At 49.0% G+C, this 57,671-nt stretch carries 50 protein-coding genes and 1 riboswitch (1 of these 51 running past the window's edge); of the genes, 23 read left to right on the top strand and 27 right to left on the bottom strand.

Going from position 1 to position 57,671, the window contains the following annotated elements:
• A protein-coding gene (locus PY479_RS06700) for an NADH:ubiquinone reductase (Na(+)-transporting) subunit B (RefSeq protein ID WP_275483275.1) crosses the window boundary here: on the bottom strand, positions 1-637 show its 5' portion. It extends 575 nt beyond the left edge of the window; the window shows 637 of its 1,212 coding nt (coding positions 1-637); its start codon is at positions 635-637; its stop codon lies beyond the left edge, outside the window.
• Complete coding sequence (locus tag PY479_RS06695) at positions 637-2,001, bottom strand: Na(+)-translocating NADH-quinone reductase subunit A (RefSeq protein ID WP_275483274.1); 1,365 nt, start codon at positions 1,999-2,001, stop codon at positions 637-639. Before PY479_RS06695 ends, PY479_RS06700 begins: the two co-directional genes overlap by 1 nt.
• Positions 2,002-2,480: 479 nt before the next feature.
• Here PY479_RS06695 and PY479_RS06690 point away from each other — a divergent pair, with 479 nt between their 5' ends.
• The 3 genes from PY479_RS06690 to PY479_RS06680 all read left to right on the top strand — a co-directional run bounded on the left by PY479_RS06690 (position 2,481) and on the right by PY479_RS06680 (position 5,821).
• Positions 2,481-2,741, top strand: coding sequence for a chaperone NapD (locus PY479_RS06690; RefSeq protein WP_275483273.1), 261 nt, complete (start codon positions 2,481-2,483; stop codon positions 2,739-2,741).
• 27 nt (positions 2,742-2,768) lie between these two features.
• Positions 2,769-5,252, top strand: coding sequence for a nitrate reductase catalytic subunit NapA (gene napA / locus PY479_RS06685; protein WP_275483272.1), 2,484 nt, complete (start codon positions 2,769-2,771; stop codon positions 5,250-5,252).
• A 137-nt stretch (positions 5,253-5,389) separates the two neighbouring features.
• Entirely contained in the window at positions 5,390-5,821 is a 432-nt protein-coding gene (locus tag PY479_RS06680; protein ID WP_275483271.1) for a nitrate reductase cytochrome c-type subunit, read from the top strand.
• A 90-nt stretch (positions 5,822-5,911) separates the two neighbouring features.
• Here PY479_RS06680 and PY479_RS06675 read toward each other — a convergent pair whose 3' ends face one another.
• From PY479_RS06675 to PY479_RS06665, 3 genes are all read right to left on the bottom strand, one after another.
• Positions 5,912-6,577, bottom strand: coding sequence for a class I SAM-dependent methyltransferase (locus PY479_RS06675; RefSeq protein ID WP_275483270.1), 666 nt, complete (start codon positions 6,575-6,577; stop codon positions 5,912-5,914).
• Between the two features lie 73 nt (positions 6,578-6,650).
• Positions 6,651-7,475, bottom strand: a complete 825-nt coding sequence (locus tag PY479_RS06670; RefSeq protein ID WP_275483269.1) for a hypothetical protein — start codon at positions 7,473-7,475, stop codon at positions 6,651-6,653.
• A gap of 237 nt (positions 7,476-7,712) precedes the next feature.
• Positions 7,713-8,855: an HDOD domain-containing protein gene (locus PY479_RS06665; protein ID WP_275483268.1), complete on the bottom strand. Its 1,143-nt coding sequence runs from the start codon at positions 8,853-8,855 to the stop codon at positions 7,713-7,715.
• Positions 8,856-9,029: 174 nt separating this feature from the next.
• On the opposite strand from PY479_RS06665, the gene PY479_RS06660 reads away from it, so the two are divergent.
• Both PY479_RS06660 and PY479_RS06655 read left to right on the top strand, forming a co-directional pair.
• The gene (locus tag PY479_RS06660) at positions 9,030-10,367 is read left to right on the top strand and encodes an HD domain-containing phosphohydrolase (RefSeq protein WP_275483267.1); all 1,338 of its coding nucleotides are present in this window, start codon (positions 9,030-9,032) and stop codon (positions 10,365-10,367) included.
• A gap of 38 nt (positions 10,368-10,405) precedes the next feature.
• Positions 10,406-11,677, top strand: a complete 1,272-nt coding sequence (locus PY479_RS06655; protein ID WP_275483266.1) for an ATP-binding protein — start codon at positions 10,406-10,408, stop codon at positions 11,675-11,677.
• Between the two features lie 65 nt (positions 11,678-11,742).
• Here PY479_RS06655 and acnA read toward each other — a convergent pair whose 3' ends face one another.
• Together acnA and PY479_RS06645 are read right to left on the bottom strand one after the other, a co-directional pair.
• Complete coding sequence (acnA, locus tag PY479_RS06650) at positions 11,743-14,412, bottom strand: aconitate hydratase AcnA (RefSeq protein ID WP_275483265.1); 2,670 nt, start codon at positions 14,410-14,412, stop codon at positions 11,743-11,745.
• 193 nt (positions 14,413-14,605) lie between these two features.
• Positions 14,606-14,755: a hypothetical protein gene (locus tag PY479_RS06645; protein ID WP_212594514.1), complete on the bottom strand. Its 150-nt coding sequence runs from the start codon at positions 14,753-14,755 to the stop codon at positions 14,606-14,608.
• A 95-nt stretch (positions 14,756-14,850) separates the two neighbouring features.
• Between PY479_RS06645 and PY479_RS06640 the strand changes: the two genes are divergently transcribed.
• Positions 14,851-15,732 (top strand): LysR family transcriptional regulator, encoded by an 882-nt coding sequence (locus PY479_RS06640; protein WP_212594515.1) that lies wholly within the window; start codon positions 14,851-14,853, stop codon positions 15,730-15,732.
• Positions 15,733-15,734: 2 nt separating this feature from the next.
• Here the strand turns inward: PY479_RS06640 and PY479_RS06635 are convergent, their stop codons facing one another.
• Positions 15,735-16,580 carry a universal stress protein gene (locus PY479_RS06635; RefSeq protein ID WP_275483264.1) on the bottom strand — a complete coding sequence of 282 codons (846 nt, stop codon included), beginning with the start codon at positions 16,578-16,580 and terminating at the stop codon, positions 15,735-15,737.
• A 112-nt stretch (positions 16,581-16,692) separates the two neighbouring features.
• Between PY479_RS06635 and PY479_RS06630 the strand changes: the two genes are divergently transcribed.
• Positions 16,693-17,904 carry a cation:proton antiporter gene (locus PY479_RS06630; RefSeq protein WP_275483263.1) on the top strand — a complete coding sequence of 404 codons (1,212 nt, stop codon included), beginning with the start codon at positions 16,693-16,695 and terminating at the stop codon, positions 17,902-17,904.
• Between the two features lie 13 nt (positions 17,905-17,917).
• Here PY479_RS06630 and PY479_RS06625 read toward each other — a convergent pair whose 3' ends face one another.
• Positions 17,918-20,158 (bottom strand): S9 family peptidase, encoded by a 2,241-nt coding sequence (locus PY479_RS06625; RefSeq protein WP_275483262.1) that lies wholly within the window; start codon positions 20,156-20,158, stop codon positions 17,918-17,920.
• A 171-nt stretch (positions 20,159-20,329) separates the two neighbouring features.
• Here PY479_RS06625 and PY479_RS06620 point away from each other — a divergent pair, with 171 nt between their 5' ends.
• The 3 genes from PY479_RS06620 to PY479_RS06610 all read left to right on the top strand — a co-directional run bounded on the left by PY479_RS06620 (position 20,330) and on the right by PY479_RS06610 (position 24,327).
• On the top strand, positions 20,330-21,319 hold the full coding sequence (locus PY479_RS06620; protein WP_212594519.1) for a class 1 fructose-bisphosphatase: 990 nt from the start codon (positions 20,330-20,332) through the stop codon (positions 21,317-21,319).
• 122 nt (positions 21,320-21,441) lie between these two features.
• Positions 21,442-21,975 carry an inorganic diphosphatase gene (gene ppa, locus PY479_RS06615; RefSeq protein WP_212594520.1) on the top strand — a complete coding sequence of 178 codons (534 nt, stop codon included), beginning with the start codon at positions 21,442-21,444 and terminating at the stop codon, positions 21,973-21,975.
• A 621-nt stretch (positions 21,976-22,596) separates the two neighbouring features.
• Positions 22,597-24,327 (top strand): DUF262 domain-containing HNH endonuclease family protein, encoded by a 1,731-nt coding sequence (locus PY479_RS06610; protein WP_275483261.1) that lies wholly within the window; start codon positions 22,597-22,599, stop codon positions 24,325-24,327.
• A 1,120-nt stretch (positions 24,328-25,447) separates the two neighbouring features.
• Here PY479_RS06610 and PY479_RS06605 read toward each other — a convergent pair.
• Positions 25,448-26,140, bottom strand: a complete 693-nt coding sequence (locus PY479_RS06605) for an LrgB family protein (protein WP_275483260.1) — start codon at positions 26,138-26,140, stop codon at positions 25,448-25,450.
• A complete protein-coding gene (locus PY479_RS06600) occupies positions 26,137-26,610 on the bottom strand; it encodes a CidA/LrgA family protein (RefSeq protein WP_228730346.1) in 474 nt (157 codons plus the stop codon). The genes PY479_RS06605 and PY479_RS06600 overlap by 4 nt, the downstream gene beginning before the upstream one ends.
• Positions 26,611-26,710: 100 nt before the next feature.
• Between PY479_RS06600 and PY479_RS06595 the strand changes: the two genes are divergently transcribed.
• Both PY479_RS06595 and PY479_RS06590 read left to right on the top strand, forming a co-directional pair.
• Entirely contained in the window at positions 26,711-27,607 is an 897-nt protein-coding gene (locus PY479_RS06595) for a LysR substrate-binding domain-containing protein (protein WP_275483259.1), read from the top strand.
• A 32-nt stretch (positions 27,608-27,639) separates the two neighbouring features.
• On the top strand, positions 27,640-28,488 hold the full coding sequence (locus tag PY479_RS06590) for a DUF72 domain-containing protein (protein ID WP_275483352.1): 849 nt from the start codon (positions 27,640-27,642) through the stop codon (positions 28,486-28,488).
• Between the two features lie 63 nt (positions 28,489-28,551).
• Here PY479_RS06590 and PY479_RS06585 read toward each other — a convergent pair whose 3' ends face one another.
• On the bottom strand, positions 28,552-28,929 hold the full coding sequence (locus PY479_RS06585; protein WP_275483258.1) for a hypothetical protein: 378 nt from the start codon (positions 28,927-28,929) through the stop codon (positions 28,552-28,554).
• Positions 28,930-29,232: 303 nt separating this feature from the next.
• On the opposite strand from PY479_RS06585, the gene PY479_RS06580 reads away from it, so the two are divergent.
• Complete coding sequence (locus tag PY479_RS06580) at positions 29,233-30,141, top strand: GGDEF domain-containing protein (protein ID WP_275483351.1); 909 nt, start codon at positions 29,233-29,235, stop codon at positions 30,139-30,141.
• A 54-nt stretch (positions 30,142-30,195) separates the two neighbouring features.
• Here the strand turns inward: PY479_RS06580 and lysS are convergent, their stop codons facing one another.
• The 6 genes from lysS to PY479_RS06550 form a co-directional block, all read right to left on the bottom strand.
• Positions 30,196-31,695: a lysine--tRNA ligase gene (gene lysS / locus PY479_RS06575; RefSeq protein ID WP_275483257.1), complete on the bottom strand. Its 1,500-nt coding sequence runs from the start codon at positions 31,693-31,695 to the stop codon at positions 30,196-30,198.
• 17 nt (positions 31,696-31,712) lie between these two features.
• Positions 31,713-32,811, bottom strand: a protein-coding gene (gene prfB, locus PY479_RS06570; protein ID WP_275483256.1) for a peptide chain release factor 2 whose coding sequence is annotated in 2 segments (ribosomal slippage) — positions 31,713-32,735 and positions 32,737-32,811 — 1,098 coding nt in all. Because the reading frame shifts where the segments join, the coding sequence is not laid out codon by codon here.
• Between the two features lie 188 nt (positions 32,812-32,999).
• Positions 33,000-34,658: a methyl-accepting chemotaxis protein gene (locus PY479_RS06565; protein ID WP_275483255.1), complete on the bottom strand. Its 1,659-nt coding sequence runs from the start codon at positions 34,656-34,658 to the stop codon at positions 33,000-33,002.
• A gap of 321 nt (positions 34,659-34,979) precedes the next feature.
• A complete protein-coding gene (gene rlmC / locus PY479_RS06560) occupies positions 34,980-36,116 on the bottom strand; it encodes a 23S rRNA (uracil(747)-C(5))-methyltransferase RlmC (protein ID WP_275483254.1) in 1,137 nt (378 codons plus the stop codon).
• 81 nt (positions 36,117-36,197) lie between these two features.
• A complete protein-coding gene (locus PY479_RS06555) occupies positions 36,198-37,367 on the bottom strand; it encodes an FAD-dependent oxidoreductase (protein WP_275483253.1) in 1,170 nt (389 codons plus the stop codon).
• Positions 37,368-37,372: 5 nt separating this feature from the next.
• A complete protein-coding gene (locus tag PY479_RS06550) occupies positions 37,373-37,816 on the bottom strand; it encodes a MarR family transcriptional regulator (RefSeq protein WP_275483252.1) in 444 nt (147 codons plus the stop codon).
• A gap of 366 nt (positions 37,817-38,182) precedes the next feature.
• Between PY479_RS06550 and PY479_RS06545 the strand changes: the two genes are divergently transcribed.
• From PY479_RS06545 to PY479_RS06535, 3 genes are all read left to right on the top strand, one after another.
• Positions 38,183-38,605 (top strand): hypothetical protein, encoded by a 423-nt coding sequence (locus tag PY479_RS06545; RefSeq protein WP_275483251.1) that lies wholly within the window; start codon positions 38,183-38,185, stop codon positions 38,603-38,605.
• Between the two features lie 386 nt (positions 38,606-38,991).
• Positions 38,992-40,398: a cytochrome C biosynthesis protein gene (locus PY479_RS06540; RefSeq protein ID WP_275483250.1), complete on the top strand. Its 1,407-nt coding sequence runs from the start codon at positions 38,992-38,994 to the stop codon at positions 40,396-40,398.
• Between the two features lie 97 nt (positions 40,399-40,495).
• The gene (locus tag PY479_RS06535) at positions 40,496-40,702 is read left to right on the top strand and encodes a cytoplasmic protein (RefSeq protein ID WP_275483249.1); all 207 of its coding nucleotides are present in this window, start codon (positions 40,496-40,498) and stop codon (positions 40,700-40,702) included.
• 96 nt (positions 40,703-40,798) lie between these two features.
• Here the strand turns inward: PY479_RS06535 and ahpF are convergent, their stop codons facing one another.
• The 3 genes from ahpF to PY479_RS06520 form a co-directional block, all read right to left on the bottom strand.
• A complete protein-coding gene (gene ahpF / locus PY479_RS06530; protein WP_275483248.1) occupies positions 40,799-42,361 on the bottom strand; it encodes an alkyl hydroperoxide reductase subunit F in 1,563 nt (520 codons plus the stop codon).
• A 78-nt stretch (positions 42,362-42,439) separates the two neighbouring features.
• Positions 42,440-43,006, bottom strand: a complete 567-nt coding sequence (gene ahpC / locus PY479_RS06525; protein ID WP_212594291.1) for an alkyl hydroperoxide reductase subunit C — start codon at positions 43,004-43,006, stop codon at positions 42,440-42,442.
• 128 nt (positions 43,007-43,134) lie between these two features.
• Positions 43,135-43,890 carry a methyltransferase domain-containing protein gene (locus PY479_RS06520; protein WP_275483247.1) on the bottom strand — a complete coding sequence of 252 codons (756 nt, stop codon included), beginning with the start codon at positions 43,888-43,890 and terminating at the stop codon, positions 43,135-43,137.
• 97 nt (positions 43,891-43,987) lie between these two features.
• On the opposite strand from PY479_RS06520, the gene PY479_RS06515 reads away from it, so the two are divergent.
• On the top strand, positions 43,988-44,533 hold the full coding sequence (locus tag PY479_RS06515) for a mechanosensitive ion channel family protein (RefSeq protein WP_212594293.1): 546 nt from the start codon (positions 43,988-43,990) through the stop codon (positions 44,531-44,533).
• A 24-nt stretch (positions 44,534-44,557) separates the two neighbouring features.
• Here the strand turns inward: PY479_RS06515 and PY479_RS06510 are convergent, their stop codons facing one another.
• A complete protein-coding gene (locus tag PY479_RS06510; protein WP_212594294.1) occupies positions 44,558-45,553 on the bottom strand; it encodes a 2-hydroxyacid dehydrogenase in 996 nt (331 codons plus the stop codon).
• A gap of 158 nt (positions 45,554-45,711) precedes the next feature.
• Positions 45,712-47,502, bottom strand: a complete 1,791-nt coding sequence (locus PY479_RS06505; RefSeq protein ID WP_212594295.1) for a flavocytochrome c — start codon at positions 47,500-47,502, stop codon at positions 45,712-45,714.
• A 337-nt stretch (positions 47,503-47,839) separates the two neighbouring features.
• Here PY479_RS06505 and PY479_RS06500 point away from each other — a divergent pair, with 337 nt between their 5' ends.
• From PY479_RS06500 to asnC, 5 genes are all read left to right on the top strand, one after another.
• A complete protein-coding gene (locus PY479_RS06500) occupies positions 47,840-48,253 on the top strand; it encodes a hypothetical protein (protein ID WP_275483246.1) in 414 nt (137 codons plus the stop codon).
• Positions 48,250-48,771: a class I SAM-dependent methyltransferase gene (locus PY479_RS06495; protein WP_212594296.1), complete on the top strand. Its 522-nt coding sequence runs from the start codon at positions 48,250-48,252 to the stop codon at positions 48,769-48,771. Before PY479_RS06500 ends, PY479_RS06495 begins: the two co-directional genes overlap by 4 nt.
• A gap of 27 nt (positions 48,772-48,798) precedes the next feature.
• The gene (locus PY479_RS06490) at positions 48,799-49,092 is read left to right on the top strand and encodes a hypothetical protein (protein ID WP_212594297.1); all 294 of its coding nucleotides are present in this window, start codon (positions 48,799-48,801) and stop codon (positions 49,090-49,092) included.
• A gap of 89 nt (positions 49,093-49,181) precedes the next feature.
• The gene (rluA, locus tag PY479_RS06485) at positions 49,182-49,856 is read left to right on the top strand and encodes a bifunctional tRNA pseudouridine(32) synthase/23S rRNA pseudouridine(746) synthase RluA (RefSeq protein WP_212594298.1); all 675 of its coding nucleotides are present in this window, start codon (positions 49,182-49,184) and stop codon (positions 49,854-49,856) included.
• 114 nt (positions 49,857-49,970) lie between these two features.
• Positions 49,971-50,432 carry a transcriptional regulator AsnC gene (gene asnC, locus PY479_RS06480; RefSeq protein ID WP_212594299.1) on the top strand — a complete coding sequence of 154 codons (462 nt, stop codon included), beginning with the start codon at positions 49,971-49,973 and terminating at the stop codon, positions 50,430-50,432.
• 52 nt (positions 50,433-50,484) lie between these two features.
• Here the strand turns inward: asnC and PY479_RS06475 are convergent, their stop codons facing one another.
• The 3 genes from PY479_RS06475 to PY479_RS06465 form a co-directional block, all read right to left on the bottom strand.
• Positions 50,485-51,585, bottom strand: coding sequence for a succinylglutamate desuccinylase/aspartoacylase family protein (locus PY479_RS06475; protein WP_275483245.1), 1,101 nt, complete (start codon positions 51,583-51,585; stop codon positions 50,485-50,487).
• On the bottom strand, positions 51,585-52,949 hold the full coding sequence (lysC, locus tag PY479_RS06470; protein WP_212594301.1) for a lysine-sensitive aspartokinase 3: 1,365 nt from the start codon (positions 52,947-52,949) through the stop codon (positions 51,585-51,587). The genes PY479_RS06475 and lysC overlap by 1 nt, the downstream gene beginning before the upstream one ends.
• Positions 52,950-53,076: 127 nt before the next feature.
• Positions 53,077-53,252: riboswitch (Lysine riboswitch) on the bottom strand.
• Positions 53,253-53,349: 97 nt separating this feature from the next.
• Positions 53,350-53,781, bottom strand: coding sequence for a DUF3293 domain-containing protein (locus PY479_RS06465; protein WP_275483244.1), 432 nt, complete (start codon positions 53,779-53,781; stop codon positions 53,350-53,352).
• A gap of 515 nt (positions 53,782-54,296) precedes the next feature.
• On the opposite strand from PY479_RS06465, the gene arcA reads away from it, so the two are divergent.
• Positions 54,297-55,013 carry a two-component system response regulator ArcA gene (gene arcA, locus PY479_RS06460; RefSeq protein WP_212594303.1) on the top strand — a complete coding sequence of 239 codons (717 nt, stop codon included), beginning with the start codon at positions 54,297-54,299 and terminating at the stop codon, positions 55,011-55,013.
• A gap of 114 nt (positions 55,014-55,127) precedes the next feature.
• Here the strand turns inward: arcA and fusA are convergent, their stop codons facing one another.
• On the bottom strand, positions 55,128-57,215 hold the full coding sequence (gene fusA / locus PY479_RS06455) for an elongation factor G (protein ID WP_212594304.1): 2,088 nt from the start codon (positions 57,213-57,215) through the stop codon (positions 55,128-55,130).
• Between the last annotated feature and the right edge of the window lie 456 nt (positions 57,216-57,671).

The following is a 57,671-nucleotide window of genomic DNA, read 5'->3' as shown; positions in this document are numbered from 1 at the left end:
CCAGTTGTGCACTGGTGGTGACTTCGGCTGGGTAGGCAAAATAGATAAAGGCCAAGCCCGCTAGCGCCGGATTGAGGAAGTTATAACCCATGCCGCCAAACAACTCTTTAGCCACTACCACACCAAAGCTGACGCCCAGCACCACCAGCCACAGCGCAATATGAGCAGGCATACACAAGCTGAACAGTAACGCGGTGACGAAAAAGCCCTCATGCAGATCCTGCTTGCGCGCCTTCGCAAACACCATCTCCCACAGCAGGGTCGTTAGTAACGCCACCAGATAGATCGGTAGGAAATAACACAGACCATAACTGAAGGTAGCAACCGCACCGGTGTCTGCGCTCAGTGGTTTGAAAATTAAAGAAAATAGCGAGGACTGCCAACTATTAGCAGCCGAGGCTCCGGCGATTATTGCCAGCTTGGCTTGTAAGCCTGTGTTATAGATACCCAACAGGATCGTTGGTAGCAGACACAATCCCACCAAGGTCATGGTGCGTTTAACATCGATAGCATCACGCACATGCACCGAATCCTGAGTACTCCCCCCGTGACCGATAAACATGGAACGAAAGAAATCTTTGATGGTTGAACCTGGCGCATCAAGGCGATTCTTTCTTGTCTGTTTGGACTTCTTCATCAGCCTTCCCTCTCAATGATGGTCAGACAAGCGCGGAGTTCCTGGCCGTAATCGTATTTACTGGGGCAGACAAAAGTGCACAGCGCCAAATCTTCTTCATCCAGTTCCAGCGCCCCCAACAGTTGCGCCTCATCGGTATCACGCACCACCAAATCCCGCACCAGCAAGGTGGGCAAAATATCCAACGGCATCACGCGATCCAACTGTCCAAACGCCAACATGGCACGTTTGGCACCACCATAATGGGTGGTCAGGGCAAACAATTTTTGTGGTAAGAAACGCGATAGTACGGCGCCGGTCACGGAAAACAGCTCTTTGCCTGGGCGCATCCACGGTAACACTTTAGGACGATGATCTTCTTTGAGTACGGACAGTTGCGGCCGGAAGCGGCCAAGATAGTCCAGTTCAGCCACCGCCGTGAAACCGCCCAGTACCGAGCCGGAAATGACACGGCTCAGGTGTGGTTGCTTGAGTTCCCCGGCCACCAGCTCACTGACTTTGGCACCCATCACCGTCCGTAATAAACGGGGATGTTTAACCTGAGGCCCGGCAAGCGAAATTACCCGGCTAGTATCCAGTTCACCGGTTGTGAACAGCTGCCCGATGGCGATGACATCCTGATAACCAATATGCCAAACCTGACGCTCAATACTGACGGGGAACAGATGATGAATGTGAGTACCCACCAACCCGGCAGGGTGCACACCGGTAAAGCGCCAAGTTTCAACCTGGGGAATTTCGTTACCAGGCAGTAATGCCGGATTGCCATCCTGACACAGATAGAGTTTGCCGTCAGTCAGGTGCGCCAACACCTGTAAACCTGCGACAAAATCCTCGGCGGCCTCATTGATAATCACCCGCGGATCAGGGGCTAATGGATTGGTATCGGTGGCGGTGATAAAAATAGCGGCAGGGGCACTACCGGGTTTGGGGGCACGGGAAAAAGGTCGGGTGCGTAACGCCACCCACAGACCACTTTCTAGTAACTTTTGCTGAACGGCTTGACGACTCAGAGTGGTTAAATCCGCTTCGGCACCGAAGTTGATGTAATCGTCGCCGTCCAACGTAATGACTACCGACAGTAACACGCGGCGGTCACCACGATTAATCGCAGTCACAATACCGCTGGCGGGCGCGGTAAAACGGACACCTGGATTACTTTTATCTTCAAACAGCGGTTGACCTTTGCGAACCCGCTCGCCTTCCTCTACGAGCATGGTGGGCTTCAAGCCAATATATTCATGGCCGATTAACGCCACCTGGGTCACGGCTGTTGCGGTTTCAATCAACTGTTGGGGCGCGCCGACAATGGGCAGATCCAGCCCTTTCTTAATCGTGATAATACGCTTTGCAGAATTCACCATCGCGCCCGCCTCGAGATTAATAATTAACCGAATGCTACAGAACGCTTGGCTAAATTACCGCCAACTGCATCACATCAAAATAAATTTTCGTAATATAAATACGAAAAAAGTAACAGGGGAGACCGCTAAAAACCGTTAAATTAACCTTAAAACGTAATAAATATACGTTTTTTACTTCCAATGATGCCATAACGCGGCGAGCGCACTTTGTAATGGTTCATCCCTGATGTTACGGCATCATCCACGGTAACAGGTCCCTGTAGTTGTGCCAGAGTTAACACCGGTCATCCGTCGCAACAACCACTATTAACGCTACAAATTAATAATTTGCGAGCAGGATCACTATGAAAACTATGATCTCGATCGCCTATCCTCCGGATTACCTCTTGCGGGGTATATATCCCTAACTTTGGTAAGTTCTAGACTTTTTGCAAATTCTGAAGCTTTCGCAAGCCAAGACGAGCAAAGGCAGGTCGAAAATGCAGCCATCATCAAAGGAATACCACATCACCAGTCTGGTGATCCATGCCGACCCCGGTCATATCGGCCAGGTCAGTTCTGCTATCTCGTTGTTATCCGGCACAGAGATCCATGCCAGTACCCCAGAAGGCAAATTGGTTGTCACCATTGAAGCGGACAACCAGAAAGCACTGCTGGACCAAGTGGAAACCATTAACCGACTGTCGGGCGTGTTGTCCAGCAGCCTTGTTTATCATCAGGTTGAGACCCTCAGCCATTAATAACGATCATAAGAATGAGGAAACACTATGAGCATTAGTCGCCGCGAGTTTCTGAAAGCCAACGCCGCCATTGCGGCTGCATCAGCGATTGGCGCCACGCTTCCCGTGAAAATCGTTGAAGCTGCTGAACACAGTGACAATATTAAATGGGACAAAGCCCCTTGCCGTTTCTGCGGCACCGGCTGTTCGGTATTGGTCGGCACCCGCGATGGCAAAGTGGTGGCCACCAAAGGCGATCCGGAAAGTCCGGTCAATCGCGGTCTGAACTGTATCAAAGGCTATTTCCTGTCAAAAATTATGTATGGTAAAGACCGTCTGACGACGCCGTTACTGCGGATGAAAGATGGCAAATACGACAAGGAAGGCGAATTTACTCCGGTCAGCTGGGATAGCGCCTTTGATATCATGGCGGAGAAATGGAAACATGCGATCAAGACCAAAGGGCCAACCAGCGTAGGCATGTTCGGCTCCGGCCAGTGGACCGTGTGGGAAGGTTATGCCGCGGTCAAACTGCACAAAGCCGGTTTTCTGACCAACAACATTGACCCCAATGCCCGTCACTGCATGGCCTCCGCGGTTGGTGGCTTCATGCGGACTTTCGGTATCGATGAACCGATGGGGTGCTACGACGATCTGGAAGCGGCTGACCACTTTGTACTGTGGGGAGCCAACATGGCCGAGATGCACCCGGTATTGTGGGCGCGTCTGTCTGACCGCCGCTTGAGCAACCCTAACGGCAAAGTCCATGTACTCTCAACCTTCCAGAACCGTTCTTTCGATCTTGCCGATAACGCCATGGTTTTCCGGCCACAGTCAGATCTGGTGATCCTCAACTTTATCGCCAATTACATCATCCAGAATGGTGCGGTTAACCAGGATTTTGTCAGCAAACACACTAAATTTGCCAAAGGCGTTACCGACATTGGCTATGGTCTGCGCCCGGATCATCCGTTGGAGAAAAAAGCGAAGAACCCGGGCAGTGGCAAATCCAGCCCAATCAGCTTCGATGAATATGCCCAGTTTGTCAGCACTTACACCTTAGAATACGCCGCCAAGATGAGTGGCGTTGAACCGGAAAAATTGTTGGAACTGGCAAAAGCCTATGCTGACCCGAATATCAAGGTGACCAGTCTGTGGACGATGGGAATTAACCAGCATGTGCGCGGCGTTTGGGCCAACAACATGCTGTATAACCTGCATCTGCTGACCGGCAAAATCGCCACTCCGGGTAACAGTCCATACTCATTGACTGGTCAGCCATCGGCTTGCGGTACTGCCCGTGAAGTGGGCACGTTCGCTCACCGTCTGCCGGCTGACATGGTGGTCACTAACGACAAGCACCGCGCCATTGCTGAAAAAATCTGGCAGCTGCCAGCAGGCGCGATTCCGCCCAAACCAGGCTACCACGCCGTACTGCAAAGCCGCATGCTAAAAGATGGCAAGCTCAACTGTTACTGGACCATGTGTACCAACAACATGCAGGCTGGCCCCAATATCAATCAGGAAATCTATCCGGGCTTCCGCAATCCGGAAAACTTTATTGTGGTGTCTGATCCTTATCCAACCGTCACCGCGATGACCGCCGATCTGATCCTGCCGACCGCTATGTGGGTGGAAAAAGAAGGTGCCTATGGCAATGCTGAACGTCGCACACACATGTGGCACCAGCAGGTCAAAGCGCCACAAGGTGCACAGTCTGACCTGTGGCAGCTGATGGAATTTGCCAAACGGTTTAAGGTCGCGGAAGTCTGGCCAGCAGAGCTGTTAGCCAAGCAACCAGAATATGCCGATAAAACGCTGTTTGATGTGCTGTTTGCCAATGGTGTCGTCAACAAATTCCCGGTCAGTGACTGCAAAGCCGAGCTGAATGATGAATCACAGCACTTTGGTTTTTATGTGCAAAAAGGCCTGTTTGAAGAGTACGCCAGTTTTGGCCGTGGTCATGGTCATGATCTGGCGGACTTTGACGCCTACCACGCCAGCCGTGGTCTGCGCTGGCCAGTAGTTAACGGCAAAGAAACGCTGCACCGCTTTGTGGAAGGCGCGGATCCTTATGTTAAAGCTGGCAGTGGTTACCAGTTCTATGGCAAACCTGATGGCAAAGCAGTGATATTTGCCCTGCCTTATGAACCGGCAGCGGAAGAGCCTGATGCCGAATATGACTTGTGGATGAGTACCGGCCGGGTACTGGAACATTGGCATACCGGTTCCATGACTGCCCGTGTACCAGAGCTGTACCGTGCCGTCCCCGATGCACAGATTTTCATGCACCCAGAAGATGCCAGCGCCCGTGGACTGAAGCGTGGCGATGAAGTCATCGTTGCATCCTCTCGCGGTGAACTGAAAACCCGGGTAGAGACTAAGGGCCGTAACAAACCGCCAAGAGGCGTGGTGTTCATGCCATTTTTCGATGCGCGGCAACTGGTCAACAAACTGATGCTGGATGCCACCGATCCACTGTCTAAAGAAACCGATTTTAAGAAATGTCCGGTCAAGGTCATGAAAGCCTGATTAGCACAGGCAGGTGACTGAGACTCACTCAGTCACCTGCCTGCGGCACCAGCATTGATGAGGGTTGCATCAATGCTGCAATCAGCAGTCTTTCACACAGAATTACAACGATTTGCCCTAAAGGCGGAGAAAGAGCAATGAAAAAAATACTCACTTTAGCAGCGCTATTGATGGTGATTAGCGGCTGCAGCGGCGAACACGCAGCGAGCGCAGCCAAACCAGTAAATATAACCTCGCTTGGAGGCCAGACGCCCGTCACTAAGGCTGTAGCGGTGGCCGATGAAGCGCAATATCCCAGCCATGGAACTGCCATTCCACGTAACTTTGCCGAACAACCCCCATTAATCCCTCATAAAGCGGATTATCCGATTACGCTCAAACACAACAGCTGTCTGGGATGTCATAGCTGGGACAGAGCAGCCAAAATGAAAGCCACGCCAGTGGCAAAATCCCATGTATTGGATGACAAAGGCACGCTAAAAGGTCAGAATTACTTCTGTACTCAATGCCACGTACCACAGGCAGACAATAAACATCCGCTGGTTGGCAACAGTTTCAGCCAGCAGTAAACAGGCAAAAATCACCTTATCTAGTGTTCCTGGGGATAACGTGATTAGGCAAGGCTCCCATGGATAGGGAGCCTGGTCTTTCTCCAAATGCTAGCCATTCCCTGCGACTGCATCTGGCAGTTTCTGCAAAATCACCACTCGCCGCTCGTCATGAAAGCGCAAACGCAACTGAAAACGCTCACATAACCAGTGAAAACTGTCGAGATGGAAAAAGCTGCAGTGGGTGGGATCACGGGTGTAATGCCAGTCATAGAATTGCTCTTCATCGCGCCAGCGATCCGTCATGATCCCGAGAATACCGCCGGGCTTCAGACGGGCGGTTAATCGCTCAAGTTCGATATCTGGCCGGTGAAAATGTTCAAAGCATTCGCTGGCCACAATAAAATCGTATTGCGGTTTCAGCGTAATCGGGAAAAATGCAGGATCATAGTCATCACAATGAATGCCCTGTTGTGCCAACAGTTTTGACATCGTCGGCCCCGGACCACAACCGTAATCAAGCCCCTGCCACGTTGGCTTTAGCCAAGGCAGCACCGGGTCCAGCAACCGGCGTAAAAATGCAACATAGCCGGCATCGTCAATGCTGTTTTCATGGGTTGCGTAATATGCGCGCTCATCCGCCAGCGCCAAACGCTCGGTTGGGTTCAGATAGATTAACTTGCAGCAATCGCAACGCAGGTAGCGCCGAGCGACTCGCGCTGCCACCTGCGGCTTATCACCGCCATCGCCACACAAAGGGCAAATCAGTACTGACAAACACGTCTCCGTTGCTCGCTAAAATCAGCGACACTTTAGCATTCGCCACGCCCTGATGCCCAACGATTATGCCTTAGCGGTAGATATATTGTTTGTTGTAGCGCATCACAAACGGCAGCAGACTCGCCGACATCAAATATCCGTCTTCCTTCAACCAACGATGGTCGTAGCGGATATTCTGGCAGCGCTCTTTTGTCTGACACATATTATTGCCCATCAGAATATGGTGCTGCGATTGTGTGATGGCGTCGTCCGGGTTATATCCAGCTAATCCCATCTGCTTATAAATATTGGATAACGTGCCTGCGGCATCAAAGCAGAACTGCTCGTAACTTAGCTGATAATGAGCTAAATGATGGCGAAGCATAAAGCGCTCACGTAAGCGGTTACCGAAATACCAACGCAACATCTGAAACCAGTAACGATTCTTGATTTTCTTCAGACCACGGCGATGTGCCGAACGTTCTGGCCTAGTTTGAGCACAGATAAAAGATCGCACATCGCGCATCAGAAACAACACAAAAGGCTCGAGTTGTGGCTGATCCGCCATCAGTTGTAAATGACGAAAACCTTTAGAGGTATCCACCATAAACATCTCACTGCCATACTGGTGCTGGAACTCTTTCATGACCTGTAAATAGGCTTTACCAACGGGGGTGCCTGGTGGCAAAGCATGGAGCACTTTGCCCCAAAAGCTGCATTCAGCCGCCTGCTTGCCACAACTACAGATTTGGGTGGGATCGTCTAGCCAATAAGACGGCGATTGTCTCAACACCTGCAACACTTCGCCAAGCGAAATCAATTGCGGATGACAAGCAAGCGCCATAGAAAACACTGTGGACCCCGAATGCGATAAACTGGTCACTGCAAAAAACTTATATGGTTGCGCAGTTGCCAAACCGGCCTCCTAACCTCTAAGAAACTGAACGTAGCGTTACTTTTGCTGGAGTGTATTCAGCTCTGCTGCGGGTTTGGACCCTTTTTTAAGTCTTTTACATATCTATACAGTTCACGCCATAGCCTTGAACAAGCTGACGTAGTGCCCTGATGGCCTCACCATGACACCGTTGGGAAAAGTCTTCTCATCACAGTGCAGCGCACCGCCAATAGTACTGTCAGCACCACGCGGCTGAGGCTAATAGCCCAACTCCTGACAGAGTTTGGCAAATCCATCGGCAACATCTTTGCTTTCAATCATCGCCTGTAACACCGATGCCGCGCTGGCACCATCCAACATCAGTCGTTTTGCCAAGAACAACATAAAAGCCATCTTACCCTGCTCAGAATCCTCATTAGTGGGTAAGTCCTGCATCATCAAGGTCTGACAGAAGGCTTCCGGATACCCCCATAAGGTCAAAATGTACGCGCTGAGTAAGGTCGCATCTTCAAAATCGCTGCGACTCTCTGGTAATTCAGCGGCGGCATTCTGTTGCAGTGTTTCCAACATCAATCGCCCAATCGCGCTTAACAACGCGGCAGAAAACACCGTGTCCCGCTGCGCCAGTGACATGCCAGCATACTGAGCTATCCGCCGGCAGTAGTTAGCGTGAATGAATGCCTGATCGTTGATGTGATGATGCACGCAGGCCGGTAATCGTTGCTTGATGTCCTCGCTAATCAACAAGGTGGTGATAATCGCTTCAGTGAGTTTGGCCCCAAGACGCGTAATCGCTTCCTGTAATGATGAGGTTTGGCGGCTAAAACCCAACATGGCCGAATTGGCGCTCTGAATTAATTTGCCACTGACAACGGGATCATGGACCACCAGCTCGGCACAATCACTGAGATCGGAGTCGGGATCAGCCAGCACCTGACGTAACTGCATGATCAACTTCGGCATAACAGGCAACTGATTGATACGACCAACTCGCTGGCGATCTTCCAGAGTAAAAGGCAGTTTTTGTAACCGTTCGGCACAATTGAACAGATGGGCCAGATCCTGTTCACGGTAGGGTTTGGCAAAGACAAAATGACTATAGGATTCTAACTGTTGAAACACTTCCGATGAGCAATCTGCCGTGAGCAATACCCGAATAGCCATCGGCAGCTTATGACTCGCCTGCTGCAGGATCTGATTTCCCATAATCCCCGGCATCACATAGTCACTCACCACGATATCGGCACTCATGGCCGCACCCGCACCACCATATTCCAACCAGCGTTTGGGCTGGTCACATAATACAAATACCCAGTCTGGTCGCAAGCGCATTGCTAATCGATACAGTGCTTTCAGCAACAACATATCATCGTCGACAAAGATGACTTTGAGTTGACTCATGTGCAGTCTCCTTCCAGCAGCCAAGCCTCTCGTTTTACCTTAACGGTGACACCCACAGCTTGTCACTCTCAGCCCTCCGTCAGCCTCTGGCTAACTTGCTAGTATTCATTTTAGATCATAAAGTTAACTGGCAATGGACAAGCCTATAGGTAACTGCATGCAAGGAGTCTGTAGATGATTGCACTGGCCAAAGAAACGCCTGCCACAATCCTATGCGTGGATGATGAGCCGAGTATTTTAAAATCGTTACAGCGCTTATTTCTGGGGCAACCCTGCGAAGTATTACTTGCCAGTAGTGGCGAGGAAGCATTAGCGCTCATGCAAGATCGCGCTGTCGAAGTGATTATCTGTGATATGCGCATGCCACAGATGAGTGGTGCCGAATTTCTGCAACAGGCCACGCAACTGCAACCTAATGCTTACCGGATGCTGATGACAGGTTACGCTGATCTGGCATCCACCATCGCCGCCGTCAATATTGGTCGGATTCACCGCTATATACAAAAACCTTGGGATAACAATGAACTGCTAAAAGCCGTGGATGAAGGACTTGAGTATTACCGGTTACTGCTGACCAATCGGCAGCTGACCGCACAGGTCGAGCAACAGAACACCCGATTAAAGCAGCTCAATCAAAGCCTAGAGGAACAAGTCCAGCAGCGTACGCAGCAACTAAGACAAAGCTTACAACAGCTGAAATCACTGTTAATTCAACGAGAAAAAGAAAGCGACGCGATTCTGCAGCTGCTGTATAACATTATTTCTATTCACCCTCGCCTCAGCGGCGACTATGCCCGCCGGGTCAGTCAAACCTGCCATGATCTGGCTAAAGCCTTAGGATGCAGCAATACCCAACAGCAGTTGATCAGTCATGCCGGGCTATACAGCGAAGTCGGTAAGCTGGGATTTAACTCAGGGCTGCTGGACAAACCGTTTCACGCACTAGGGGCCAATGATGCGCGTCGGTATCTGTTCCACCCGCAATTGGCCGAAGAAATTATGGCACCGGCAGTTCACTTACAACCGATGGTGGAAATCATCCTGCATCAGTATGAGCACTATAATGGAGATGGTGTTCCCGATGGACTCAAGGCACAGGAGATCCCGGTGGGTTCACGCATCTTGGCAGTGGCCCGTGACTTTTGGGCGTTGATATATAAGCGCCTCAGCGAGAATGTGCACAGCCATGCCGAGGCTATCGCCTGGTTAAAGCGTCAACAGGGTTCTGTTTACGACCCGCAGTTGATTGCCATAATGGAACAGCTGCAGCAACGGCAGCAACTGAATAAGCCCGAAGTCGATGATGTACAGGGTGCCACTATCGAGCAACTGCAACCCGGCATGCAACTGAGCCATAATTTATATAATCGCAATCAGATGCTGTTGCTGCCGCAAGGTCATGTACTGACACAGCAATCGCTGGACAAACTGCGGGAATATCAGGCCAAACACAAAACCGTGCTACGGTTGCAACTGGAAGTTACCGACAAGTCCAACTCACCGACCGCCTGAACAACAGCAAAACACTGTGACCACTGGCAGGAGTTATCATGACTAACAATTCGCTGGCATCGCTACTGGATAAACTGCCCCTCGGAATTGCCGTTGTTGACCGTAAATACCGGATCCTGTACTTCAATCCACGATTTGCCAAAGAATTACAGCTACCGGAAGAGTTTCGGTTATGGTCATCGCTACTAACTCTTTGCCCTACTCACGCACCGTTGCTAAAGCAGCACCTGGACAAAGTAGCGGCCTGGCCAATTGAAACTTTTCCCTGCGATGTACGACCGCCAGATGCCTTTGAATTTACCGTGACAGATGAGATCATGGCCACGAGTTCACCGCTGTTACACATGGAAATTTTTCCGCTAACCATCACTGATGGCGTTGTCAAAACGCTGTGCCTGTTGCTGGATAGCGGCAGTTTCTACGCCCAGACCAAACAGCAGATGGCACAGGAATTGGCAGCGGAACATGCGCAGAAGCAACAACTGCTGGACAAATTGGAGGCGGCCAGAGGACAGCTGCTGCAGGCAGAAAAGATGGCGTCCATTGGTCAGCTAGCGGCTGGAATTGCTCATGAAATCAATAATCCGCTTGGTTTTGTCAGTTCTAATTTGCAGAGTTTACAGGATTACGTGACACGGCTGCTGAGTATCATCAACAGTACTGAAGCGTTACTCGCCCCGCAGCAATTACCAGAGTTTCAGTCAATCCTCACACAGCAGCAGTTTCAATTCATAGCGAAAGACATTAGTGATTTGCTGCATGAATCACTGGAAGGCGTCAGCCGCGTCGCCGCTATCGTCAGCAGCCTTAAAACCTTTGCACACGTCGACGACAATGAATGGCAATATGCCGACCTGATAGACGGCATGGAAAGCACCCTGAAAATCATGAATAACCAGTTGAAATATAAAGTGACACTGCACAAAGATTATCAGGCAGATTTACCCTTGCTGTATTGCCAGCCACGGCAGTTGAATCAAGTGTTTATGAACCTGCTAATGAACGCCGCCCAGGCGATTGAGGAGACGGGACATATTTGGGTAACTATACGCAGCACCAGCCAACCATCAAGCGTGGAAATCAGTATCAGAGATGATGGCTGCGGCATCGCCGCTGAAAACCTCGATAAAATCTTTGACCCTTTTTACACCACCAAACCAGTTGGCAGTGGCACAGGGTTGGGATTATCGCTGTCATACAGCATTATTCAGAAGCATCATGGCAAAATTAGCGTGAACAGCGCGCCTGGGATTGGCACGGAATTTATGCTACGCTTGCCACTACAGGGGGAGCCTCATTTACGACCATAATCCCCCGTTGCTTCACACATAAAAAAATGGCGCTTTTCGGCGCCATTTTTGCTAACCCAGACAGATTAGTGCCGCGCCAACCGATTCAATACGTATGTGAGTACGCCTCCGGCATGGTAATAAGCAATTTCCATCTCAGTATCCAGTCGGCTTAACAGGTCAATGGCCTTGCTGCTGCCATCGGCATAATGGATTAGCGCGCGGATATTCTGATTGGGTTTGAGAGGTGCAGTCAGACCAACAATATCAATGTGCTCATCGCCAGTAAGTTTTAATGTCTGGCGATTTTCGCCGTCTTTAAACTGTAACGGCAGCATGCCCATGCCCACCAGGTTGGAGCGGTGAATACGCTCGAAGCTTTCCACAATCACCGCCTTGACGCCAAGCAGCAATGTGCCTTTAGCCGCCCAGTCGCGACTGGAACCCGTGCCGTATTCCTTACCGGCAACCACCACCGTCGGGATCTGCGCCTGACGGTATGCCATCGCGGCATCATAGATAAACCGCACTTGTTGCTCGCCACACATCCGGGTAACGCCGCCAGTGTGTCCGGGCACCATCTCGTTACGAATACGGATATTGCCAAACGTGCCACGCATCATCACTTCATGATTACCGCGCCGCGAGCCATAGGAGTTAAAATCCGCATCTGCGACACCGTGACTGCGCAGATACTGTGCGGCCGGGCTGTCCTTAGGGATCACGCCGGCAGGTGAGATATGATCCGTTGTCACTGAATCACCCAGCAATGCCAGTATCGCGGCACCTTTGATATCGGCTTGATTGCCGGCATACGCAGCGTCAAAAAATGGCGGTTGCTGAATATAAGTCGAAGATGCCTCAAACCGATACGTACTTCCAGAACCGGCATCAATCGCCCGCCAGTTATCATCGCCGTGAAACACATCGGCATATTGCTCACGGAACTGCTGGCGGCTGATGTCGGCCAGCAGCGCGGCAATCTCAGCATTTGATGGCCAAATATCTTTAAGATATACCGGATGGCCATGAGGGTCCTGGCCTAGCGGTTCTTGGGTCAGATCAATACGGGTCGTGCCCGCCAGTGCAAAGGCGACGACCAGCGGTGGTGAACACAGCCAGTTAGATTCCACCAGCGGATGAATACGGCCTTCAAAGTTACGGTTGCCAGACAACACCGATGACACATGAATTTTCTGGTCACCTACCGCTTGAGTGACATTGTCTGGTAGCGGTCCCGAATTACCGATGCAAGTGGTACAGCCGTAACCCACCAGATTGAATCCTAAGGCATCCAGCGCCGGTTGCAGCCCTGCTTTTGCCAAATACTGGGTCACCACTTTGGAGCCGGGAGCCAATGATGATTTCACCCAGGGCTTACGCACCAGCCCTTTGTTCAATGCCTTTTGCGCCAACAACCCGGCCGCCAGCATCACTGCTGGATTTGAGGTATTGGTGCAAGAAGTGATGGCGGCAATCACCACATCTCCGTGATGCATGGGCAAATCAGTCCCCGCCAACACAAACGGTTGCGACAGATCATCGCGTCCGGACAGCTTGATAGCAGCTTCTGCTGCCTGTTTCATACCCGCCAAGGGCACCCGATCTTGCGGTCGTTTGGGGCCGGCGAGACTGGGTTCCACCGAGGACAAATCCAAACTCAGCGTCGCGGAAAATTCCGGTGCCGGGGCACCACTTTCGCGCCACAATCCCTGCGCCTTGGTATAAGCTTCCACCAGCGTAATGGTTGATTCATCACGGCCACTCAAGCGCAGATATTCCAGCGTTTGCGCATCAACCGGGAAGAAACCACAAGTGGCACCATATTCCGGCGCCATATTGGCGATGGTGGCGCGATCCGCCAGCGGTAGCTGATCCAGACCGTCACCATAAAATTCGACAAACTTACCGACCACACCATGCTGACGCAGCATCTGTACGACACGCAATACCAGGTCGGTAGCGGTAATCCCTTCACTGAGTTTGCCTCGGAGTTCAAAACCCACAACATCCGGTAACTGCATCGAGATAGGTTGTCCCAGCATCGCCGCTTCCGCTTCGATACCGCCGACACCCCAACCGAGGACCCCCAAGCCATTGATCATCGTGGTATGGCTATCGGTGCCGACCAGAGTATCGGGATAGACCAAGGTGCCGTCATCCGTGACCTGACGCCAGACCCCTTTTGCCAGATATTCCAGATTGACCTGATGACAGATGCCAGTGCCTGGTGGCACCACGGAAAAATTATCAAAGGCTCCCTGCCCCCATTTGAGGAACTGGTAACGTTCAAGGTTGCGCTGCATCTCAATCGCAACGTTTTCCTGATAGGCACTTTGACTGGCAAATTTTTCGATACTGACGGAATGGTCAATCACCAAATCTACTTTGGATAATGGATTGATTTTCTTTGGATCACCACCACGCTCGACTAAAGCGGCGCGCATGGCGGCTAAATCGACTATGGCAGGCACCCCGGTGAAATCCTGCATCAGTACCCGGGCGGGGTGATAGGCAAGCTCTTGCGTGCCACCCTGACCATGACTGTTAGCCACAGCTTTCAGTGCCGTCAGGTCACAATGCTCGGTATGCAGATGCCGCAGGATATTTTCCAGCAAAATTTTACTGCTGACCGGCAGATGGCAAACATCGGGAAATTCACTAACAGGACCATCGGTGAGGGAATAATACAGGTAGGTATTAGCACCAACTTGCAGTTGGCGTTTGGCTTGCGCCTGGAACTTGAGTTTGGACATCACTACTCTCCCTGAATTGAGTTAGTCTGAAGCCTCGTCGTGCTCCCAGCATATGAGATCCACGCCCCCTTCTCAAGATCTTATTCTAATTTAACAATTAGATTAATATTTCATAATTTATTTTTTAGATTAAAATAGTCAAAAAAATCGCCCGTTGTTAACGAGCGATTCTGGGCTTTTTAAACTAGATGGATTAAGCTGCTTTTACTTTTCTGTGGAAAAGGAAACTGCCTTTCCACGAGCCCTGGGTATTCGCCTTGGCAGTTTTTGCCTTAGCTTCAGGGACTGCAGTAGATGCAGCTTCATAAAGGGCGCTTACCCAACCACTCTGTGCGGATTTCATGGCAAATTCCTCTGTTCTTTATCTAGATACGACTTTAGTATTAGAACAGCTATAGGTAAAATGAATTAATTCCATAGGCAGGATTCCAAAGAAGAATGAATATTCCTATCAAGACATTGCATTGCTTTTTACGACTGGTGGAAATCGGCAATTTCACGCGGGCAGCTGAGCAGCTCTACCTCACGCAGCCGACGCTGAGCAAGATGATCCAGCGTTTAGAGGAAACTTTGGATCAGCAGTTATTGATCCGGAGTAACCAGAAAGTCGAGTTAACTCAGGCAGGGCAGATTTTTCATGCCAGTGCCAGTCAGATCATGGGACAATGGCATCGGATGGAGCAGGATCTGGCTAACCTTTCCGGTTTGAAGTCTGGTCATTTACGCTTGGGCGTTTGTCCGATGATGAGCACACTGACCATCGACCTGCTCACCAAGTTTCGCCAGACCTACCCAGGGGTTGAACTGCATATGCAGGAATACGGTGGTTTCGGTTGTGAGCAGGCGTTGCTGGCGGACTCATTGGATATTGCCTTTACGGCGTTGCCGGTCACCAATTCAGAGCAGTTGTCTTCTGTCCCCTTGCAAGGTTACCCATTAAAAGTGTGCCTGCCTAACGATCATCCATTAACGGCCAAAGAGCGGATCAATTGGTACGATTTGGCGCAATACCCGTTCATTCTGTACAACGAAGATTTTTCGCTGGCGAAGCTGTTTGCAAGGCTGACCAAGGAAGCCGGGGTCACCCTCAATATCGCGTTTCGCAGTGGTCAGTGGGATTTTCTCGGGGCGATGGTGGAAGAAGGCATGGGCATAGCAATTTTGCCTGAGCCTATCTGCAATAAGCTAGATAAAAGCCGCTTGGTGTTCCGCCCCATGGAAAAGGATCTGTTCTGGCAAATTGGCCTGATTTGGCGCAATAACCTGCCGCTGACGCCAGCGGCCGAAGCCCTGCTGGCGCTGAGTCGCCACCGCAGTTAGTGTTAGCCAGCGCTGGGGATCACTAAGACATCGCTGCGGATCCGTTGCAGGATCTGTTCAGCGGTGTTGCCAAGCATCCAGCCCATCAACCCTTGACGCTGTCTCGCCCCCATCACCAGATAATCACTCTTCAAGCGACAGGCTAACTGATATAAACAGAGATCCGGTTCGCCGCAGATGATATGGATCTGCTCTTTGGGTAGGCCCATCTCTTCCAACGTTAACTGATGGCGCCGATAGGCATCTTTTATCAGCTGCTGCACATTCAGTACTTCCAGATCGCGGATCAATCTGGGCACCCGCAAAACATAGGCAAGATGCAGCTCGCCGCCGGTGGCCGTTGCCAGCTCCCGCGCATGGTGTAATACCTGCTGATTCAATTGCTGCTTTTGCGGATTCTCAGTATCCAGATCTAGCGCCATCAGCACACTGCTGCCATGTTGTAACGGATTTTGCGTCAACAACATCACTGGGACTTTGGTGGTGCGCAACAGTTGCCAGTCGGTAGGTAACATATGCTCACTGGGATGGATCCCTTTAACCACCAGATCAAAGCCTTCATTGGCCGCGTATTCGGTCACATGTTCATACAGATACTTACTCCAGACCACATGTAACGGTACGTCGCTGGCATCCAGCTGTTTCAGACGCTCGGTCAGCTGTTGCCGTTTATGCTCCTGCAACTGCTGTTTGGCTTCTTCGTAAATGACGCGATCACCGTAAAAGTACTCATAACAGTAGGCAAAAATCTCCGGAGACTTTCCCAGCAACTTAGCCAACTGTAGTCCCTTGCTAATCACATCGGTATGAGTGGACTCATGCGGTTCCACGATAAATAGTTTACCCATTTGATTTCTCCCGTATTTCCACTGGTTTTTAGGCAGAAATTGGTCTCTACTCAATAGGGGGAGGGGTAAGACTACAAGCCCCTTCATAAGTGTATCAAAGCGGGGGCAGAACGTGCCGATAGATGACCTTTTAATCGCGCTGTTTTTGATCCTACTGCTGTCCAGACTGCTCGGAGAGGGGTGTCAGCGACTCGGATGGCCGGTGGTCGTCGGCGAAATTGCCGCCGGGGTCATCCTTGGGCCATCATTACTGGGATGGCTGCATCCCAATCAGGTGCTGGCTAACATCGCCGAATTAGGCATCATCCTGCTGTTATTTAGCATCGGTACTGAAACCTCTATTAAACGGCTTTACCATGCGGGCTCACAGGTATTATTGGTGGCAATCAGTGGCATTGTACTGCCGATGCTGTTCACTGGTGTGGTGGCCTATTTCTGGCTGCAGCTATCGCCGTTTGCGGCCTTGTTTTATGGCTGTGCACTGACCGCCACCAGCATCGGGGTGTCGCTGCGAGTCCTGAAAGATGCCGGACAACAGCAACAACACAGCAGTCAGGTGGTACTCGGTGCGGCCGTTGCCGACGATATTGCCGGGGTAGTCTTGCTGAGTTTGCTCTACAACTTTGCCAATGAAGGCAGTATTGCCCCGCTACAACTACTGAAACTGATCGTTACCCTACTGGCCTTTTTAATCTTGGCCCCACCTTTGGGGCGATTGATGATTTACCTGCTACGTTTTGCCAGCGGCCATGCCCAAAATGAAGGTTACGAGGCAGTGGTGATGCTGACATTTATCTGTTTGTTTGCCTGGCTGGCCGATGCCGCCGGAGCGCCCGCATTGCTCGGTGGCTTTTCGGCTGGGCTGGCATTATCCCGCCAATTTACCTGGCCGTGGCGACGCTATCTGCAAAACCCCTTTTCCTTTACCAATAAGCTGGAACATGCCATGCGACCGTTGACGGAGGTGCTGGCACCGGTGTTTTTTGTCTATGTCGGGATCAGTCTCGATCTCAGTCAATTACAGTTCAATGCCAGTAATTTGCTGTTACTGCTGCTGATTGTTGTGTTAGCGTTCGCCGGTAAACTATTAGCAGGCTTGCCAGTGCAAGGCCCCTGGCGCGACAAATGGTTAGTCGGCTGTGCAATGGTGCCGCGAGGAGAAGTTGGATTGGTGTTTGCGCAGATTGGGCAACAACTGCAAATCATTCCGGCAGAGGTGTTTACTGGCTTGGTAGTGGTGATTGCCATCACCACTTTATTGGGGCCGCTGCTATTGAAAGCCCTGTTGCCCCACGGCACGGTGGCAAAAAAAACGCCGCAGTAGCGGCGTTTGTCAGTTATTGCATCTTAAACTGCCGTTCCAGATAGTCTGTCAGCGATTTATACAGGTGGGTTTTCACCTTATTGCCGCGCATCGAGTGCTTGGCGCCAGGATAGTTAATCATCTCAAATAACTTGCCATCGTCCTGCAACGCCTTATAAACGCGGGTACTGTTTTCAAACAGTACGTTGTCATCCGCCATGCCATGGTACATCAGCAGTCCACTCTGATAGCTACCGATGTAAGGCAGCACACTGCTTAAGCGATAACCTTCGGCATTATCATGCGGATTTGCCAGATAGCGTTCGGTGTAATGCGTGTCATACAGTGACCAGTCGGTGACCGGTGCCCCGCTGATCGCGACTTTAAAATAATCCGGTGCTTTAAACTTGCACATCAGCGCCATATAACCGCCATAGCTGTGACCATAAATAGCAATTTTGTCGGCATCCACCCATGGCAAAGTCCGTAGATACTCCACACCCTGTTGCTGATCTGCAACTTCGGCAACCCCAAGTTGTTTGTAGATCACCTGTTCAAAGCGCAGCCCCCGATGACCGGAACCCCGGTTATCCAACTGAAATACCGCAAACCCTTGCTGCAACAGATATTGGGTAAAATAGTCCTGACTGTTCCAGCTGTTAACCACCAGTTGTGCGTACGGACCACCATACACCCGCACCAACACCGGATATTTTTTATGGCTATCAAAGTTAACCGGTTTAAACAGCTGATAGTGCAACGTCTGCCCATCTTCTGCGGTTAACGTACCAAATTCAGGTAGCTGCCACAGACCCGCATATTGATATAAGGGATGTCCTGGTTTGACCGCATTTTCCTCCACCCACGCCAGACGCTTACCATCGGCATCATGCAAACTCACCTGTGGCGGTTGCGCCAGTGAGTCGAAGTAATCCAGATAGACAGATTTATTGTCGGCAAATACCGCTTCATGCATCCCATGCCGTTGGGAAAGTCGGATTAGCTCGCTGCCATCAACACGCACTTTATACAGCTGTTTCTCAATGTCGCTATCTTTGCGGCCGGTGAAATACACCCAGCCCTGTTTTTCATCCACATGGCGGATACTATCCACTGCCCAGTTACCGTGAGTCAGTTGTTGTTTCACCTTGCCATCCGCAGCGAACAGATAAATATGATTAAAACCGCTGCGCTCAGAGGTCCACAAAAAACCACCCTGCTTGAGGAAATGCAGATCTTTATTGAGATTGATCCAGATATTGTTGCGTTCGGCGACCAGGGTTGTTGGGGCCTGATCAGAGTGCACATCAACAACGCGCAGATCCAACTGCTGCTGATTACGACTCTGCCACTGGAACGACAGATGACGACTGTCCGGCAGCCACTTCACCCGCGGCAGATAAAAGTCGGTGTCGTTACCGAGGTCGACCCATTTGACAGATTGCTGTGGCAGCGAAATCACGCCCAGCTTGATCTGCACATTGGCGGTACCCGCCGCCGGATAACGTTGCTGTGTCAGTTTGATACCATCTGCATAAATTTCGTTACGGGTAACTTCCTCTACCGGCGATTCATCCACCCGGTTAAACGCAATTGCTGATTCGTCCGGCGCCCACCAGTAGCCGGTCATGCGCCCCATCTCTTCCTGCGCCACAAACTCCGCCATACCATTTTTAATGACGCCGCCACCGTCTTGGGTGAGTTGTGTGAGCTTATCGTTCGCCAGTGTCAGCATCCACAGATTCTGGCCAGCAACAAAGCTGACATAGTGTCCTTTGGGCGACAGCTTGGCATCGGTGGCAAACCCCGCACCCGTAGGCAACAAGCGCACCTGAGCGTCGGCCAGGGTGTAGTAATAGAGTTTACCGGATGATGGGATCAGCAGTGCGTTACCGTCATCAGCCCAGGCGTACTCCATAATGCCCTCACCAAAAATTCGTTGCCGTTCGCGGCGCGCTTTTTCTTCATCAGACAATTCGCCCTGTTGCAGTTTGGACGCATCCAGCAACATGCTGACTTTGCCGCTGGCGACATCCATTTGCCACAAGTCATAAAAGTGCAGATTGTCCTTGCGCCCCACCAAAAAGGTGGCGCGGGAACCATCAGGAGAGAGTTTCAGTTCACGCGGGCTGCTGCCAGCCAGATCGGGCGAGCCATAGAGTCGATCAACAGTGAGTGGCACAGTGCCGCCGTTTAGGGTTTGCGCAATGCTGGCCGCGCTGCCAAGTGAAAGTGGGATTGCCATAAGTAGAGAGTGGATCCAGTGTCGGGTCATTTATTGTTATTCCATCATTTGTTTATCAGAAACCGCCTGATAACTTCAGCAGTCCATTCTGCCTTATTTCCTCAGTGTTAAACAAACCTCCATGCAATCGCTGAAAGCTGCAGATTTTTGCGCTATCATTGGCGCCCAGGATCGGCTCCCGAATTCACATAAGGAAACAGCATGCAAACCCTGGCTCAAACCCTAGCCAATCAAGCTATTCCGGCATCGCTGGCGCAACTGCTCCAGACCCTCGCCTCGACCTCTGTCGCTATCAGTAACGCCGTACGCCGTGGCGCACTGGCGGGCGTGCTCGGCAGCACTGACCACGAAAACGTGCAGGGTGAAACCCAGAAAAAACTGGACGTGATCACCAATGAGATGCTGAAAGATGCACTGCGTGCCGATGGCACGGTGCGGGCGCTGGCATCCGAAGAGGAAGATTTTCCGGTCGTGCTCGGCGAGCACGGTGATTATCTGGTGTGTTTTGATCCACTGGATGGTTCTTCCAATATCGACATCAATTCGCTGGTAGGTACGATCTTTTCGGTATTGCCAGCACCACAAGGTGACGTGAGTGAGCAGAGTTTTCTGCAAAGTGGTCGCCATCAGGTTGCGGCCGGTTATGTGTTATATGGCCCAGCGACCATGCTGGCGCTGACCACAGGTCAAGGGGTGCAGCTGTATACTCTGGACCCACAAAGCGGTGAATACCTACTGACCAACCCTGCGGTCAGCATTCCCAAAGACACTGCCGAGTTTGCCATTAATATGTCTAACCAGCAGTTTTGGGAAGCGCCAATGCAGACGTATATTGGCGACCTGCTGCTGGGTAAAATCGGCCCGCGTGAAAAGTCTTTCAATATGCGCTGGATTGCCGCCATGGTTGGGGATGTACACCGAGTGCTGAGTCGCGGCGGGATTTTCACTTACCCCACTGACAACAAAAATCCGCAAAAGCCTTACAAACTGCGCCTGATGTACGAAGCCAACCCCATGTCATTACTGGTGGAGCAGGCTGGCGGTAAATCCAGTACCGGTTATCAGGACATTCTGGACATTCAACCAGCAGCGATCCATCAACGGGTAGCGGTCATTCTGGGTTCTGCTAACGAAGTCGCGACTTGCCTGGAATACCATGCTGTCGACTATAGCGATGAGCCAGAGCTGTAATTGCTAAACACCGGGCGGTTTGCCAGCGTTGGCAAGCCGCCAAATCGCGTTATAATAGCCGCCACATGACGCTAATCCCGGCGATGCCGCCAAGATTCCACTGAAAGTGAAAGGATAAATAAATGAGCTTACTTGCTGTGCCTGCGGGCAAATCCCTGCCAGACGATATCTATGTCGTGATCGAAATTCCTCAGAACCACGATCCCATCAAGTATGAAGTGGACAAAGACACTGGTGCCCTATTTGTAGACCGCATGATGACTGCGCCAATGTTTTACCCATGCAACTATGGCTACGTTAACCAGACTCTGAGCCTGGATGGTGACCCAGTTGACGTACTGGTGCCAACGCAATACCCACTGCAGCCTGGTAGCGTGATCCGCTGCCGTCCAGTAGGTGTATTGAAGATGACTGACGAATCTGGCGAAGATGCCAAAATCGTCGCCGTACCGCACGACAAAGTCTCTAAAGAATACAAACATATTCAGGACGTAAACGATCTGCCAACTCTGCTGAAAGCTCAGATCAAACAGTTCTTTGAACACTACAAAGATCTGGAAGAAGGCAAGTGGGTGAAAGTTGACGGTTGGGAAGATGCCGCTTCTGCCCGCGCTGAAATCCTGTCTAGCGCAGCGCGTTATAACGAAGGTAAATAAACCTTCGTTATTATTTCTGAAAGGCCCGCAAACGCGGGCTTTTTTGTTACCGTTTAGCAACGGGGTTACGACAAACCAAGCTGCGCTTGGCAGAAGCTATCACTTCGTGATTGCAAACTACGTTTGCGAAAGTCGTGAGCTTTCGCGCTCACACTACGAGACAAGGGGGCTGATCAGCCTCGCCCCCTTATCAAACCCCTTGCTGCCCCGACGTCGCGAAACGCTACGGGCTTATGGTTTGCCATTCTCGCAAATCGCGCTGATTCGTCATCCATGACTCACCATCGCTTCTCGGCGTCCTTGCCTCGATTGCTCAATGCCTGCCCAACGCTCCTTCGCCGCGCCGAGGGGGAATAGGTGTTGCTTGCCGTCACAACTTTCGCCTTAGCTCAATGTCGTATTTTCTGCTATGGCTCTTACTGCTAGTCACTTTCTCAAAGTTATCTAGGTCAGATTTTATTCATTTTTCTATTGTGTTCAGTGAGATATGCGCATAAGTTGAGCAGTAAACATGCGTGAAATGCGACATGATATCGTGATTAATTCCGACATCATGTCGTCTGACATACTGTTAGGCTCTAATCCTAATCAATCCTTTTTTAATTATTGAGTTATTAATTTATGCATTTTCAAGCAGACCCAGTGACAATTAATGCTTTACTATCTGTTAATAAACAATATTGCATCCCTAGATATCAGAGAGATTTCTCATGGACTAAAGAAAATATTGATGAATTATGGTCAGATCTAATAAGCAACATTCGTACAGTAGATGATAAATTCACTTGTGAAGAATATTTCTTAGGTACACTAGTGCTAGCTGGCCGTGAAGAAGATTTTGAAGTAGAGGTGGTTGATGGCCAACAACGTCTAACTGTTATGACTATGTTTATTTCTGCCATTGGCAGAGCACTTTATGAAATAGGAAAAGCCCAAGCTGCAAGTGCTACATTTAGCACATATATTAAAGCTATTGATAGGCGGGGAACTGAATTTCCTAAATTAGATAAAAAATCACAAACAAATTACTTTACGATGACGATCCAAGATTTACAACGCCATCAAGCAGAACCTGAGTCAGAGGAAGATGAACTAGTAAAAGCAGCATTTGCACAGATAAATAAATTTGTCTCCAGAGCGTCATTGAAAAAATCATTGAATGTTTCAACTCCAGTGAATGATGAAAAATATAGTGAATTATTATTCGTGCTTCTGGATTTGATATTAGATCATCTGAAAGTTATTAGAGTTAACGTATTAAATAGCGATGATGCATACACTATATTCGAAATACTAAATGCTAGAGGAATCAACCTTAGCCCGATCGATTTAATCAAAAATAAAGTATTACAAGAATGGAGTAGCACATATCCTATAGATTTTGCGAAAACAAAATGGAATGAAATAATTAAAACCTTATCATCTAGAGAATCTCGCATTAGTCTAGATGAATACTCAATTAATCATTGGACAACAAAATTTGCATATACAAGCAAACGAAACCTTTACAAAGCATTTAAAAAACAATGGGATTCGAATACCTTCACATCTGAAGAGTATCTATTAGAGTTGCATGCGGACTGCCCAACATATGTCAAAATTTCGTCACCACTTTTAATTGATTGGCCACAATCAGACCAACGTGGCATATACAACGCACTTAATGCTCTAAATATTTTTAATGTTAGCATTATGCGTTCTTTTCTTCTCTCTTTATTTAAAGCTAGATCAAAAGGTCTAATAAAGCAGAGACGTTTAATTCAAACATTGAATAAAATTGAAAATTTTCATTTTATGTTCAACGCAATCTGCAGTTTACGACCATCTGGAATTGAAGGCATATACGCAAAAAATGCTAGAAATCTAACTTATGCACAGAATGCGCAAGAATGTAATAAAATCATTGCAGATGTTATAAACACCTTAGAAGAAAAAAGACCAACAAGAGATAATTTCATAAATAAATTCTCAGAACTCCAATTTTTAAATAAGAACACAAGCAATAAAAAACTAATTCAATATATTTTTGCAAAAATAGAAAGAAAATTGCGAGCAACAAACGAATTTGAACCTAGTGACTTGTCTCTGGAGCATATTGCCAATCAGTCTGACCAAGGAATCCCAGATACCGTAATCGGCTCTATCGGCAACTTACTTCCGATGGGTGAACTTATAAATGGAAATGCATCTACAATCGCATTTTCCGCTAAAAAAATCATATATCAAAAATCAAATTATTTTGTTGTGAAAGATTTCTTAGCAAAAAACCCTCAAGACGAATGGAATGAAACATTAATAAAAGCAAGAACCACTGCGCTTTCTGAATATGCATATGACCATATTTGGCGATAATGAATAGCCTAACAAAAACTTGAAATTGGACGGCACTTTGTGCCGCCATTTAAGTAAAAGTTAAGTGGAATGAGAAGTTCCCCATTTCCCGCGTTTAACACTCTGACTTAACAGGCAACACCAATTCCCCTTCGGCGCAGCGCAGGTGCGTTGGGCAGCCATTGAGCAATCGAGGCATGGATGCCGAAGAAGCCGCGCCGAGGAATGGATTCCGAGTTGGCGGCGATTTGCGAAAATGGCAAACCATAAGCCCGTAGCGTTTTGCGCCGTGGGGCGGCAGGGGGATTGATAAGGGGGCGAAGCCGTCTAGCCCCCTTATCCTCTGGTGTGGAACGAGCAGTTCCACGACTTTCGCAACCACAGGTTGCAATTACGCAGTGGTAAATCCTAACTGCGCCAGCTACATAGGCGCAGACTAATCTTGCTCGCAGTGTGAGCACGAAAGCTCACGACTTTGCCAAGCGCAGCTTGGTAATGGCGCCAGCCCATCAAGCTTATCAAGCTCGAACAGTGCAACGTTCAAACGCTAAACGAACTGGCAACACCAATTTCCCTTGGCGCTGCGCAGGTGCGTTGGGCAGCCATTGAGCAATCGAGGCATGGATGCCGAAGAAGCCGCGCCGAGGAATGGATTCCGAGTTGGCGGCGATTTGTGAAAATGGCCAACCATAAGCCCGTAGCGTTTTGCACCGAGGGCGGGATGGGGTTTATAAGGGCGAATACTCATCTACGATGAGTGTGCTTATGAGCGCGAGCCACGGATGGCGAGCTGGCCGTTTAACATGGATGTTATAGAGGGACGAGCATCGCCCCTTGGTCGCAGTGTGAGCGCGACAGCTCACGACTTTGCCAAGCGCAGCTTGATAATGGCGCCAGCCATCATCCTTATGCAGCAACCGCTGCTTGCTATCGCGCAGCGATAACACCATCTCAATGACTGAAATTCACCAAATTTCAGATAAAAAAAGCCGGTGGGGGGAACCACCGGCGTAAACGCAACATGAAGACCTGAGAGACTCAGGAAAATTTTGCCTGAATGGGGTTTCAGGCGATGATTACAAAACCTCGAAAGGCTGTAATCAAACTGGCAGTCACAGCGGCATCACTGCGACCAAATACTTTACGAAAAGACCAGTGCAAACAACGGTGCACCAATCACCATAGTGATCCCGGCAAATATCATGGTCAGACTGGCAACCACACCTTCCTGCTGGCCCATTTCTGTGGCCTTAGCAGTACCAGAGCCGTGAGCGGATGCGCCTAATGCCACCCCTTTACCCAAAGATGTATGGATATGGGCCAAACGGAACAAAGGTTCACCAATCACCATGCCGATAATCCCGGTCAGCATCACCAACATTGCTGTTAATTCTGGCACACCACCGAAAGATGTGGTGGCCTGCATTGCAAATGGTGTAGACACAGAACGTACCAACACGCTGTGACTCAGCTCTGCTGGTAATGGCACCACCTGTACTAATAACCAAGTTGATGTCAGACCAAAAATCACGCCCGCCAGCACCCCAAAACTGATCGTGATGGGGTACTTACGGATCAATTGCCGCTCACGATAGATAGGCAATGCAAACGCCACAGTCGCGGGTGCCAACAAGGTCACCAACCAGTGGGTATATTCAAAATAGGTTGGCAATGGGATGGATAACAATATCACCATCACTATCACCACGACCGGCGCCATAATACTCGGCAACAACCACCAGGTTTTATGACGACGATACAGAGCCTTGGCTGCATAATAACTGGCGACTGTCACAGCCAGACTTAACAGTGCCAACAATGTCGACTGGCTCATAAACTGATATGTCCTCGCGCTTTTTGATGCGCCATTTGCCGTTTAAGGTTTAATTTGCGCTCAAAACGAAATACTCTGTCTACAACAAAACCGGTACTTAGCAAGACACTAGCGGTGCCAACCACCAGCGTGAACAGAATGTTCAAGCCGTAGTGCTCTACCAGATTTTCATATTTCAGTACTGAGATCATTGGTGGAATAAAAAACAACAACAGATCACCGATGAACCAGGCAGCGCCAAGTTGCAGCGCTTTTTCCGGAATAATTTTTAATGCTAGGGCCAGCAATACCACAAACAACCCAATCACACTGCCTGGAATAGGCGAGTGAATTGCCGCGGCTACGGCATGCGCCCCCCAAGCCAACAAGCAGATAAACCCTATCTGCAATAGCGCCGCGCTATAATGCTTGCTTTGGGCTAGCATTAGACGACTGCGGTGACTATGAGACGGGCGAGTAAAAGTTTGCATCACACCACCAAAAAATATTTTATTGAGTTGTATTTTAGGGTGGTATTTTAGATAAAAAAAATGAATATTAATAATAGATAGCATTCCACCGGGTTATCACATGGATCTCAAAGTTATTCGTTATTTCATTGAAATCATCGATCACTGCGGCTTTGCCAAAGCGGCGGAAGCTATTCATATCACGCAGCCCGCCCTTTCCAAGGCGATTAACCAGCTGGAAGAAGAGCTGGATTTAGTGCTGCTGGAACGCGGCAAGCGGGGGAGCCAGTTGAAACCCACCGCGTCTGGCGAAACGGTCTATCGCTATGGCATGGAGCTGTTGAAAGTGAGGCAGGAGATGCACCGCGAGCTGGAAGCCCAACGTAGTCTCTCTGCCGGAGAACTGCATCTGGGACTGGCGCCATTGGGCAGTGCCGAAATTTTTTCGCCAGTAATCGCCCGCTACCGCAGCCTGTACCCGAAAATTGGGATGCAGCTATTTGTACGCGGTGGTATTGAACAGACGATTGCCCTGAAAAAACGCGAAGTAGAGCTGGCGACCGGGATTATCCCTGTTGGCGAGGAGTTTGAAGGCTTCTGTATTCGTCGAAATCCGATGGTAGTGGTGGTTCCCAAACAGCATTCTCTGGCCAACCTATCCAAGTTAACCTTGAAGCAACTGAATGATACGCCGCAGATCCTGTTTGATGAGGAATATGCGTTACATGATTTAGTGTATAGCGGCTGTATCAAAGCCGGCTTCATTCCCAAAATAGCCACTAAGGTCAGCCATCCAGATTTTGGCATCACGCTAGTTGCCGCCGGTACCGGGGTGATGATTATGCCGCAGTTTATTGCCGAACGGCATGCGGTTGCGGGGGTGATGCGAGTACCATTATCTACGGACGATCTGATCTGGGAGTTGTCGTTATTCTGGCGTAAAGGGCATCCACTGTCCTTTGCCGCACAAGCGATGGTTGAGCTGATCCATGAACAATTAGCTACTGATCCGCTGTGACAGCAGCAATGCCACTGCGCTTGGGGATGGCAATGTGGTCACATCCCCACTGGCAATCCTCGGTTTATGGTAGCAGTTGTCCTAGCCCCGAACGGCTGGCGCGTTATGCGCAGGTGTTCAGCAGTGTTGAAGGCAATACCAGTTTTTATGCCACACCGCTGAAAGCCGTGGCAGCACAATGGGCGGCAGCGGTCCCCGAATCCTTTCGTTTTACCTTTAAACTGCCACAGTTGATCACCCATCAAAGGCAGTTGCGCGATTGTCGCGATGAGGTAACCACCTTTTTTGATGCGATGACTCCGCTGATGGCAACCACCGGCATGTGGCAAATACAGTTACCTGCAACCTTCGGACCGGAAGCATTGCCACAACTGCAAGCATTTTTGCCCTTATTACCCAGCGGACTGACCTTGGGGGTTGAAGTACGTCATCCGGCATTTTTCGCCAAGGGAGATGCAGAGCGTCAACTTAACCGCCTGTTGCATCAACAGCAGATTAACCGGATTATCATGGACAGCCGCCCGGTATTTGCTGTCACAGCAGATAATGAAGTCATTCGCGATGCACAACGTAAAAAGCCCAGAGTGCCGGTACACGCCATTGCTACAGCAGCCCAACCAGTCATTCGTTTTATCGGTCAGTTAGATCTGGATACCAGTGAACAGATGTTTACCCCCTGGTTAGCCAAACTTGCTGACTGGCTAAATGGCGGTTATCAGCCGTATCTGTTCGTGCATACCCCGGATAACATTGCGGCGCCACAACTTGCGGCCAGATTGTGGCAACGTTTATCCGATTATCGTCAGGCGCAAGGGGCAACGGCACTCACGCCATTCCGCTTGGCTGACAGCCACAAACCACAGCTCAATCTGTTCAGCTAACGTGCATGCATTGCCATAAAAAAACCCGAACAGTGCCGGGCTTTGACTAAGAGAATATCCACACTACTTGCGTTGGCCTACCGGCACCATGATATGTGCATAAGGGGTTCCTTTCCACATCACATAAGGCCCGCCCACCGCAGGATCCGTTGGCAGAGCATCCAGCATTTGTGGATCTGGCACAATAATCATCAGGTGAGGTCCCTCCACAATCCATTGATTTTCAGCGGTCGGCTTGTCTGCATACGGGTCAATATTGCTGGCGCCACCATCACCGGCCAACATGTAGGAGATCCCGACACTTTTTGCCTGAAATGGCTGCTTATTCATCCAGGCTTTGGCCCACTCCATCCACGGGCCATCCATACACATAGGAGCAGTTCCTTGCAGTTGCGGAGGCGTTGGGAAACAAGTGTACTCATTGGTACCGCGTTGCAACATGTTGTTATCCCAATCGACCACGGTGACTTTATCTCTAATAGTGGGGGGAGCCGCGCTTTAAGCATCCTCGAGTAATTTATGCTGCTGTTCATTCATCTCAGCGACCGCCACATACGGTGCCATTAGCAGCAGAGAACTTATCATTACAGCTGAAGTTTTCATAAACCAGCCTCCAATTAAATCCTCGGTCACTTACCTCACCGAGATCTAAAGTATAGTCACCCTCCACTATTTAACATTTCGTACACAAAAAGGGTGTGAGTAGAGTAGACTGATATTGATAATCTTCAGGTGGGAGACGTGATGTTTTCGTTGGAGCAAACACAAGCGATTCTGGCGGCCTTACCTGATCCGGCTTTTATTCTCACCCGTAGCGGTAAATACGCGCAAATCTTCGGCGGCACCGATAATCGTTACTACCATGACGGTAGCAGTTTGGTCGGTAGCTTTATTGCGGAGGTGCTGATCCCTGAGAAAGCCAATTGGTTTATGCAGCAGATAGCGACGGTGCTAACGTCAGGTAACATGCTGATTGTGGAGTATCCGCTGGCAGGCGCTGATGTGTTAGGTCTGGAAGAAGGCCCGAAAGACCCGATCTGGTTCGAAGGTCGAATCCAACCCTTAAATTTTCAGTTTGAAGGTGAAGATGCCGTATTGTGGGTAGCCAGTAACATTACTGCCCGACACCAGTTGCAACAGCGACTGAAATATCTCAGTGAAACAGATGAACTGTCTCACCTATACAATCGCCGTAAACTGCGCAGTCATCTGCAACGCCAATTTAGTCTGTTTCACCGTCACCATACACCTTGCAGTCTGTTAGTCTTCGACCTGGATTTTTTTAAGCAGCTTAATGATGCCTGTGGTCATCCTATCGGAGATGCAGTGATAGAAATAGTTGGCCGGGTTTGTATACAGACGATACGCGAAGACGATTTAGCCGCGCGTTATGGCGGTGATGAATTTGCCGTATTAATGCCGCAAACCACCTTACACCAAGCCTGGTGTTTAGCTGATCGTCTACGCCGGAAAATTCAACATGCCCTGCTGGAAATGGACTTACCGCAAATATGTACCAGCATCAGTGGCGGGATCAGTGAATTTCTGCCGATGGATGACAGAGCTGACATTATTATTCAGCGCGCAGATAAAGGTTTATATATGGCCAAGAATTTAGGCCGCAATCGGATTTGTAATGAACATGAAGAATAGCCGCATCGATAAAAAAACCGGCTTCCGCCGGTTTTTTCTTGCAGTTCCGTAAGCTTACACTTCAGGGCGCATTGCCGGGAACAAGATCACATCGCGAATGGTGTGGCTGTTGGTGAACAACATCACCAGACGGTCAATACCAATGCCCTGACCTGCTGTTGGTGGCAAACCGTGTTCCAGTGCGCGGATATAATCACCGTCATAGAACATCGCTTCATCGTCACCGGCATCTTTGGCTTCTACCTGCGCTTTAAAACGTCTGTCCTGATCTTCTGCATCGTTCAGCTCGCTAAAGCCGTTAGCCACTTCGCGACCACCGATGAAAAATTCAAAACGGTCAGTGATGAAATCGTTGTCATCGCTGCGGCGCGCCAGCGGTGAAATATCTGCTGGGTAACCAGTGATGAAGGTTGGTTGCATCAGCTTAGGTTCGGCCGTTTCTCCAAAGATCTCTTCCAGCAATTGACCACAGGTCCAGAAAGATTCCAGTTCCACGCCTACATCTTTCGCCAGCTGTCGCATAAAGGCCAGGTCTTTGACGTTTTCATAAGTCATTGCCTGAATGGTAGCGTTATCTGGGTTATAGTGCTGAATGGCTTCAAGCATGCTCATGCGTGCGTAGGGGCCACCGAAATCGATGGTGTGTTCACCGTAAGCCACTTTGGTATCACCCAGCAGTTTGCTGGCAATGGATGACAGCATCTCTTCGGTGAAATCCATCAGATCACGGTAATCAGCGTACGCCATATAGAATTCCATCATGGTGAATTCTGGATTATGACGTGGTGACAAACCTTCGTTACGGAAGTTACGGTTGATTTCGAACACTCGCTCAAAACCTCCGACCACCAGACGCTTCAGGTATAATTCCGGTGCGATACGCAGATACATATCGATATCCAGCGCATTGTGATGGGTGATGAATGGGCGTGCAGAAGCACCACCTGGGATCACATGCATCATCGGAGTTTCCACTTCCATAAACTGCTTGCTTTCCATAAAGCTGCGGATTGCACCGACTACTTTAGAGCGCATTTTGAAAGTGTTACGGGACTCTTCGTTAACGATAAGATCAACATAACGCTGGCGATAACGGGTTTCCTGATCGGTCAGACCATGGAATTTCTCCGGTAATGGGCGCAGCGCCTTGGTCAGCAACTGATACTCTTCCATATTGACGAACAGATCGCCTTTGTTAGAGCGATGCAGTTCCCCTTTCACACCGATGATGTCACCGATGTCCAGCCCCTGATATTTCTCTTTCAGATCAGCCTGAACTGCTTTATCAGCGTAAACCTGGATGCGACCGGAAACGTCCTGCAACACCATAAATGGGCCACGCTTAGCCATAACACGACCGGCAATGGCAGTGTGAAAACCGAGGGCTTCCAGCTCTTCCTTGCTCTTATCACCAAACTGCTGTTCCAATTCACCAGACTTGTGGCTGCGACGGAAAGTATTAGGGTGACCATTGGCCGGGCCGGTTTCGCGATAGTGTTCCAGTTTCGCACGGCGCTCTGCAATCAGCTTGTTTTCATCCAGTTGTTCAGTCATTTCAGTTTCTTCTCTACTTACAGCCCGGATTTAAGGCTGGCTTCAATAAATCTATCTAAATCACCGTCCAGCACCGCTTGGGTGTTACGGGTTTCCACGCCGGTACGCAGATCCTTGATGCGGGAATCATCCAGCACATAGGAACGGATCTGACTGCCCCAGCCGATATCTGACTTCAGCTCTTCGGCAGCCTGCTTTTCAGCATTCTGCTTTTTTAGCTCAAGTTCATACAATTTCGCTTTCAGCTGTTTCATGGCCGTTTCTTTGTTCTTATGCTGGGAACGGTCATTCTGACACTGAGTTACTGTGTTGGTTGGCACGTGAGTAATACGCACGGCGGATTCAGTCCGGTTTACGTGCTGACCACCAGCACCAGAGGCGCGATATACGTCGATACGCAGGTCTGCCGGATTAATCTCAATATCAATCGAGTCGTCGATTTCCGGATAGACAAACACCGAACAGAAGGAGGTATGACGGCGGCCACCAGAGTCGAACGGTGACTTACGTACCAGACGATGCACCCCGGTTTCAGTACGCAGCCAACCATAGGCATATTCACCACTGAACTTGATGGTGGCGCTCTTGATACCCGCGACTTCACCATCAGAGACTTCAATCAACTCAGGGTTAAATTGATGTTCTTCACCCCAACGCAGGTACATACGCAATACCATGTTGGCCCAATCCTGAGCTTCGGTACCACCGGAGCCGGACTGAATATCCAGGTAACAATCGGAAGCATCGCTGTCGCCAGAAAACATACGGCGGAACTCCAATTCTTCCAGTTCCTTTTCCAGTTTTCCCAGCTCGTGACCAGTCTCGTTGAAGGTGTCTTCATCATCCTCTTCAACAGCCAGCGCCAACAGCTCTTCGACATCTTCGAGCCCTTGGTCCATGTCATCGATGGTTTCAACCACCTTTTCCAAAGACACGCGCTCTTTACCTAATGCCTGTGCCCGTTCAGGGTCATTCCAGACTTCGGAGCTTTCCAGCTCGCGGACGACTTCTTCTAGACGCTCTTTCTTGGCGTCATAGTCAAAGATACCCCCTAAGGAGATCGGTACGTTCCGCCAGCTCCTTGATTTTATTTTTTACCGGATTTACTTCAAACATGTAGACTCTACTTTGCGTAATTTGATCGATAACACTGTATGCAAGCCGCGCATTTTAACCTAAGCCACGGCTGAAACCTATGGTGACAGCCAATATTGCTGAAAAAAATCCCACTGTCTCACTCGGGCAAGAACACCACCGATCAAAAAACGGCGCCCGCAGCGCCGTTTCTTATCGTTAAAGCAAGGTCACACGCGGAATTGACCAACCAGTTTGTCTAAGCGCTCGCCGCTGCCAGACACCTTCTCACTCATCTGTGCCGCCTCTTCACTCGACTGCATCAACTCAGACACAATCTCTTGGATCTTATAGATATTGTGGTTGATCTCTTCGGTGACAGAACTCTGCTCAGTCGCCGCAGTAGCAATCTGGGTACTCATGTCATTAATGGCAGTAACCGAAGAGGTCACCGCCCCCAGACTTTCAGAGATAAACTGCGAGGATTCCACACTGCGCTTACAGTTCTGCTGACTTTGCTCCATGGCAGCAACCGCCTGTCCGACCAATGTATGCAGTTCGCTCAGCATTTCATTGATTTCCAACGTGCTCGCCTGAGTGCGGCTGGCAAGGTTACGTACTTCATCCGCGACGACCGCAAAGCCTCGACCCTGTTCACCAGCGCGAGCAGCTTCAATTGCCGCATTCAATGCCAGCAGGTTAGTCTGTTCCGCGATACCGCCGATCACAGATAACACACTGTTGATCTTTTGCGACTGATCATTGAGCGACTTAATGTGGGCCGCCGCATTGTTGATTTCGTGCATCAGCGATGACACTTCAGTCAGCGAGGTATCGACGCACTGCTGTGCCTTGGCAACTTCCTCAGTAGCATCATGCGTTGCCTCTGCTACCTGATTAGTATTGCCGGCGACTTCCTGCGCAGTGGAAGACATCTCAGTGATAGCGGTCACGACCTGATCGGTTTCCTGATTGTGGTTAAACAGCTGTGAGGCGATGGACTTGCTTTGCTCGTGAATATGATGCGCCGCATCATTCAATTCGCGCGTGGTACTGGCCACATCCTGCATAATGCCTTGCAGCTTAACCATGAATTGGTTGAAGGCCTTACCCAGTTGAGCAATTTCATCGTTACCGGTAACGTGCAGACGTTTGGTGAGATCCCCTTCGCCTTTAGCAATATCATCGAGATTGCGCAGCATGTTGAGAATCGGATCGACCATCTTGCCGGACATCCAGAAGATGAGAAAAGCACTGACAACGACAATCAGCACAATCGCTGAGATGATCACCCAGATTTTGTTGAGGATCATCGCCTGAGCATCGTCGTGATAACTCGCCACCGTGGCATCAATATCATCGATGTAAGCCCCAGTGCCAATTATCCAGTCAGTTCCCGGAACCGTAGCCGCATAACCGATCTTATCGACTAAACTGGTAGTCCCCGGTTTCTGGAAATAAAAGGTTAAAAAGCCATCACCGCTGCGCGCGGCTTTAAGCAAACCCTGTACAATTTTGATCCCTTTGGGATCGGTCATATTGATCTGCTCCGTGCCTTCCAGTTTCGGTAACCGTGCGTGGAACAGGTTCTTCCCTTGACCATCGTAGATATAGAAATAACCGGCACTGCCAAAACTCACGTTACGTAAAGCAGCATTCACATCACCATTATGTTCACGCTGGTAGGCCACGATCTCCTTTGCAACTTCCGTTACATGTATCAATTCCTGACGTCGCTCATGGATAAGCTTGCCGCGAAATTCCTGCACATTTTCGTCCAACGAAGCAGATTCCATTATATAAGAAAATATGGCAACAGCAGTTCCACCGATCAGCATCGGTAACAGAGCCAACAACAACACCTTATTGCGTACACCTAGATTCATCACTGCGAAATTCCCGGTCCCGGATGGAGTGGTTGAAGTATAACGTATTAGAAAAATATGTTGTTAAGACTTTGATAAAAAGATGCTGATTTTACTTAATTAATGTGACGAGGTTTACCAAATTTACAGGTGATTAACGCAGATAATTTTCGAGTAAATATTCTATTTCTGGCAATTTAAATAAAGACATTTTTCATTGGTATGATCATCAAAAATGCACAATGGCAGCTTTACTGGATATCTGCTGCTCCTCGTCACATCCACTTAAACATTAATAACCAAATACCTTGAGCTGCGGTTGATATATTGCCAAGCCCCTTTACATCAGGCATTACGACGCAATAAAGCTAACACTTCAAAATGGTCGGTATGGGGAAACATATCAAACAGCTGCACCCGTTGCAGACAATACCCGTCGATCGCGGCCAAATCCTGTGCAAGTGATTGCGGGTTACAACTAGAATACAGAATATAAGCGGGTGCAAAGTCACTAAGTTGCTGACATAAGGCGTTGCCAATCCCCCGCCGTGGCGGATTAACAATAATGACATCTGGAACCTCAGTGGCATTTTTTCCCGCCGCAAAATCGGTGGAGTCCAGAGCCTGAAAGTTCACATTTTCCAGCCCCAGTTGCTGAGCTGACAAACGGGCACAGGCGATTGCTTCAGCCTCAATTTCGATACCGGTTAGTTGGGTGTCACCATTGGCACAATGCAAGCCAAAACCACCCACGCCACAAAACAGATCCCACACCGACGATGGTGCTATCGGCCGCAACCATTCTCTCGCCGATTGATAAAGCTGTGCCGCAACAACGGGATTGGTCTGAAAGAAGCTTTTAGGGCGAATATACAGTGGCACCTCATTAAACACCTCACGCAGACGCGGTTCCCCGGCAAGCCAGATTTCTTCTTCCCCTTCCAGACGCGCCATGTGCACCGGCTGCAGGTTAACCGTCACCACTTTTATTGAGGGAAATGCCTGTAATAATCCCGGCAACTGTCGTTCAATCCGCGGGATAGCCTCAGATGAGCGCAAGACAAAACGTAACATGAATTCACCGCTCACCTGCGCCCGGGTCAGCAAGATAAACTTCAATTCTCCGCGAGCTTTATCGATTCGATAAGGCGGAATGCCTGCTTGCTGGACAAACTGCTGCAACTGCTGAAGCAACTGCTGCATATCGGCAGGATATAGCGGGCAATCACACAAACTGACCGGTTCACCATCGGGTCCAGGGATGCCCAATATCGGTTGATGGGCAGCCCCAAGCACCACCATTTTAGCCTTGTTACGGAAACCGGTTTGCGGCCCGCTGACGGGAGGTAGCCACTCCTGAGCGGCAAACGGTGCCAACAGCTGTTGTAACAACGACTGTTTGGCAGCTAATTGTTCCGTTAGCGGTTGTTGAATATGACGGCAAGATTGACAACTGCCGGCAGCAAAATGATGACAAATCACGACACATTCCGAGACTGAAAATTAAGAGTGAGCTTGAGGGCTCTCCGGGCTGGCACACTTTAGCGGTTTTGACGTGAAAAATCACCTCAGGATAAGGGAGTCAACATCCGCAATAGCGGTCCGTTCGCCCAAGTGCTCCGCGATATGTATCAGCACCTGCGCGGCAGTGCTACGGAAAGTCGTGAGCTTGCCGCCATAGAGTGACAAAATATGCGGATGTGATGGCTGAGACAGTAACTGCACTTCACGCGTACGGGAAAAAGCACTGCTACTTCCCGCCGGTAATACGCGCATACCGCTGTAGCTGCCCACGATCTTTTGTTCCAACGACGCTACCGTTCCCGCCAACGGAAAGTAGTGTTGGTAGATCCCCAACAGATAATAGGTTTCTTCTTGGGTTAACTGCGGCTGAGGTGAATCGCAGTGGGTTTCTGTGGTACCTAACAGCGTCTGGCCGTTCCAAGGCATGACAAACACCACCCGCTCGTCAAAACAGGACTCCAGATACAATATTCCTGGCGGTGCCGGAATATCTAACAGCAGATGACTGCCCTGCACCCATTCGATCGCCTGAAATGCCAGGGGGGGGTGAACGTTTGAGAGGATCTCATTCACCCAGGCACCGGCAGTGTTAATCAACATATGACAGTAAAGCTGATGTTGCTGTCCTTGCTGATGGTAATGCACGGTACATCCTTTGGCGTCATGCTGAATGCCGATACATTCGGCCTTTTGCAACACCTCAGCACCGAGCGCTATCGCACTATTCACAACGGCTTCAGTGAGTTTTTTGTCGTCAGTTTGCGCGTCCCAATATTGGAACAAGTGCGTCATGCCTGCCAATTTTAGGCCCGGGAATTGTGCCCATTCTGATGCGGTTATTGACTGAAAACGCCCCAGCGGATCGGGCTGGCTCAACAACCCGTAAAGGCTTAATCCCGCACGAATCGTCAGTGCCCCACGACGGCTGTCCCGATACACCGGGATGTAGAATTTAACTGGATGGACTAATGATGGCGCTAACTGCAACAACTCTCGACGAGCTTTAAGTGCTTCATAAACGAGGTGGATCTGTCCGGTTTCCAGATAACGCAGGCCCCCATGGATAAGCTTGCTGGACTGTGAGGAGGTACCACTGGCAATCGCAGATTTTTCCAGCAGGACAACCGAATATCCGGCCGCTGCGGCACGCTGCGCAATGCCAGCGCCATTGATACCGGCACCAATGATCACAAGATCGACGGCTTTCATCGCAGTTATTCCGACAGTTGCGACCAGAGGCGATCGCATAACTGTTTGAGATCAGTGAACTGTTCCGGCGCTAGTCTCGTGCGGCAAAACATCTGTAACGGGATATTCATCGCCGATTCTCGCAATGCCCGGCCAGCCTCAGTCAACGCCAACACGCGCATCCGCTCATCCTGTTGGCTGCGGCCTCGGCAAACCAACCCTTTAGCTTCCAGGCGTTTAAGCAATGGCGTCAACGTGCCAGAATCCAGATGGAGCTGCTCCCCCAGCAGTTTTACACTGATCCCATTATTTTCCCACAGCACCATCATTACCAGATATTGCGGGTATGTCAGTTGCAGTTGCTCCAGGTAAGGACGATAAGCCCGCACCATAGCGTTGGCGGCTCGGTACAAAGAGAAACAGATTTGGTTCTCCAGACAGAGTGGATTTTCCGGCAATTTGTCACTCACAATCCAAGCGCTCCCGAATTGACATCGAATTGTACACAATATACTTGTATCCGCCGCAAATATCGATCCCGCCACAAAAGCCTCGCCAAATCGGTCTAATGCTTTACTGACAATACCTTATCTGCGTTGCCAATTTTTGTTTGCGATAAAATGGAATTGTAGCGGCAGCTAACGGTCAAAATTTTGACCTATCTGTCGCTGTCGCCGGGAAGCCGACAACCTCAATAAAGTGCCAAAATATTGTCTAACATACTGTTTTTTATTATAAATATTCACATTTATCGCTGTTAAACAATTGTCTTTGGTAGTCAGATGCGATAATGTAAAACACCGTAAATAGTTCCGGCCATCCACAGGGAGGGGATAATGCGTAGTTGGGTTCTAAGTACTGTTATCTGCTGTTTTGTGTCTGGCTCAGTGATGGCTAGCTGCAACGATGAACAAAAACTTGGTCAGGTAACCTATGCCAACAACAGTTCTTTTTTTTCAGCCAAAGACTCCAAAGGACTGGATCATATTAAAAAAATTGTCAGCAATAAGCAGGACGGCTACCTATTGTTGGAATTTAATCTATTCCCGTCTCCCGGTGATAAAAAGCAGCAACAATATAATTTATGGTTGGCCAATCGTCGTATCGATCGGGTCAAAAGTTACCTGTCGGTCGCCAATCTGCCGTTACCCATCATTACTCGAATCCGTACTGCTGCACCGGAAGAACAGCGGAATGTAGACATTCTGTGGTGTCCGACATCCACCATGGCAGACAATAGCAACGCAAAGAAACAATAAGTCACGGCCTCAAGTTTTCTGCTGCTTGCTGTCATGACTGCGCCAGTGCCGTCAGCATCTGCGCCTTATCTGCCGCCGTTAATATATCCGTCGAAAGATTTCTGAACTATACCTGAGCGCTTTGGTATTGCGGTTCATTTCAGCGGATATCGTTGTGCAATGCGAGTTAGCCGAATGAGAGCTATGTAGCAGACTAAATATCAACACCCTAAAAATTAACGACTTCTCAAGTATCTCACTTTGACGACTTTTTGGATGCGGATAACAGATTTACCGCACCGTCGTTAAGTCTGCAGCGCAGCTGTTGTACATTGAATATTGACAAGTTTTACCCTGGATGGGTGAAGCAGATCCTTCAATATCTTTATCATATGAGCAGGTATTTTATGTTCAGAACACTGCTGGTTTGCCTGTTGCTGAGTTTTGGTCTGGTACTAAATAACGCAGCCGCCACGGAAAATACTATTGAATGGCACAAAGTTGATGCGCAGGGACAGCTTAAAATTCCGCTGTATTTTGTTTGGTCGAAAACCTGTCCTCATTGTAAAGAGGCTCATCCCTTTATCGATTCTCTGCCTAAAAAATATCCCTGGATTGAACTACATACCTACATGGTAGGTGACAGTGGCACGCAGGAGATTTGGCAGCAATTAGCTGACGCCACCAAGACACAGGCCCGCTCCGTGCCATTTATGGCCGTCTGTGGCAAAACCGTTATCGGTTATTCCAGTCGCGAAGTCACCGGTGAATTTTTACTGAATCGTCTTAAAACCTGCTACCTGGAACAGGGCGGCACCTTAGCTGCCGATGAAATGCCGGATGAAAATGCGGCAACCGCACCAGCAGTAACTGCTGATAGCGACTCGCCGTTTGCAACATGTGGCAGTGATGCTGGTAATGGCGCATGTGATACTGCTACCCCTGTCGCGACCTCAGATATTCAGCCGGTGGAATTACCGCTGTTAGGAGTTGTGACGACCGATACCATGTCTATGCCCATTCTGACACTGGTGCTGGCCGGGGTGGACGCGTTTAACCCATGTGCTTTCTTCGTGCTGCTGTTTTTACTGTCCATCATGGTCAACGCCAAGAGCCGCGGTCGGATGTTACTGGTCGGCGGCATCTTTGTATTTTTCTCCGGTTTTATCTATCTGCTGTTCATGAGCGCCTGGCTTAATGTCTTTGAATTGTTAGGAGCCAGCGATGGCAGCATGATTATTCTGGTAGCCGGTTTGCTGGCACTGGTGGCGGGCTCGATCAACGTGAAGGAATATTTCTTCACTAAGGGCGAAGTGAGTCTGTCAATGACGGCCGAAAACCGCACCAGTCTGATCAAACGCATGGGCAAACTCTCCAGTGCCTCCAGTCTGACGACCATGATTATCGGCACCACAATCCTGGCAATTCTGGCCAATGCCTATGAACTCTTGTGCACGGCTGGATTTCCAATGATTTATACCAGTGTGCTGTCGATGCATAAGTTCCCGACCATGGAACGCTACATGTATCTGGTATTCTACAACGTGGTGTATGTCATCCCGCTGATTGCCATTGTGGTTGCCTTCAGTATGACGCTGGGCAAACGCAAGTTGACCGAGAAAGAAGGTCAGACACTGAAACTGATGTCAGGCATTATGATGCTGGGATTGGGCGGTACGCTGGCAGTTGACCCCACAGCACTGCAGAGTGTCACAGTAGCGATTAGCTTAATCCTCGGTGCAATTGTCGTCACCGCGATTATTGTCACAGCACGCAAACTGCGCGAGCGACGCCATAAAACCAAAATGGCCTGATTTGCGTAAATAAACAAACCCGGCGCCATTGTCGGGTTTGTTTATTGGGATAATTGCATTAGAGTGAATGCAACTTCTGATAAAAACAGGGCTCATTATGGCCGTTAATCTCAATGTGCACCCGACTGCGATAGGAAATGTGCAGACAGCGGTTGCCGTAAAAGTGGCTCAACTGTCCAAGCAGCAGATGCAAGCTGAAGGCAATATAGCCTTGCAACTCATCAATGCCACAACTCCGGCCGATCAAGCTGATGCTCCAGCAACTGCGGGTAACCTTGGTACGATTATCAACACCACAGCCTGAGGTCAGAAGATGCCGACTGGGTACACATATCTCATGGTGTGATTGGCAATAAAAAACCGGCATAGCCGGTTTTCTTATTGCAATTAGCACCTGCAATTAAGCCGCTTTTTCATCACTTGACTGACGGATCAAATAATCAAAGGCACTCAATGCAGCAGTCGCTCCGGTTCCCATGGAAATGATGATCTGCTTGTAGGGCACTGTAGTTGCATCACCTGCGGCAAATACACCTGGCATAGAGGTAGCACCCTTGGTGTCGACAATCACTTCACCGAAGCGGGTCAGTTCAATCTCACTTTCTTTTAGGAATCCAGTATTGGGTACCAGACCAATCTGCACAAAGATACCCGCCAAAGCCAGCTGCTTCTGTTCACCACTGTTGCGATCTTTGTAAGCCAAACCGGTCACCTTACTGCCATCCCCAATAACTTCGGTGGTCTGGGCACTGGTGATGATATCGACATTACGCAGTGATTTGGCTTTTTTCACCAGCACATCATCGGCCCGCAGCGTGTCAGCGAATTCCAGTACAGTGACATGTTCCACAATACCGGCCAGGTCGATAGCAGCTTCGATGCCTGAGTTACCGCCACCAATCACGGCGACTTTTTTACCTTTGAAAAACGGGCCGTCACAATGCGGACAGTAAGCCACACCCTTAGTGCGATATTCAGCTTCACCCGGTACGCCCAATTCACGCCAGCGCGCACCTGTCGCCAGGATCACGCTTTTACTCTTCAGGGTGGCACCGCTTTCCAAGGCGACAGCAATATCACTGTCACGACTGACATTGGCAGCACGCTGCCCGGTAATGATATCCACGCCGTATTGTTTCACATGTTGTTCCAGTGCAGCAGACAGTTTTGGACCTTCGGTATACGGCACCGAGATAAAGTTCTCGATACCGACAGTGTCCATCACCTGACCACCAAAACGTTCGGCAACCAGACCAGTACGAATACCTTTACGCGCGGCATAAATTGCCGCAGCGGCCCCTGCAGGACCACCGCCCACGACCAGCACGTCATAAACCGGTTTGTCATTCAGCGCCGCCGCTTTTTGTTCAGAGGCACCGCTGTCAACTTTGCTGACAATCTCTTCCAGCGTCATACGGCCCTGACCAAAATGTTCACCATTGAGGAACACTGCGGGTACGGCCATGACGCCACGTTGATTGACTTCTTCCTGGAACAACGCGCCATCGATCATCACGTGCGTGATGTTTGGATTAAGGCTTGCCATCAGGTTCAGTGCCTGTACCACATCGGGACAGTTATGACATGACAGCGAAATATAAGTTTCGAAGTGATATTCACCTGGCAAGTTGCGGATCTGCGCTAACAGTTCCGGTGCGGCTTTAGAGGGGTGACCACCCGCCTGTAGCAGCGCCAACACCAGCGAAGTAAATTCATGCCCCATCGGCACTCCGGCAAAATTGACCCGTGGGGATTGTCCTTTGGGCGCCACCGCCATGCTTGGCGTACGCGCATTGTTCACCGGTGTCAGCGAGATTTTGTCGGACATTGCCGCCAATTCCTGAGCCAGTTCTGCGACTTCGCGAGATTTATCACTATCGTCACTGGACACGCTAAGCTCAATCGGCTGCTTGATATACTGCAGATAGCTGTCCAGTTGTTTTTTCAAATTAGCGTCTAACATGAACGTGTCCTGTGAAAAGAAATAGCATTAAAGGGTCCGGCTCGCCGCCGTAACGGTCGAGCCGGAAGGGACGCAGTCTTAAATTTTGCCTACCAGGTCCAGAGATGGTGCCAGAGTGGCTTCACCTTCACGCCATTTAGCAGGGCAAACTTCACCTGGGTGAGCAGCAACATACTGAGCGGCTTTGATCTTACGCAACAGGTCTTCAGCATCACGACCAATCCCTTCAGCGGTAACTTCGATGGCTTGAATAACGCCTTCAGGGTCAATCACAAAAGTGGCACGGTCTGCCAGGCCTTGACCTTCACGCATCACACCGAAGTTGTTGCTGATAGTGCCAGTCTGGTCGCCCACCATGAAGTATTTGATCTTGGCGATAGTTTCAGAGCTGTCATGCCAAGCTTTGTGAGTGAAGTGAGTGTCAGTAGACACTGAGTAAACTTCAACACCCAGCTTTTGCAACTGGTCGTAGTGATCGGCCAGATCACCCAGCTCAGTTGGGCATACGAAGGTGAAGTCTGCAGGGTAGAAGAACACAACAGACCACTTGCCGATCAGACTCTGTTCGGTGACTTCAACAAATTCACCATTGTGGAATGCAGTAGCGGTAAAAGGTTTAACAGCAGTATTCAGTGACTGAACCATGTGAAAGCTCCCATATTTTTGGTTGGATACAGAGGACAACGTCCGTCGCTGTCCTTTTGTTGAGAGCCATAATAGTCAGCGGGAAGTAAAGAATAAAACAGATAAAAACTATCGTTACAATCGGTTTTTTAGAACTGCACATTTTGCCATTCGGCAAATCGATTAAGTGATAACTGTAAATCGAATCCCAACTTTTGCGATAAGGCCATGGCCTGGCGCTTCAACTCGACCTGCCCCGCGGGTAATGCCTTAGCGGTAGCAAACACAACCCAGTTACCACTGCCGGTTAAACAGGCGTATACCGACGGAAATAGCGCCTGAAGCTTGGCCAGCAATTCAGCATCACGGCTGTGTTCTTTCCAGCAGTTTAAAATAAGCACGCCGTCAGCTTTTAATTGTTGCTGACACCGCTGCAAAAAAGCCGTCGAAAGCGCACCGGCAGCAATCCCTTCACTGTCAAACAGATCGCAAAATAGCATATCTACCCGCTTATGCTGTGATTGTGCGAGATAGTGCAAGGCATCCGCTTCTATCAAAGTCAGCTTTTTTGACAACGGCAGCCGAAAATAGCGTTTACAGAGTTCGATCACCGCCGGACGCAATTCTATCGCGGTAATGCGAATCGCCGCGTCAAACTGGCGCAGTGCATGAATTAACACGCCGCCGCCAAGTCCCAGTACCATTACGCTACGCGGTTGGCCGAACAGCAGCGCTAATAACATCGCACGCAGGTAAGTATGTTTGGGAATATGCGGCGTGGCTTTTAAAAGCTTGCTTTGTTCATCATGTTCGCCAAATGCCAGTATCCGCTGTTCGGCATCTTCTAAAACGAAAATGCTACCCCATTGATCTTTGGCTGTAGCTAGTGTGCGATATTCACGCATAAACAAAGGACTCGACAACGCGGACTTTAAACCTGGAGGCCAAAGCCGTTAACATGGAGACACAGCATACAGGTTAACCCAGGAGGAGTCGAAGCCTATGATGACCCACATCCTCATCGTCATTTTGTATCTCAGCGCTTTTGCATTCATTCAACGACGCGTGGTGAAAGGCGTACGTGAATACGGCCAGCTTAAACATATCAACACCGCCCGCGTCAGTCTGGTCAGTAAATTCATTACCATACTGCTGTTCTTTCTGACGTTGTCACTGATGGCAATTTCCCTGGGGCTGGGATACCAGGATGTTTCACTGTTTGTCTCATCAGCCTTTGCTGTACTGGGGGTAGCACTGTTTGCCCAGTGGTCCATTCTGAGCAACTTAACGGCAGGAATTCTGATTTTCTTTGTATTTCCCTATAAGGTCGGTGAACGTATCCGGATTGTCGATGCCGATGAAGACATTAGTGGCATCTTGCAGGAAGTCGCATTGTTTCATTTATTGATCAAACGCGATAATGGCGACACCATCACCTACCCCAACAGCCTGGTATTACAAAAAGCGGTATTAAAACTGCAGTATCAGACGGCTGTTGCCAAGGACACTGAAACTCCAGCCGCAGATGAAGAGCACCGCCAGGCATGAGGCTTGGCGGCTCGTGGCCTGCCGTTAAAACAATTCGTTGCCACAGGGTTGATTCCCGAGCACTTGTTTAATGTTGTTGAGGGTCGTCTCAGCAATGTTATCCAGTGCTTCTCTGGTCAAAAATGCCTGGTGACCGGTAAAAATCACATTGTGACAGGCAGACAAACGACGAAAGACATCGTCGTGGATCACTTCATTGGATTTGTCTTCGAAGAACAGCTCTTTTTCATTCTCGTAAACATCCATTCCCAGTGCCCCAATCTGCCCCAGTTTCAGCGCTTCCATCGCATCAACGGCATTAAGCAAGCCGCCACGGCTAGTATTAATCACCATCATGCCGGGTTTCATTTTGGTGAAACTTGTCGCGTTCAGTAAGTGATGGTTTTCCTTCGTCAGCGGACAATGCAGACTGATGATATCGCTTTGACTGAACATGGTATCGAGGTCGGTGTAACTGGCACCCAGTTCCACCACAATTGGATTTGGATAGGGATCATAAGCGAGCACCTTACAACCGAAGCCTCGCAGAATACGAATGGTGGCGACGCCTATTTTGCCCGTACCAATCACGCCAACAGTTTTGCCATACATGTTGAAGCCGACCAGCCCTTCTAGCGAGAAATTCGCATCACGGGTACGCTGATAGGCCTTATGAATTTTACGATTGAGCGTCAGCATCAACGCCACGGTATGTTCTGCCACAGACTCCGGGGAATAAGCCGGGACATTCACCACTTTCATTCCCAGCCGTTTGGCGGCATCGAGATCAACGTTATTAAAACCAGCACAACGCATGGCGATTACCCGCGTGCCACTGGCATATAACTCAGCGAGTGTGTGTTCACACAGATCGTCATTAACAAAGGCACAAATGACTTCAAACCCCAGCGCTAGCTTCACCGTTTGTTGACACAAACGATAATCGAAAAACTCTATTTGAGCGCCTAATCCCATTTGTTCATTCATGGCAGAGAAATGCTGAATGTCGTATCGCTTAGCACTGAAAAAACCAATTCTCATCGGTATGCCCTCAAAAATAGTGATTGTTTGAGTGTATTGGAAAAACACACGCCTGTCTTGAGACATTGTGGCCGCCGCCCGGGCATAAAAAAGCGGACACTATGGTCCGCTTTGATGTCTGACAGTTACTGCCTGATGCAGTTTGTTACCGCTGAGGCTTAATTGCCTTTTACGTATTTGGCAGCAGAAGCTCCGGCAATGCGACCAAAGGTCACGATATCAGAGATAGCATTGCCGCCGAGGCGGTTAGCACCATGAACACCGCCAGTTGCCTCACCTGCAGCAAACAAGCCCTTGATGGTTTTACCATCTTTGTTCAGTACTTCAGCCTGAGTGTCAATCTTCAAACCACCCATGCTGTGGTGAACAGCAGGTTTTACTTCAATCGCATAATAAGGAGCAGTCGCCAATTCACGCGGCAGGTTAGGACGTTCAAACTGAGTATCTTTGCCTGATTTCACGTAGCTATTGTATGCGGCAACAGTTTTTTCAAGCTCGGCCGCAGGCATTTTCAGCTGCGCCGCCAGATCTGCCAGGGTATTGCCTTGATTAACAATGCCTAGATGAATGTAATTCTCAATTTTTTTCAGACTCTTACGTACTGAATCATCAAACACTAAGAAGGCACTTTCACCAGTTTGCTTCAGGATCGCTGCAGAAGCTTTATCGCGTGTAGTGATTTCATTGACAAACCGATCACCCTCGCGGTTGACCAGAATGGCGCCGTTACCACGTACCGCTTCAGTTACCATCACACCACCAACAGGAGACCAGGTTGGATGTGCTTGGATATATTTCAGATCGCGAGTTGCAGCACCTGCGGCCATCGCGACATCCAGACCATCGCCAGTAGCGCCTGGATGGTTAGTCGCAGCAAAGCCTTTCAGGGCCGGGTCGTACTTGGCAACGCGTTCGTTGTTCTTGGCAAATCCACCAGTGGCCATAATCACGGCTTTAGCCTTGATAACGTAATAACCGGTATATTTGCCTTCAACCAATACGCCAGTGGCATTGCCAGCAGCATCTTCCAGTATCCGCACCACTCGGCTGTTAAAACGCATATCGGCGCCACTCTTAACTGCGGCGGTATAGAGAACTTGTGCCACATGAGCACCAACACCGGCACCACCGGTTGGACGGTGAGCACGGTTAACACTGGCGCCCCCCATACGACCTACGTCACTCATATCCGCACCGAGTGAGGTCAACCAATCGATAGAATCTGAAGAATCTTCCGCCAACACTTTGACCAGTGCAGGATCGTTAACGTTATGACCACCTTTCATGGTGTCATCAATCATGATGGACACTTTATCCTGAATGCCTAACTTCGCCTGAAACTTGGTTTCCGCAGCATTCATACCACCGGCAGCCAATTTGGTATTACCACCCGCTATGGGTTCTTTTTCAAGCAAAATAACTTTAACGCCATTTTCATGCGCCGAAACAGCAGCAGCCAGACCGGCACCACCAGATCCGACAATCACCACGTCGGTTGTGTCACGAGGACCTGCGGCAATAGCCTTATCCTGGGCTTCTTTATTCACATCAACAGGAACAAATTTACGTTCCCACTTGCCACCGAATGGCATGTCGAAACCAAAGCTATGGCAGGCATCGCAGTACGCCACTGACTTCTCGTGGCCTTTATGACAAGTAGTACAAGCGATATCACCAATCAGGTGAGACTTATGAGGAGAAACCTTTAATTTCTTTTCTGCATCCTGTGCAGCCAAGTCGTTTAGTGAACCATGGCAACTAACGCACTGTTGATTTTCATGAGTAAGATTGTCATCAGTGGGGCCTTTTTGGGAAACGTGACAGGTTGTACAGTCCCCCATCTGCTGGTGAAAATCTGCCAGAACCTCTGGTGCTGCATATGCCGATCCCGCGATAAATCCAGACAATGCCAACACTAGGCTGGTTCGTTTAAATAAGACAGAGAACATAAAATGTTCCTCCAAAATGATCTTTAACGCTGTAATAATAGTCACGCCAAACAGGATTTTTTAATATTTGAACGATATATCACCATTTGGCATATCTCCCAATTAAAAAATATCATTTGGTAATTAAACGGATATTTAACTCAATCACAAAAAATTCAGCACAATAGTTTTGAAACTAAAGTTCACACACCACCATTTAATATTAATTTTCAGTTAATATTTAAAAGTGCGTTATTAATATTAAAGGATTCATGGTTTATTAATTTAAACTTAAAATTATTTAGCAAATGCTTTATGATTAAAGCAGAAAATACGCCGCACAGGAGCTGAGCAGCAGATGAGTATGACTAATCCACCTTCAGAACGCTTCTTCCGTATTCAACGGATGGCTAAAACCACGCTGCGGGCACTGCATATCCTAGGCGTTGCGGGCGCTGGTGGCGGCATCCTATTGCAGGTGCCAGATGAACAATGGCGTATTTATTGGATTATGACCATGGTATCAGGTGTATTGCTGATGGCTTGGGAGGTACTTCGTGACTGGACCTGGCTGATACAGATGAAAGGCGTATTGACTATTGCAAAATTACTCATATTGATGTGTTTCATCATACTGCCTGAATATAAACCAGCGCTGGTAACCATGATTATCTTATTATCCGTAGTGGTGACACATGGCCCTTCTTCATTAAGGCACTACTCAATTATTCATGGTAGACAAATACATGGTAAGGATGAAATTAAAGGATGACGCCTATTAAATTAATCACGACATATAATTGGGCAAATACTAAACCATTAAATAGCTTAAAAGTCCTAGATTTAGCCTGTGGTTCTGGTCGCAATGGTGCTTGGTTTGCAGAGCATGGAGCGGAAGTTACTTTCGTCGACCGTAACGCTGCGGCTTTTGACAATCTACAAACCGCCTTCCCTCATTGTCATTTTGTTCAGGCAGATTTAGAAGGAAACGCCCCTCCAGCACTGACGGTCTTTGATGTTGTGCTAGTAGTTAACTATTTACATCGACCGTTAATGAACTGGATAGCAGACCGACTTGATGAAAATGGCCTGCTGTTTTACGAAACCTTTAATAAACGACAAGCCGAATTTGGTAAACCAAGTAACCCGGATTTCCTGCTCCAGGATTTTGAGTTACTTCACACATTTGCCAAATTGCAAACATTGCATTACTTTGAGGGAAAGCTCTGTAGTGAGGGAGAGCCACAGCAAAAAGCACAACTGATTGCTGTCAATCTGGCTCAGAGCTAATGGCAACGACATTAAAGGACGCAGCACATGTTTTTTCCCTACCCGGAGCAATACCGGTTGGCGATGCCGCCGATAATCACCGCGTTAATGGTGTGCTGGTCGCTGCTGGGACACGCAATTTTTGGAGATACCAGCCAATTTGCGTTGGTGATATTGCTCCTGCTATTTCCGCTGGTGCTGGGACTACATCTCTATCTCATTTGGGATGCCGGGGGTCTGAAACGACTGGACCAAGCATTTTATGCCTTTGTGCATGGGACATTAGCGTTCGTCGTATGGACCTTTTGTATTATGCATCTGGCGGGTAATAGCTTTGCCTGATGGCTAAAGCCAGGTGTTAATCACGCCGGTACTTGCATCCTCTGACGCTCACAGGTAAATTTGCGGTCCGTTCGCAGGAGGCCTGCCAGATGAGCGATTTTACCTATAATCCACCCCGACTCCCTTGGCTTGATATTCTTTATCAGGACCGAGATATCATAGTGATCAATAAGCCTTCAGGGTTACTTTCCGTTCCTGGACGGGCAGCCGAACATTATGACAGTGTGTTTAGCCGCGTATTGCAGCTACACCCACAAGCGCAGGTGGTACATCGCCTCGATATGGCGACCTCGGGGCTTATTGTTCTGGCATTACGACGCAACGCAGAACGTGAGCTGAAACGACAGTTTCAGGATCGTGAAACACATAAAATCTACTATGCCCGTATTGCTGGCCGACTCGAACATAATGGTACGGTTGATCTGCCACTGATCTGTGACTGGCCGAACCGCCCTCGCCAAAAAGTCGATTATGAAATAGGTAAACCTTCGGTCACACATTATGAAGTGATTTCTTACGGTCAACGTTCGACTCTGGTAAAACTGACACCGATAACCGGCAGGTCGCATCAACTGCGTGTGCATATGATGTCGTTGGGGCACCCGATTCTGGGTGACGGCTTTTATGCGGATGCCGACACCAAAGCGTTAGCACCAAGGTTGCTCCTCCATGCGGCACAGCTAAGTTTTAAACACCCATATTCTGGCGAAGTCATGACATTTAATTCACCAGTGCCGTTCTGCCTGCCAATGGCTGGACAGTAGCCGTTGAATTATTTCTTTACAGGACATTTGGCATAAAATTGCGATGTTCTCTGGTAAATGAACAATAAAAAACGTAAATTTATGCTTGATAAAAAAAACTAAAGGCAAGTGATTGTGGATACATCATTTCAAAGAGACCAACTGGATAACCAAATCCTTGAGGCGCTGATGCAGGATGCACGCACGCCCTTCGCAGAACTGGCTAAACGTTTCAACGTAAGTGCCGGTACCATCCACGTTCGGGTGGAAAAGATGAAGCAGGCTGGCATTATCATTGGGGCCCAAATCACCGTAAACCCAAAAGCCTTGGGTTACGACGTGTGCTGTTTTATCGGGATTAACCTGAAGAGTGCAGGTGACTACCCTGCGGCGATTTCCAAGCTCAATGCCTTGGAAGAAGTTGTGGAAGCGTATTACACCACCGGTAATTACAGCATCTTTGTGAAGGTGATGTGCCAATCTATCGAAGCGCTGCAGCACGTGTTAATCAATCGCATACAGTCGATTGATGAAATTCAATCGACTGAAACATTAATCAGTCTGCAAAATCCGATTGTACGCGCAGTAAAACCGTAACAAACTGATCTCAAAAAACAAAAGGTCGTTAATTCGGCCTTTTGTTGTTGGCTCAATCGACCTCGAACAGCTGCGTCATTATTTTGTATAGCTCAGTGCCTTGCTGCACTGCTGCCGAGGCAAAATGTAAAATTGCTGCGCCATCTTCAGGTGCGGTCAATAACTGCTCCTGTTCATCAATCGCTAAATCCAGTCTTAACAACCGCACCAATGGCTCACCAGCCTTAACCAAAGCGCCCGGAGCTGCAAGGTATTGCACTAGTCCGGCTCTTGGTGCGTGAAATTTACGATAGTTGTGCAAATAACAACCGTAACGTTTCATTTCCAGAGGTGCAATGGCTTCGGCCACAACACCACGGCAGTGCAAGAATGCCAGAATATTCTGTGCATCCTGGTGTGCCTGCGCCATATCGATCAACTCCTGGTTCCCCAGCTCCAGCGTAAATGCGGCCACAGGCACCGCCAACTTTCGCTGTTGAGACGCCAGGTAATCGGTTAACCGCCACCAGGGACAGAAGATCGCTTCATCCATGGCTCCGCCAAAAAGATTGGGAATAAACAGGGTAAACGGAATTGAAAACTCTTTCGCAGCCTGTTGCTGATATGCCGGACAATACAGATGCTGACAAGATTTCGGCCCCGTATGCAGGTCTAGCACAATATCAGCCTCACTCGCCATCAGCTGTAACGTGTAAGCCAGCCGTTGTCCGGTCGTCACCCCCCAAGGACTTTGCAGACGCCGCTGCAGGTTAGTCTGTAGCGCCTGGCGATAGGCGCTGACCAACTCAGCGTCTGCAAGGTGATAATGTTCGCTAACCCACTGCGCCAGCGGCAACTGATTATCCAGATATTGTCGATTCCAGTTCTCACCACTGATGGGATCAAAGCGTCCGAGGGTAAATTCACCGCTTTTCTGGTTAATCCCTAGCGGATTTGCTAAAGGTACCAGCGTGACATTGCCTTTCGGTGGGTGCGCTTGCCAATAACGCAGCAACTGCAGGATAACCGCGTTACCCTGCACTTCGGCACCATGCACATTCGCCTGAATATACACGGATGGGGCTGAGGCATCAGTGCCAATAAACCGATATACCGGTACTGTCAGCGGTTGTCCCGCGGCCAGTTCACCTACCGATAACCGCTCAGGCTGCATCAGACTTGCTCGACGTTTTCAAATAGCGAACGGTGCAATGCCGCAACAACATCCGCTGCTTCTGCCTCATGCACCAATACACATAGGTTATGAGGACTGGCGCCCTGGCATATCATTCGGACATTGTGCGATGCTAACACGCCAAAGACCTGCTGACAGATACCCGCAGTAGTCGCAATACGGTTACCAATAATCGCCACCAGTGCCAATTTATCCTCAACCCGCACACGGCAGTGTTGTGATAGCTCCTGCAGCAGCGCTTCCGTCAATAATCCCTGGCCACTGGACTCAGAACCGGTTTTATCCAGTGTCAGTGATACGTTCACTTCTGAGGTAGTGATCAAATCTACCGATATCTTATGGCGCGCCAGCGTTGCAAAAGTTTCCGCCAAAAAACCTTGAGCATGCAGCATCTGCAAGCTATGCAGGTTCAACAATGTTTGATCACGTCGCAAGGCTACCGCGCGGTACACCGGTGGATTTTCCACCTGATGACGGATCCAGGTTCCCCCTTTTTCAGGTTCTTTACTGGAGCCGACGAAAACTTGAATTTGCTGTCTTACCGCAGGCAAAATTGTTGCCGGATGCAACACCTTCGCACCAAATGTTGCCATCTCAGCGGCTTCATTGAAACTGATCTCTGGGATAGGTCTGGCGTTAGGTGCTAAACGCGGATCGGTAGTATAAATACCGGCGACATCGGTCCAGATTTCAACAGCGTTAGCATCTAATGCTTCAGCCAGCAATGCGGCCGAGTAATCGCTGCCACCCCGCCCCAAGGTAGTGGTACAGTTATTTGCATCAGCACCGATAAAGCCTTGAGTCACAAGTAACTGCTCACTAAGCTGCGGCAGCAATTGCGCTTGCGCTAATTGACGGATCTCCGTAATCTGCGGTTCTGCTCTGCCGAAGTTGCTATCGGTACGCATTACCTGGCGCACATCAAACGCACTGGCCTTCGCCCCCTTTTCCCGTAATACAGCAGCAAACAATACAGATGAACACCGCTCTCCTAACGACAGCAGATCATCGATGATTGCTTTATCGGTATTTTTTAGCAACTGCTGACTCAGTACATCTACCCGAGTGAGTAGCGCGTCAACGTCGGCGGCAACATCATCATTGCGCGGTAATTTATCCACAATCGCATATTGAATGGCGGCAATTTTCTTTAGTACCGCTAACCGCTGTGGTTCAGTTACACCAGGTTGTGCTAATTCCACCAACAGATTAGTGACCCCACTAGAGGCACTCACGACAACTAAGCGGGTGGCAGGATTAGCCAGTACGATATCGGCGCAGCGTCCCATCGCAAAATAATCCGCGACAGATGTACCACCAAATTTAGCAACAACGAGAGACATTACCTTACCTCCCTAGGACAAGGAGATAACAGGAGAAATAACATTGAATTCATAATCAGCCCCGAACAAAATTCGTTCGAAGAGCCTGGTGCTGATACAAAGGCACCCTGAGAAAGGGAAAATGATCCTCACCAGAAGCTCTCCACCATAAAAAGGTGACAGTCATCAGGATTCAGCCTGAACAACCGACCAGAGGATCCGCCAGATGATCCTGTAGCCTCGGCGTTAATCTCCCTCATGAACCGTTATCGGAGATTGGCCTCCTCGAGTTCACTACCTAGTTAACGCTCCTCTTCTGTTTCCCCGCGATTAAAGCGGGGACGCCGACATTACCAACAATAGACGCACTAAGTCAACGATAATTTCTTCGCTGCCAACTTTCTGCGAAGATTAGTAAAATTCAGTCACAAAATTCAGGCAACTCTGAGACGATATGAACCCGCTGACTGAACGGCCCCATCACTTCTGTTTGTCGACTGTCCCGACACGACACCAGATAAAGGACATCTTCCTGCACATAGTAATATGCATTCTGTTGATACTTACTGGCTAATTCACTTGCTTGCTCGTGACTGACAAACAGCACCCAACTTTTCTCCATATGGCTGTGATCTGGCGCAGTACCAATGATTACCCGGTATGGCACCAATAACTGCTCAATATCGCGTTGTAAGGCACGATCTAAAAGTCGATTTTGACAGGGTTCTAACTCTTGCCCTTGCGGGTTATGTGCGGTAATGATGGCAAAGGGTAAAGCAGAGGACAATGGCTGTGTAAGAAGAAAGCAGCAATCCAGGTAGTGTTGCCAAAGTTGTTCTAATCCGTCATTCATCAATCAGTAGCCCCTGAAGTAACCGGCGCCAGTTTAACAAAAGCTGAGGCACTCACCTAGTCTCTGAAACACTGTGTCATAAAATTGATGTTACTTTACGAAATTTTGCTGACTCTCGGCTGAATACCAACAGCATTTGTTAACATTTCATTTGTTAACAAATGCACAATAAGAGTACAATGTTAATACTCATCACAAATCGGTCATGTTTGTGCTGGCCGCTGGACATAGCGGTCACGATGTCTGACCAAAGCCCTTTGTGGTGCGCTTAAGCATCCGAAGGAAAATAAACTGGATATCTATGGAAATCAGGAACTAATTTCATCTCTGGATATCTCAGTTAATACAATTCGCGTACTGGTAACAACCGTATGCCAAAATTCAACTAATCATGCAGTGCCGACAATGTAATTTGGTTTCACCAGTACTGGAATGAAGTCATCAGGATTCATAGAAAGCAATTGAACATGAGCTCCGCTCGTGGTTAGAACAATCTGATTTATTAGGTACATGATATGCAGAACCCGCACATTCTTATCGTAGAAGATGAAGCAGTTACCCGTAACACGCTGAGAAGTATTTTCGAAGCTGAAGGATACGTTGTTACTGAAGCCAATGATGGCGCAGAAATGCACAAAGCCTTACAGGATAACAAGATTAACTTGGTCGTTATGGATATCAACCTGCCCGGTAAAAATGGGTTATTGCTCGCACGGGAACTGCGTGAAATCAATAATATCGGTTTGATTTTCCTCACTGGCCGTGACAACGAAGTGGATAAAATCCTGGGGTTGGAAATCGGTGCAGATGATTACATCACCAAACCATTCAATCCACGAGAATTAACCATTCGCGCGCGTAACCTGTTGACACGTGTTACCACAGCGGGCACTGAGCCGGAAGAAAAATCTGCGGTTGATAGCTATAACTTCAATGGCTGGAGTTTGGACATTAACAGCCGTTCGCTGGTCAGCCCAGAGGGTGAATCTTATAAGCTGCCGCGTAGCGAATTTCGTGCCATGCTCCACTTTGTGGAAAACCCTGGCAAAATTCTGACTCGTGCAGAACTGCTGATGAAAATGACAGGACGTGAACTGAAACAACACGACCGTACTGTGGACGTAACTATCCGCCGCATCCGTAAGCACTTTGAAAGCCATCAGGATACTCCGGAAATCATCGCTACTATCCATGGGGAAGGTTATCGTTTCTGTGGTCATCTGGAAGCTTAATTGTTCCATCTGAACTAGATTTTTATGAAGCCAGCGATTAGCTGGCTTTTTTATCAATTATTTTTGTCATAAAAAAACCCGCCAAATGGCGGGTTTTTTCTTCACTAAGCAAGCTTATTTAGCAGCTTTTTTAGCTTTGGTTTCAGCAATAACTTTTTCTGCAACGTTGGCAGGACATGCAGCGTAGTGTGAGAACTCCATAGAGAACTGACCACGACCTGAAGTCATTGTACGCAGAGTACCGATATAACCGAACATTTCAGCCAATGGCACGTCAGCCTTAACGCGTACGCCAGTCAGGCCAGCTTCCTGATCCTTGATCATGCCGCGACGACGGTTCAGGTCACCAATCACATCACCGACGTTAGCGTCTGGAGTGAACACGTCAACCTTCATGATAGGTTCCAGCAGCTGTGGACCCGCTTTTGGCATAGTCTGACGGAACGCAGCCTTCGCAGCAATTTCAAACGCGATAGCTGATGAGTCAACTGCGTGGTAAGCACCATCAATCAGTTCAACTTCTACGTCCAGTACAGGGAAGCCTGCTAGAGGGCCTTCTTTCATCATAGATTCGAAACCAGATTCAACAGCTGGCCAGAATTCACGAGGTACGTTACCGCCCACTACTGAAGACACAAACTTGAAGCCAGTGTTGGCTTCACCTGGTTTGATGCGGTAATCAATCTTACCGTACTGACCAGAACCACCAGACTGTTTCTTGTGAGTGTAGCTATCTTCAACGGCTTTAGTGATAGTTTCACGATAAGCCACCTGTGGCGCACCTACGCTCAGTTCAACACCGTGAGTACGTTTCAGAATGTCGACTTTGATGTCCAGGTGCAATTCACCCATCCCTTTCAGGATGGTGTCGCCAGTTTCCTGGTCAGTTTCCACCTGGAATGATGGATCTTCAGCAACCATTTTACCCAGTGCGATACCCAGTTTCTCAGAAGCACCTTTGTCCTTCGGAGTTACCGCAATAGAGATCACTGGATCTGGGAAGATCATAGGTTCCAGAGTACATTCGTGCTTAGGATCACACAGAGTATGACCGGTCTGAACGTTCTTCATACCTACTACAGCGATAATGTCACCGGCCTGAGCAGAATCGATTTCGCTCCGGTCGTTAGCATGCATCATCACCATACGGCCGATACGTTCGGTCTTGCCGGTAGCGCTGTTCAGGATGGTGTCGCCTTTCTTCATCACACCTGAATAGATGCGAACGAAGGTCAAGGCACCAAAACGGTCATCCATGATCTTGAATGCCAAAGCGCGCAGTGGTTCATCCACAGAAACAGTGGCAACTTCGCCAGTTTCTTCACCAGTTTCTGGGTCAGTCAATGGCTGAGGCACAACTTCAGTTGGAGAAGGCAGATAATCAACTACCGCGTCCAACAACAGCTGCATACCTTTATTCTTGAATGCAGAACCACAGAATGTGGGGAAGAACGACAGATTGATTGTACCTTTACGGATACAACGCTTGATATCGTCGATAGAAGGTTCTTCACCTTCCATGTAAGCTTCCATCAGATCATCATCCTGCTCAACGGCAGTTTCGATCATCTGTTCACGGTACTCTTCAACCAGATCAACCATGTCAGCAGGCACGTCTGTCACAGTGTAGTTTTCTGGCAGACCTGAATCATCCCATACATAGGCTTTGCGGGTCAGTACGTCTACCACACCAGTGAATTCGTCTTCACGACCGATAGGCAGAGTCATTACCAATGGAGTAGCCGCCAGTACACGTTTGATCTGACCAACTACACGCAGGAAGTCTGCACCCATACGGTCCAGTTTGTTTACGAAGATCAGACGAGCAACTTCTGATTCGTTAGCATAACGCCAGTTGGTTTCGGACTGAGGTTCTACACCGCCGCTACCGCAGAATACGCCAACACCACCGTCCAATACTTTCAGAGAACGATAAACTTCAACAGTGAAGTCAACGTGCCCAGGAGTGTCGATGATGTTAAAACGGTGGTCTTTCCAGAAGCAGGTGGTCGCAGCTGACTGAATGGTAATACCACGTTCAGCTTCCTGCTCCATGAAGTCCATGGTTGAAGCGCCATCATGTACTTCACCTATTTTATGGATCTTACCAGTGAGTTTCAGGATACGCTCGGTGGTGGTAGTCTTGCCCGCGTCAACGTGAGCGAAAATACCAATGTTTCTGTATTTCGATAAGTCAGTCATGATTCAACTTCATTATGAGTTAGTGAATAGGAGACGGAGTATGCCACTTCGTTGCTGCGACAGACGGAACCCCATAAATTAAGGCGCGTATTATAACACCGAAATCCCTGTATCCTGCAATGAGGAGTTTCAAATTTCGCCAGCACCTTCAAGAGTAACCCTTTGTTTACACAGATTGCTTTAAATATATATTTAAATTCAATTGGTTACATTTAAAACGAAGACACAGAAATACGGATGTCCTTACGGCCAAATCTTATATTCGCGCAAATAATAGAAACTTTTGTGACATTTTATGTTAAAAGCGCTGTAATCAGGACTAACAGATGCTCACTAAACAGAATCCTGTCACATCATCAACACCGAGTTCCATCATCAGTAAAAAACCACCTTCTGAAGAAGGTGGCTTTGTGATTACCCCCTAAAAGGGGGCCTTCTATACTAGAGCAAGCTCAG

It is taken from the genome of Shewanella sp. A32, assembly GCF_029167175.1.
Classification (GTDB): Bacteria; Pseudomonadota; Gammaproteobacteria; order Enterobacterales; family Shewanellaceae; genus Shewanella; species Shewanella yunxiaonensis.
This window is presented reverse-complemented; position numbering and strand designations above follow the sequence as displayed.

Excerpts from the sequence above, each read along its gene's own strand:
- PY479_RS06695 (WP_275483274.1), bottom strand. The coding sequence starts at position 2,001 with ATGGTGAATTCTGCAAAGCGTATTATCACGATTAAGAAAGGGCTGGAT.
- PY479_RS06690 (WP_275483273.1), top strand. The coding sequence starts at position 2,481 with ATGCAGCCATCATCAAAGGAATACCACATCACCAGTCTGGTGATCCAT.
- napA (WP_275483272.1), top strand. The coding sequence starts at position 2,769 with ATGAGCATTAGTCGCCGCGAGTTTCTGAAAGCCAACGCCGCCATTGCG.
- PY479_RS06680 (WP_275483271.1), top strand. The coding sequence starts at position 5,390 with ATGAAAAAAATACTCACTTTAGCAGCGCTATTGATGGTGATTAGCGGC.
- PY479_RS06665 (WP_275483268.1), bottom strand. The coding sequence starts at position 8,855 with ATGAGTCAACTCAAAGTCATCTTTGTCGACGATGATATGTTGTTGCTG.
- PY479_RS06660 (WP_275483267.1), top strand. The coding sequence starts at position 9,030 with ATGATTGCACTGGCCAAAGAAACGCCTGCCACAATCCTATGCGTGGAT.
- PY479_RS06655 (WP_275483266.1), top strand. The coding sequence starts at position 10,406 with ATGACTAACAATTCGCTGGCATCGCTACTGGATAAACTGCCCCTCGGA.
- acnA (WP_275483265.1), bottom strand. The coding sequence starts at position 14,412 with ATGTCCAAACTCAAGTTCCAGGCGCAAGCCAAACGCCAACTGCAAGTT.
- PY479_RS06645 (WP_212594514.1), bottom strand. The coding sequence starts at position 14,755 with ATGAAATCCGCACAGAGTGGTTGGGTAAGCGCCCTTTATGAAGCTGCA.
- PY479_RS06640 (WP_212594515.1), top strand. The coding sequence starts at position 14,851 with ATGAATATTCCTATCAAGACATTGCATTGCTTTTTACGACTGGTGGAA.
- PY479_RS06635 (WP_275483264.1), bottom strand. The coding sequence starts at position 16,580 with ATGGGTAAACTATTTATCGTGGAACCGCATGAGTCCACTCATACCGAT.
- PY479_RS06625 (WP_275483262.1), bottom strand. The coding sequence starts at position 20,158 with ATGACCCGACACTGGATCCACTCTCTACTTATGGCAATCCCACTTTCA.
- PY479_RS06620 (WP_212594519.1), top strand. The coding sequence starts at position 20,330 with ATGCAAACCCTGGCTCAAACCCTAGCCAATCAAGCTATTCCGGCATCG.
- ppa (WP_212594520.1), top strand. The coding sequence starts at position 21,442 with ATGAGCTTACTTGCTGTGCCTGCGGGCAAATCCCTGCCAGACGATATC.
- PY479_RS06610 (WP_275483261.1), top strand. The coding sequence starts at position 22,597 with ATGCATTTTCAAGCAGACCCAGTGACAATTAATGCTTTACTATCTGTT.
- PY479_RS06605 (WP_275483260.1), bottom strand. The coding sequence starts at position 26,140 with ATGAGCCAGTCGACATTGTTGGCACTGTTAAGTCTGGCTGTGACAGTC.
- PY479_RS06600 (WP_228730346.1), bottom strand. The coding sequence starts at position 26,610 with ATGCAAACTTTTACTCGCCCGTCTCATAGTCACCGCAGTCGTCTAATG.
- PY479_RS06595 (WP_275483259.1), top strand. The coding sequence starts at position 26,711 with ATGGATCTCAAAGTTATTCGTTATTTCATTGAAATCATCGATCACTGC.
- PY479_RS06590 (WP_275483352.1), top strand. The coding sequence starts at position 27,640 with ATGTGGTCACATCCCCACTGGCAATCCTCGGTTTATGGTAGCAGTTGT.
- PY479_RS06585 (WP_275483258.1), bottom strand. The coding sequence starts at position 28,929 with ATGTTGCAACGCGGTACCAATGAGTACACTTGTTTCCCAACGCCTCCG.
- PY479_RS06580 (WP_275483351.1), top strand. The coding sequence starts at position 29,233 with ATGTTTTCGTTGGAGCAAACACAAGCGATTCTGGCGGCCTTACCTGAT.
- lysS (WP_275483257.1), bottom strand. The coding sequence starts at position 31,695 with ATGACTGAACAACTGGATGAAAACAAGCTGATTGCAGAGCGCCGTGCG.
- PY479_RS06555 (WP_275483253.1), bottom strand. The coding sequence starts at position 37,367 with ATGAAAGCCGTCGATCTTGTGATCATTGGTGCCGGTATCAATGGCGCT.
- PY479_RS06545 (WP_275483251.1), top strand. The coding sequence starts at position 38,183 with ATGCGTAGTTGGGTTCTAAGTACTGTTATCTGCTGTTTTGTGTCTGGC.
- PY479_RS06540 (WP_275483250.1), top strand. The coding sequence starts at position 38,992 with ATGTTCAGAACACTGCTGGTTTGCCTGTTGCTGAGTTTTGGTCTGGTA.
- PY479_RS06535 (WP_275483249.1), top strand. The coding sequence starts at position 40,496 with ATGGCCGTTAATCTCAATGTGCACCCGACTGCGATAGGAAATGTGCAG.
- ahpF (WP_275483248.1), bottom strand. The coding sequence starts at position 42,361 with ATGTTAGACGCTAATTTGAAAAAACAACTGGACAGCTATCTGCAGTAT.
- ahpC (WP_212594291.1), bottom strand. The coding sequence starts at position 43,006 with ATGGTTCAGTCACTGAATACTGCTGTTAAACCTTTTACCGCTACTGCA.
- PY479_RS06520 (WP_275483247.1), bottom strand. The coding sequence starts at position 43,890 with ATGCGTGAATATCGCACACTAGCTACAGCCAAAGATCAATGGGGTAGC.
- PY479_RS06515 (WP_212594293.1), top strand. The coding sequence starts at position 43,988 with ATGATGACCCACATCCTCATCGTCATTTTGTATCTCAGCGCTTTTGCA.
- PY479_RS06510 (WP_212594294.1), bottom strand. The coding sequence starts at position 45,553 with ATGAGAATTGGTTTTTTCAGTGCTAAGCGATACGACATTCAGCATTTC.
- PY479_RS06505 (WP_212594295.1), bottom strand. The coding sequence starts at position 47,502 with ATGTTCTCTGTCTTATTTAAACGAACCAGCCTAGTGTTGGCATTGTCT.
- PY479_RS06500 (WP_275483246.1), top strand. The coding sequence starts at position 47,840 with ATGAGTATGACTAATCCACCTTCAGAACGCTTCTTCCGTATTCAACGG.
- PY479_RS06495 (WP_212594296.1), top strand. The coding sequence starts at position 48,250 with ATGACGCCTATTAAATTAATCACGACATATAATTGGGCAAATACTAAA.
- PY479_RS06490 (WP_212594297.1), top strand. The coding sequence starts at position 48,799 with ATGTTTTTTCCCTACCCGGAGCAATACCGGTTGGCGATGCCGCCGATA.
- rluA (WP_212594298.1), top strand. The coding sequence starts at position 49,182 with ATGAGCGATTTTACCTATAATCCACCCCGACTCCCTTGGCTTGATATT.
- PY479_RS06475 (WP_275483245.1), bottom strand. The coding sequence starts at position 51,585 with ATGCAGCCTGAGCGGTTATCGGTAGGTGAACTGGCCGCGGGACAACCG.
- lysC (WP_212594301.1), bottom strand. The coding sequence starts at position 52,949 with ATGTCTCTCGTTGTTGCTAAATTTGGTGGTACATCTGTCGCGGATTAT.
- PY479_RS06465 (WP_275483244.1), bottom strand. The coding sequence starts at position 53,781 with ATGAATGACGGATTAGAACAACTTTGGCAACACTACCTGGATTGCTGC.
- arcA (WP_212594303.1), top strand. The coding sequence starts at position 54,297 with ATGCAGAACCCGCACATTCTTATCGTAGAAGATGAAGCAGTTACCCGT.
- fusA (WP_212594304.1), bottom strand. The coding sequence starts at position 57,215 with ATGACTGACTTATCGAAATACAGAAACATTGGTATTTTCGCTCACGTT.